Source organism: Burkholderia sp. BCC0405, assembly GCF_902833075.1.
Classification (GTDB): domain Bacteria; phylum Pseudomonadota; class Gammaproteobacteria; order Burkholderiales; family Burkholderiaceae; genus Burkholderia.
Window position 1 is genome coordinate 394,228 of record NZ_CADFEO010000004.1, and the last position, 45,918, is coordinate 440,145.

Genomic DNA, 45,918 nt, shown 5'->3' on the forward strand with positions numbered 1-45,918 from the left:
GAAGCCGAGCAGCCAGCGGACCGCGCCCTGTACCGGGCCGATCGGGTGCAGCAGGTCGAGATACGCGAACGCGACAATGTAGGTGGGCACCGCGAGCGGCAGCAGCAGCGCCCACGTCAGTATCCGGCGGCCGGGAAAGTCGTACGCGGTGACGAGCCACGCGCAGCCCGTGCCGACGATCGACACGATCGCGCCGACGCCCGCAAGCAGCAGCAACGTATTGACGAGCGCCTGCGGCAGCACGAATTCGGCGAGATGCCGCCAGTGCGCGAGATCGGCGTCGAACGCGGCGGCCACGAGCACCGCGAGCGGCGCCGCCACCGCCGCCGCGATCGCCAGTGCCGCGATCAGCCACAGGCTGCCCGCGCGTGGCCTCGGGCGCGGCCGGCATGGCTGGCCGCGCGCGCCGGCGGACGATGCGTCAGTTGTCAAAGCCGACCTTGTCGACGAGCTGGCTCGCCTGCTTGCGATGCTTCGCGATGTCCGCCAGCGGCAACGGATCGACTTTCAGCGTGCCGAAGCTCGCGATCACCGGGTCGAGCTTCACGTTCGCGCGCACCGGATATTCGTAGTTCGCCTGCGCATACAGCGCCTGCGCTTCCGGCGACACGAGGTATTCGAGCAGCTTCACCGCGTTGGCCTTGTGCGGCGCGTGCTTCGCGACCGTCGCGCCGCTGATGTTCACGTGCGTGCCGCCGCTCTTCGCGTTCGCGAACGTCGGCCGCACGACCTTGATCGCGTCGCCCCATTTGCGCGCATCGCTGCCCGGCTCGGCATGCTTCATGTGACCGACGTAGTACGCGTTCGCGAGGCCGACGTCGCAGATGCCGCCGAGGATGTCGCGCGCGACGTCGCGGTCGCCGCCCGTCGCCTTGCGCGCGAGGTTCGCCTTCACGCCGCGCAGCCACTTCTCGGTTGCCGCTTCGCCATCGTGCGCGATCATCGCGGCAACGAGCGCCGTGTTGTACGGATGCTGGCCCGAGCGGATGCAGACCTTGCCCTTCCATTTCGGATCGGCGAGATCCTCATAGCTGAACGCATCGACTTTCAGGTCCTTCTCGACGTACAGCACGCGGTCGCGCAGCGACAGCGCGTACCAGTCCCCGTTCGCGCCGCGCAGGTTCGCGGGAATCGCGTCGTCGAGCGCCTTGGAGCGCACCGGCTGCGTGAGCCCGCCGTCGACGAGATCGAGCAGGTTGCCGACGTCGACCGTCATCAGCACGTCGGCCGGCGACTGCGCGCCTTCTGCCTTCACGCGCTCGAGCAGGCCGTCCTTCACGAACACCGTGTTGACCTTGACGCCGCTCTGTTTCGTGAACGCGTCGACGAGCGGCTGGATCAGCTTCGGCTCGCGGGTGGTGTACAGGCTCACTTCCTCGGCCGCGTGGGCCAGCGGCGCGAATGCGGCGGCGGCAAGGGCGAGGGCGCCGGCGAGCGGCAGCAGGCGGGTGCGCGGATTCGACATGAAGACTCCGGTGGGGCAGGTGGACGAAGGGAGCGTTCCGGGGCGCGCCTGCCGCCCGAGCAACCCGAAACATTACAAAATGAAAGACTCGAGATTCTAGATCGGAATGGGAATGATTATCAAATGAAAGCTTGCGGCGGGCGGAGGAGGAGGGGGACGCGGTTCGGAAACGGCGCGTCGCGGCGGGCGCGCAAGCGCGTAGAATGCCCGCTTCGACGAATTTGACCGGAGACGTACCGACCATGAACGATCAGCGCAAGAAGAACCCTGTCCGCAACGTGAGCATCCTGATCGTCGTGGCCGTGCTGCTCGTGATCGGTACGATCCTGTACAACGCGATTTCGCAGAAGCACGCGTACGACGAGGCCCATCCGGCCGAGGCCGCGAGCGCGGCTTCGCACTGACGTGCCGATGCGCGGCCGGCGGGCCGCGCGCGCAGGGTGCATGTGAAGGGGATGAGTGCCCGGCCGTTGGCGCGGCAGATCTCGCGCGGAGCCGGGAGAGAAGCGGGCGCCGGGACCGGCGCGCCGCGTACGCAGGTCAGTCGTGCGTCAACGTGACGCGGGTGCGAACTTCGGGCGGATCCGTGCGTAGAACACGACCGCGAGCAGCGCGAGCCAGGCCGCGCCGACATACAGCGCGACGCGCGTGTCCTCGAACCAGCCGAGCATCACGATCACGAAGCCCATGAACGCGATCGTCAGTGCCGGTGCGACCGGCCACAGCGGCACCTTGAACTTCAGCGCCGCGACTTCGGCGCTCGACAGCCGGCGGCGCATCGCGACCTGCGACAGCAGGATCATCAGCCACACCCACACGGTGGCGAACGTCGCGATCGCCGCGACCATCAGGAATACGTCCTTCGGCATCAGGTAGTTGAGCAGCACGCCGACGAGCAGCGCGACCGCCATCACGAGCACCGTGACCCACGGCACGCCGTGCCGCGACGTCGTCATCAGCACGCGCGGCGCCTGGCCCTGGCGCGCCATCCCGAACATCATCCGGCCCGCGCCGAAGATGTCGCTGTTGATCGCGGAGATCGCCGCGCTGATCACCACCAGGTTGAGGATCGTCGCGGCCGACTTCACGCCGAGCGCCGAGAAGATCTGCACGAACGGGCTGCCGTCGCCGCCGACACCCGTCCACGGGCTGATCGACATCAGGACGACCATCGTCAGCACGTAGAACAGCAGGATGCGTGCGGGCACCGCGTTGATCGCGCGCGGAATCACGCGCTCCGGATCCTTTGCCTCGCCGGCGCTCATGCCGATCACCTCGATCCCGCCGTACGCGAAGATCACGACCGACAGCGACGCGATCAGCCCGCCGACGCCGTTCGGCAGGAAGCCGCCATGGTTCCACAGGTTCGCGAATGTCGGCACGTCGGCCGAGTGGCCGAAGTGCATGCCGGTCAGCAGGATCGCGACGCCGCCGCCGATCATCGCGACGATCGCGCCGACCTTGATGATCGACAGCCAGAACTCGAGTTCGCCGAACACCTTCACGTGGCACAGGTTCAGCCCGCAGATGATCGCGACAACGCCCAGCACCCAGATCCATTGGGGGACATCCGGAAACCAGAAACCCATGTAGATGCCGAACGCGGTGATGTCGGCGATCGCGACGATCACCATTTCGAGCGTGTAGGTCCAGCCGGTGACGAATCCGGCGAACGGGCCGAGGTTCTCGGTCGCGTAGTGGCCGAAGGAGCCGGCGACGGGTTCGCGCACGGCCATCTCGCCGAGCGCGCGCATCACCATGTAGACGGCCGCGCCGCCCAGGATGTACGCCAGGATCACGGCCGGGCCCGCGAGCTGGATCGCGGACGCCGATCCGTAGAACAGGCCCGTGCCGATCGCCGAACCCAGCGCGAGAAAGCGGATGTGCCGCGCGCTCAGGTGGCGCTGCAAGTTTTTCATCGTGTCTCCGATATCGTTATGCGACGGACCGGGCGAGCGGGGCCGGTCCGATTGGCTCAAGTTGTATATACAACTTAAATGTGAACGAATGATAACAAGCCGGGCCGGGTGACCGGAATCGGGTATTCCCTGACTGGCGCGGCGGACACAATAGGGGGCGCGGCGGTCTCGCTTCGAGGGCGCAGGCCGCGTGGAACGGGCGGGTCATGCTTCGGGGATCGCTGAATCGGGGAGCGCCGGGGCCGATCCGCGGCATGCGCGGGCCGGCCACCGGCGGGGTAAAGGCGCGCTCAGGCGGGCAGGCGGATCACGCTCGCATCCTTGCGGATCAGCTGCGACGACGCGAGCATCTGCTTGCACTGGTGCGCGAGCACCTTCAGGTCGTGCGTGAGCTCGGCGCCCACCGCGTCGGATTTCTCCGCGGACACGACCATCGCATCGAGGTCGCGCGTGATCTGCTTCGACATGTCGAGCTGATCGGCGGGCGGCGGCTCGCCGGCCTCGGCCTTCTCGAGATTGTCGAGCACCGCGGCCAGGCCGCGATGCAGCGCGTCGTCGTGGAGGATGCTGCCGTCGGCCGCGCAGGCCGTGCGGATCAGCGGCGCGGCGGCCGTGATCTGCGCGCCGAGCACGTGCGTCTGCACGAGCAGGTCGTTCAGTTCGGGCACGAAGCGCTGGTGCGCCTTCGGCTCGATCATCATCCGCTGGAACGCCTGCCCGAGATTCGCGAACGCGATGTGCACGTCCTTGCGCGCGAGGCGGTAGCGGTAGTCGTCGTCGAGCGTCGTGGCCGGCGTCTCGATGGCGGCGGCGACGACCGGCACGACGGCCGCACCGTCGGCGGCCGGCACCGGCGGCGGCGACATGCCGCGCCCGGCGCGCCACACAGCCTCGAAATACTTGCGGGTGGCGGTGAGCATGTCGGCGACCTGCTTGCCCATCAGCCGGTATTCCCAGTACGGGAACAGCCGGCTCGCGGCGATCGCGATCATGCAGCCGACCACCGTGTCGATCGCGCGCTCGCCGATGATCCGCATGCTGCCCGGCGCGAGCAGGTGGAACATCAGCAGCACGTACGATGACGTGAACACGACGCTCGCCGCGTAGTTGAACAGCAGCAGGCTGTAGCTCATTACCATCGACCCGAACATGATCGCGATCAGCAGGTGCGGCTCCTTCACCGTGTAGATCAGCGCGATGCTCGCCGCGCAGCCGATCAGCGTGCCGATGATCCGCTGCGCGTTGCGCTGCTTGGTGAGCGAGTAACCGGGCTTCAGGATGATGATGGTCGTCATCACGATCCAGTACGCATTCGTGAGCGGCAGCAGCCGGCCGAGCCAGAACCCGACCGCCACCGCGATCGTCACGCGCAGCGCGTGGCGGAAGCTCGGCGAGCGCATGTTCAGGTTCGAGAAGATCAGCAGCGGCGACATCCGGCGGCGCTGCAGGAAGCGCGTGAGCGCCTTGTCGATCTTCAATTCGGTCTGCTGCGGATCGGCGTGGCCCGACAGGTTGCGGCGCATCCGGTCGATCAGGCGCGTCGCGCTCCAGATCCGCCGGAACGTGGCGAGCACGGCCGCATACGCTTCCGCGTTGGTGGCCGGGAAGTTCTTCTTGCGCATCAGCTCGATCTCGTACTCGATCGCGCGCAGCTCGGCCTTCACGCTGATCCGCGAATGCGGTGCGCGGTTCTCGAGCACCGCGAGGCCGATCTCCTCGAGATCGGCGGCCGCCTTGCGGATCAGGTCGCGGTAGAAGATGATCAGATCCGAGCCGCCGAACGTGTTGCGCACCAGCGGGTAGTCGGTGTGCGCGCCGACGAACAGTTCGTGCAGGTCGACGCTGTTGATGAACAGGTTGTACATCGTCGTGCGGCCGGGATCGAGCTTGCCGCGACGCAGCTTCGGCAGGTTGCGCAGCACGATGTCGCGCGCGGTTTCCTGCGTCTCGACCGCGGTGATCTGCTTCGCGACGAGATTGCGGTAGCACTCGTCGAGATCGGCATCGAGATCGTAGAACTGGGCGCGCGCGAGCAGGTAGTCGGCGCACGCGAACAGGCTCTCGGCGAGCGCCTGCTGCTCGATCCGGCGCGCCTGCCATTGCGACACGAGCGTGGCCCAGTACGTGTACCAGAGGCCGCCCGCGAGAATCCAGCCGGCGTTGACGAACGCCTGCAGCGGCGTGAACTTCTCCTCGAGCGTCATCACCATCATGAACAGCGTGGCGAAGCTGATCTGCGGCCAGCGGTTGCCGTAGACGACGATCAGCGACAGCACGAAGGTGAGCGGCACGATGGTGAGCCACAGCACGAAGATGTTCGGTGTCGCGAGGCCGGTTGCGAGCGCGGCCAGAAAACCGATCACGCTGCAGGCGAGCATTTCGTTGTGCTTGTACTTGAGCGGGCCCGGCATGTCGACGACGCATGCGCCGAGCGCGCCCGTCGAGATCGTGAAGCCGAGCTCCCGGTTGTTAAACACGATCAGGCACAGCACGGCCGGCAGCGAGACGCCGACCGCGATCCGCAGGCCGCCGAAAAAGTACTGGCTGTAAAAAAACTTTCTGATTTCGACCGAATAGCGCATCGATGGGCTGAATGGCAGACGAAGACGCCCGGGAGCGGCATCTTGACTGGCGACGAGTCTATCGTATTTCGCGGTCCGCAAAACCTGGCCGTCCGGCCGATGCTCGCGGCGGCGGACCATTTGCTATCCTTCGGGAACCTGTTCGCCCGGTCCGGCCGGCGCGAGAATCCGACGCCCCGCCTCATGCTCCATCTGTTCTATTCGAATCGTCACGAAACGCTGGCCGACGCGCTGCTCGAGGATCTGGCCGCGTTCCCGGCCCGCAACGGCCCGTGGGCGCCGCAGCAGGTCATCGTGCCGAGCGCGGCGCTGCGCCGCCGTCTCGAGCTCGACATCGCCGCGCGCAACGGCGTGTGCGCGAACGTCGAGTTCACGTATCTCGCGCAATGGCTGTGGGCGCAGATCGGCCGCGTGATGGCGGTGCCCAAGCGCTCGCCGTTCGCGCCCGACCGCCTCGTGTGGCGCTGCTACCGGCTGTTCGCGCAGGCGTCCGGCGGGGCGCCGTGGCTCGCGTCGCCGCGGCTGGCCGCGTATCTGTCCGCATCCGACGATGCGATGCGCTACGAGCTTGCACACCGCGTCGCGGCCGTGCTCGATCATTACCTGACCTATCGCCCCGAATGGCTGGCCGCATGGCAGGCCGGCGAGTCCGTGCTCGCGGGCGACGCCGCGCCGCGCGGGATCAGCGACGCCGCGCGCGACGACGAGCGCTGGCAGGCCGCGCTGTGGCGCGCGCTGCTCGCCGAGCTGAGCGACAGCGGCACGCCGCCGGCGCACCGTTTCCTCGTCGAGGCGCGCCATCTCGATCCTGAAACCATTGCGCGTGCGGACTGGCCGGAATCGGTCGCCGTGTTCGCGCTGCCCACGATGCCGCCGCTGCATGTCGCGTTGCTGCGCGAGCTGTCGCGCTGGATCGACGTGCGCGTCTATGCGCTGAACCCGTGTCGCGAGTTCTGGTTCGACATCGTGACCGCCGCGCATGCCGAGGCGCTCGATGCGGCCGGGCGGCTCGACTACCAGGAAGTCGGCCATCCGCTGCTCGCCGAATGGGGCAGGCAGACCCAGGCGCAACTGCACATGCTGCACGAACTGACTGAAAGCGCCGCGGCGGGCGACGCGTCGCGGTTCATCGAGAATCCCGAGCCGACGTGGCTCGCGCGCGTGCAGAACGCGATCCTCGAATTGCAGCCGGAGGCCGAAACCGGCGGCACGCCGGCCGAGCGCGGGATCGAGGTGCACGTGTGCCACAGCCTCGCGCGCCAGCTCGAGGTGCTGCACGACCGGCTGCTCGCGTGGTTCGACGCCGATGCGAGCCTGCAGCCGTCCGACGTGCTCGTCGCGGTGGCCGATCTCGCGGCGGCCGGGCCGCTGATCGACGCCGTGTTCGGCACGGCTGGCACCGGCGGTGCGCATGTGCCTTACCGGATCACCGGCCTGCCGCCGTCGCAGGCGAACCCGGTCGCGCGCGTGCTGCTCGACTGGCTCGCGTTGCCGGAGCGGCAGGTCGGTGCGCCCGAACTGGTCGAATGGCTGCGCGTCGACGCGGTGGCGGCGCGCTACGGCATCGATGCGGCGGCGCTGGAGACGGTGCAGACCTGGCTCGCGGCCGCCGGCGCGCGGCGCGGGCTGTCGCCGCGCGCGAGCGACGACGCGGCCGTGGCGGCGCCGCGCCATACGTTTTCCGATGCGCTCGCGCGGCTCTTTCTCGGTTATGCGATGCCGGAGGGCGCGGCGCCGGTCGGCGCGTGGCTGCCGATCGAGGCGGCCACCGGCAGCGAGGCCGAACTGCTCGGCCGGCTCGCGCGCTTCACCGACGATCTCGACGGCTTCGCGCGGCGGCTGGCCGAATCGCATACGCCGCAAGGCTGGAGCGAGCTGTTCGCCGATACGCTCGCGCGTTTCTTCGATTCGGGCGCAGCGTATGCGGACGCGCTCGCGGGCGTGCGCGACGCGCTCGACGCGATGCTGGCCGCGATGACGGAGGGCGCGCCCGACGAAGCGCTGCCGGCAGCCGTCGTCCGGGCGGGGCTGGCCGCCGCGCTCGACGATCCGGCGCGCGGCGGCGTGCCGTGGGGCGGCGTCACGTTCTCGTCGCTGACGAGCCTGCGCGGCCTGCCGTATCGCGTCGTCTGCCTGCTCGGGATGGACGACGGCGTGCTGCCGAGTCTTGCGCGCGCGGACGAATTCGACCTGATGGCCGTGTTGCCGAAGCTCGGTGACCGCCAGCGCCGCGACGACGAGCGCAACCTGTTTCTCGACCTGCTGCTCGCCGCGCGCGACCGATTGATGATTGCGTACACGGGCCGCAGCATTCGCGACAACGCGCCGCTGCCGCCCGCGGCACTCGTCGACGAGCTGCTCGACCATCTCGCGCTCGTCTCGGCCGGGCCCGACGCGCCGCCGGACGCGGTCGAGGCCGCGCGGCGCGCATTCGTCATCGAGCATCCGCTGCAACCGTTCGCGGCCGCGTATTTCCAGCCCGGCAGCGAACTCGTTTCCTACGATGCCGAGCGCGCGACGCTCGCGACGCTGCTGGCCGCCGAGGCGTCGCGCGACGGGCCGCGCGAGCTGCCGTTCTTCGCGCAGCCGCTGCCGGCCGAGCCGGTCGAGCCGGTCGCATTCAGCGAATTCGAACGCTTCTGGCGGCATCCCGCGCGTGCGCTGCTGCGCGCGCGGCTCGGCATCGTGCTTGCCGACGCACAGGCCGAACTGCTCGACACCGAGCCATTCGCGCTCGACTTCGCCGGCAGCGATGCGCTCGCCGAGCGCGTGCTGCCGCTGCTGATCGAGTCGGACGAGGGCGGCGCGCACGATCACGCGCTGCGCATTGCGGACGCGAGCCCCGAGCTGCCGGGCGGCGCGACGGGCGCCGTGTGGCGCGATCAGGCGCTTGGTTCGATGACGCAGCTCGCGTCGAACGTGCGCCGCGCACTGGCCGACGGGATGGAGCGGCGGCCGTTCTCGCTCACCGTCATGCCCGTCTGGCCCGACACGGAACAGGCGCTGTTCGGCGCCGACGACGCGCTGCTGTCGGGCGACGCGGTGAGCGCGCCGCTCGAACTGCACGGCACGCTGAACCGGCTGACGCCGGCCGGGCAGATCATCTACCGCTACGCGCGGCCGAGTGCGCGCGACTACCTGTCAGCGTGGCTCGCGCATCTCGTCTACTGCGCGGTGGATCCTGGCGGCCCGCGCCGCACGCTGTGGTTCGGTAGCGGCGGCGCATTCGAGCTGACGCCCGTCGCGGCGCCGCTCGAGCGGCTCGCGCCGCTGGCCGCGTTGTTTCGCGCGGGGCGGCGCATGCCGTTGCGGTTTTTCCCGCGCAGCGCGTGGGCGAGGGTGTCCGACGGCGAGGCGAAGGCCGCGAGCGTCTGGATCAACGAACGGGTCGTGAGCGAGGCCGACGATCCGGCCATCGCGATCGCGTGGCGCGGTGCGCATGCATCGCTCGACGAGCCGTTCGGCACACTCGCGCGGCTCGTGTTCGATCCGCTCGTCGAGCATCTGAAGGAGGTCGCATGAGTGCCGGGTCGCAGCCGCAACAGGCGGTCGAACTCGACGTGTTCGCGTGCCCGCTCGACGGCGTCAACCAGATCGAGGCATCGGCCGGCACCGGCAAGACCTGGAACATCTGCGCACTCTATGTGCGCCTGTTGCTGGAAAAGGATCTCGGTGCGGATGAAATCCTCGTCGTGACCTTCACGAAAGCGGCGACTGCCGAGCTGCACGAGCGGATTCGCAGCCGGCTCGCGCAGCTTGCGCATGCGCTCGACACGGGTGACGACGGCGGCGATCCGTTCATCGCGCGCCTGCTCGAAACCACGCTCGGCGAAAGCGGCGCGCTCGATCCCGAGACGGCTGCGAAGCGGATCCGGCGCGCGCTGCGCGCATTCGACCAGGCCGCGATCCATACGATTCACGCGTTCTGCCAGCGCGCGTTGCAGGAAGCGCCATTCGCGGCGGCGATGCCGTTCGCGTTCGACATGGAGGCCGACGACGCGGCGCTGCGCTTCGAACTCGCAGCGGATTTCTGGCGCACGCGCGTCGAACCGGCGGCCGCGCGCTGGCCGGGCTTTGCGATCTGGCTCGTCGAATCGGGCGCGGGCCCGGCCGCGCTCGATGCCCAGCTTGCGCGCCGGCTGAAGAAACCGCTTGCCGCGCTGCGCTGGGACGGCGTGAGCGAGCCGGACGAATCGGCCGAGGCGGCTGCTGCCGCATGCTTCGCCGAGGCCGAGCGGATGTGGGCGGCCGAGTGCGAGTCGATCGATGCGTTGCTGCGCACCGCGCAGCCCGCGCTCAACCAGCGCTCGCACAAACCCGAAGCGGTTGCCGATGCGCTTGCCGCATGGACCGCGCATTTCGCGCAGGGCGACGCGACGGCCGCGCTGCCGAAGGCCGCGCTGAAGCTCACGCGCACTGCGTTGGTGAAGGCGACGAAAAAAGGCGGCGCGACGCCCGAACACGCGTTCTTCGACGTGGCCGATGCGCTCGAAGCGGCCGTGGCGGCGGCCGAGGCCGCGCAGCGCGCGCGCTGGCTCGCGCTGATCGCCGAATGGCTCGACATGGCGCCGGGCGAGCTGGCCGAGCGCAAGCGCACGCGGCGCGTCGTCTCGTTCGACGATCTGCTCGCGAACCTGTACCACGCGCTGCATGCGCATCCGTGGCTCGCGCAGACGCTGCGCGCGCGCTATCCGGCCGCGCTGATCGACGAGTTCCAGGATACCGACCCGCTGCAGTTCGCGATCTTCGACCGGATCTTCGCGCCGGGCGGGCCACTGTTTCTCGTCGGCGATCCGAAGCAGGCGATCTACAGCTTCCGCGCGGCCGATCTGCATACCTATCTGGCTGCGCGTGCACGGGCGAGCGCGTGCTACACACTCGCGGTCAACCAGCGTTCGACGCCCGCGATCGTCGATGCGTGCAACCGCTTCTTCATGTCGAATCCGCGCGCGTTCGTGCTCGACGGGCTCGATTACTACGCGGTGCGCGCGGGCACGCGCGTGCGTGCGCCGTTCGTCGACGCGACCGATCCGGGCCCGGCCGGCGATTTTCGGGTCTGGACGTTGCCGGGCGGCGAAGGCACGTTGCTCAAGCGTGAAGCGCAGGCGCAGGCCGCGCAGGCCTGTGCCGCCGAGATCGCGCGGCTGATGCGCGGCGCGCGCGAAGGGCGCGTGCGGCTCGGCGATACGCCGCTGTCGCCGGCCGATATCGCGGTGCTCGTGCAGACGCACCGGCAGGGCAGTCTCGTGAAGCGCGTGCTGGCCACGTGGGGCATCGGCAGCGTCGAACTGGCGCAGGCCTCGGTGTTCTCGACCGGCGACGCCGAGCAGCTCGAGCGCGTGCTGGCGGCGATCGATGCCCCGGGCGACCTGCGGCGCTTGCGTGCGGCGCTCGCATCCGACTGGTTCGGCCTCGATGCCGGTGCGCTGTGGCGGATGGAGCAGGGCGACGGCGACGCGCAACGTGAAGCATCGGCGGCGGATGGCGCCGACGCGATGAACTGGGTCGAGCGCTTCTCGCGGTATCGGCTGTTGTGGCGCGAACGCGGCTTTGCGGTGATGTGGCGCACGTTCACGCGCGAGCTACGGGTTGCCGAACGCCTGATGGCTGGCGCGGACGGCGAGCGTCGCGTGACCGACATCAACCATCTGGCCGAACTGACGCAGGCGCGCGCGTCCGCGCAACCGGGCATCGCGCCGACGCTGCGCTGGCTCGCCGCGCAACGGCTCGGCGGCGGCGGCGAGGAAGCGCAGCTGCGTCTCGAATCCGACCGCAACCTCGTGCAGATCGTCACCGTGCACAAGTCGAAAGGCCTCGAATACGCGATCGTGTTCTGTCCGTTCCTGAACGACGGCGGGTTGCGTGAGCCGCCCGCGTCGGCGCTGCCGGATGCGCGCGAATATCACGACGATGCGGGCGACGCGGTGCTGCATTACGGATGCGACGATGAGGCGGCCGCACATGCGGCGCGGCAGGCGCTGCGCGAGCAGGCCGCGGAGCGCGCGCGGCTCGTCTACGTGGCGCTTACGCGCGCGGTCTATCGCTGCTACGTCGTCGCCGGCCCGTACCAGTCGTCGCGCTCGACGCGCGAAGCGCGGCGCAGCGTGCTCAACTGGCTCGTTGCCGGCGCAGGCCAGTCGTTCGACGCATGGCTCGACGAGCCGCCCGACGAAGCCGCGCTCGATACGGCGTGGCAGGCGCTCGCGGGTGGCCCCGTGAGCGTTGCGCCGCTGCCGGCGCCGGCGCGACCCGAGCGTCTCGCGGCCGGGCACGACGCGTCGCAGACGCTCGCGGCGCGCCATGCGACGCGCATGCTGCGCGATGCGTGGCGGATGGCGAGCTTCAGTTCGCTGACCGCGTCGATGGCGCGCGAGGAGGCGGGCGTCGCGGCGGTGCCTGACGACGAACTGCGGCCCGATCACGACGCGCTTGCCGCGGTGGCGCCGGACGGCGAGTGGCTGTGGGTCGATACGGTCGCACCCGAACCGCCGGACGACGACATCCTCATGTTCCCGCGCGGCGCGGCGGCCGGCGAGTGCCTGCACCGCCTGTTCGAGCTCAGCTGGTTCACGGAGCCCGAGTCGTGGCCCAGGGCCGCGCTCGGCGCGCTGCACGACCGGCCGGTCGAAGCCGACCCCGAACTCGCGACACGCCTGCCGGCGATGATGGTGCAACTGGTCGACGATGTCGTGCGCACCGAGCTCGTGCCGGGCATGCGGCTCGCCGACCTCGATCCGGCGAAGCGGCTCGACGAAATGGGTTTCCTGTTCCCGGCGCCGTCGCTCGACCTGATGGCGCTGCGCCGCCTGCTGGTCGCGCACGGCTACCCGGACGTTGCACTGGAGGCGGGCATGCTCGCCGGTTTCATCAAGGGTTTCATCGACATGATCGTCGAACACGACGGCCGCTTCTGGATCGTCGACTGGAAGTCGAACCATCTCGGCACGACGCCGGACGCCTACGGCCCGCGCGCGCTCGACGTCGCGATGGCCGATCACGCGTATCACCTGCAGGCGCTGCTCTATACGGTCGCACTGCATCGCTACCTGCGCGGGCGGCTGCCCGACTACGACTACGACACGCATATCGCGGGCTACCTGTACCTGTTCGTGCGTGGTGTGCGGCCCGACTGGCGCAGCGGCGGCGAGCCGGCCGGTGTGCATGCGCGGCGGCCCGAGCGCGCGCTCGTCGACGCACTCGACCGGATGATGGAAGGGGGCCGCGCATGAACATGAATGCGCAGGACGACACGCTCGAATTTACCGGCGGCCTCGTCGCGCGGCTGCCCGAACCCGCCGATTTCGGCATTGCGCTTGCGGAAGGCTTCGCGCGCCGTATCGGCGATCTCTCTCGCCGCGCCGGCGCGCCGGCTGCGGCCGCCCGCTGGGCGGCGCGCGCCGCGTTCGCGACGAGTCGTGCGACCGCAGGCGGCCACGTGTGCGTTGCGCTCGGCGCGCTCGCGCAGCGCTATGAAGCGCCGCTCGACGAAATCCGCGCGGCGCTTGCCGCGAGCGGCGTGGTCGCGTTCGGCACGCTCGCACGCGGCGACGAGCGGCCGCTGATCGTCGACCGCCACGACCACCTGTACCTGTCGCGCTATTTCGACTACGAGCGGCGGCTTGCCGATGCGCTCGTCGCACAGGCCGGTGTGGCCGCGCCGGACGAAGGTCTCGCGCCCGACCGGTTGCGCGACAGCCTCGCGCGTTACTTCGGGCCGGCAACCGGCGAAGTCGACTGGCAGCGCGTCGCGGCGATCGTCGCGCTGACGGGCCGCGTGACGATCGTCAGCGGCGGCCCGGGCACGGGCAAGACGACGACCGTCGTCGGCGTGCTGGCCTGTCTGCTCGACGCGCATCCGCGGCTGCGCGTCGCGCTGGCCGCGCCGACCGGCAAGGCCGCGCAGCGGATGCAGGAAGCGCTGCATGCGCGGGCTGGCGACCTGCCGCCCGAACTCGCGGCGCGCCTGCCGGACACGTCGTACACGCTGCATCGGCTGCTGGGCGGCGGCGGGGCGGCCGGGTTCCGGCATCATCGCGACAATCCGCTGCCATACGACCTGATCGTCGTCGACGAGGCGTCGATGATCGACGTCGCGCTTGCCGCGCATCTGCTCGATGCGCTCGCGCCGGGTGCGCGGCTCGTGCTGCTCGGCGACAAGGACCAACTGGCCGCGGTCGAGGCGGGCGCCGTGTTCGCGGAGTTGAGCTCGCGGCCGGCGTTTACCGCTGCCGCGCGCACACGCATCGCGCAGGCGCTCGGCATCGACGAGGCGGCATTCGTCGCGGCGTTGCCGGTGCAGGACGAAGTCGCGGCCGCAGCCGCAGCCGCTCCCACTGCGCATCTCGTTTCCGCCGCAGCTCGGGCCTTGGCGCCTGCTGCTGCCACGACGCGCAAACCGGCACCGCGACGGCACGTCGATGAGCGACAGGCTTCGCTCTTCGACGACGAACCGCAGGATAGCGAAGTTTCGACGATCGGCGTCGCGCAGCTGCCCACCGCCGATCCGATGCTGACCGAAGCCGGTGAGGCCGACGAGGCAGGCGACGCACCGGCTTGGATCGAGGCCGGCGAACTCGCGTGGCTCGACGCCGTCGAGCTGCCGCGGTTCGACGCAGGCGACGTGGCGCTTGCGTCGATCCTGCCGGGCGAACCCGCCGCCGTGTCTGCCACGCTCGCACCGGCACCGGCACCGGCACCGGCACCGGCACCGGCACCCGCACCCGCACCCGCACCCGCACCCGCACCCGCACCCGCACCCGCACCCGCACCCGCACCGCTCGCCGACTGCGTGGTCTGGCTCGAACGCAATTACCGCTTCGGTCTCGATTCGCCGATCGGGCGGCTGTCGCTCGCGATCCGCAGCGGCGACGTGCAGGCCGCGCTCGACGCGCTGCCCGCCGACGATTCGGCCGCCGCGTCGTTCCACGACGATGCGGGCGAGTCGCTCGCGTCGTCGACGGTCGAGCGGCTCGCGCGGCGCTTCGGTGCGTATCTCGACGCGTTGCGCGACACGCTGGCCGCGCCCGTCCCCGATCCGCTGCCGCTGTTCGACGCGCTCAACCGGTTCCGGATTCTGTGCGCGACCCGCAGCGGCTTGCGCGGCGCGGAGCACGTCAATGCGCTCGTGGCCGCGCACGTGCGCCACGCGGCGCGCGTGCCGCTCGCGGTTGGCGCGCACTGGTTCACGGGGCGGCCGATCATGGTGACGCGCAACGACTATGCGCTCGGGCTGTTCAACGGCGATATCGGTATTGCGCTGCCCGACGCGCACGGCGTGCTGCGCGTCTGGTTCAGGCGAGCGGACGGCACCGCGCGCGCGGTGTCGCCGGCCGCGCTGCCGCCGCACGAAACGGCGTTCGCGCTGACGGTCCACAAATCGCAGGGTTCGGAATTCGACGAAGCCGCGCTCGTGCTGCCTGCGTCGTTCGGCCGCGTGCTCACGCGCGAACTCGTCTATACGGCCGTCACGCGTGCCCGCACGCGCGTCCAGGTGATCGGGCCGCGGCGCGTGCTGGCGCAGGCGGTTGCAACGCGCACGCAGCGCGATTCGGGGCTCGCGGCGCGCGTCGACGAGGCGCTCGCGCGGCGCCGCATGGAGGCTTCGCGATGATGATCCGCTATACGCTCGATCCAGCCGAAGTCGAATGGACGGCCGTGCGCGCGCAGGGCGCGGGCGGGCAGAACGTGAACAAGGTGTCGAGCGCGATCCACCTGCGCTTCGATATCCGCGCGTCGTCGTTGCCGCCCGCCATCAAGGAGCGGCTCCTCGCGCTGTCCGACCAGCGCATCACGCGCGACGGCATCGTCGTGATCAAGTCGCAGGAATATCGCACCCAGGAGAAGAATCGCGAGGCTGCGCTGGCGCGACTCGATGCGTTGATCAGCGGCGTTGCGTTCACGCCGCGCGCACGGGTCGCCACGCGGCCGACGCGCGCGTCGAAGGAGCGGCGGCTCGAGCACAAGTCGCGCCGCAGCGTGGTGAAGTCGGGGAGAGGGAAGGTGATCGACTGACGAATGGACGGGGGGCGAACAACTGGCGCGAGCGTCGTTTGCCTGCCGTCGCGCGGGTTAGCGCATCACGGTCCCGGCGCTGTCGAGCACGAAGTCGACACAGAACACGATGAGCCGGCTCTGCGCACGGATCGCGACGGCGGCCGTATAGCAGTCGCGACCTTCCGTCAGCGAGAAGTGCGGGCCCATCAGCGCGACGCGCCCGGGCGCGGCGATCGCGCGCTGGAAATACGGGCGCCGCGACCAGTTGCTGTGGGTTTCCGGGAACAGCGGGGCGAGGCGGGCGACGCCCGCCTGGCCGTCGTCGGCGCGCGCGCCGATCGACGGCAGGAACTGCTCGCCGGTTTCGTCGGTGACGAACACGCGGCGCGCGGCCGGCACCGCGAACACGCGCTGCGCGGCGTCCTGCAGGTTGCCGCTCGCGGAAAACGCGGCCGCGCCGGTCAGCACGAGCCGTTCGATCGCGTCGAAGCCCGGCTGCTCGGCGATGACCGGCGCGTGCCGGCGGGCAATGAAGCGCTGCCACGCGGCGTCGAGCATCGCGGGTGCTGCTGCGCTCGCGTGTGCGATCGATGCATCGGGCTGGCCGAACTGGAAACCCTGCACGAAATCGATGTCGGCTTCCATCAGCGCCTGCAGCGAGTCGTCGCTCTCGACCCCCTCGGCGAGCACCATCGCGCCGGCCTGATGCAGCATCGACACGAGGTGATGCATGATGCGGCGATCTTCGGCCGAACCGGTCGAACGTTCGACGAGCGAGCGATCGAGCTTGACGATGTCGGGTCGCGCGCGCCACACGCGGTCGAAATTCGAGAATCCCGTGCCGAAATCGTCGATCGCGATCAGGAAGTCGCGATGCTGGATCATGTCGATCGTGCGGGCGAGCGCGGCTTCGTCGCGCGAGGGCTGTTCGACGACCTCCAGCACGATGCGGTTCGGCGGCAGCGAGAAATGCCGGCACAGCGCCTCGACGAATTCGCGCTGCACGAGGCCCGAGTCGAGCACGCGCGGCGTGACGTTCAGGAACAGCCAGCCGTCGCCGATGCCCTGCGCGACGAAGTTGGCCGTGTGCAGGCAGCGCGCGAGCCGGTCGAGCAACAGCGCATCGGCGTCGCCGCGCGTCTTGTCGAACAGTGCAGCGGGCGAGATCAGCGCGCCGTTCGCATCGACGACGCGCAGCAGCGCCTCGTAACCGACGACCCGCTTGTGCGTGATCGACAGCACGGGCTGGAACACGCTGCGCAATGCCGTGGTGCGATAGGTGGCGATCCAGCCGCCGGGCGTCGGCGTGAGGCGTTCGAGCAGGGAGTCGAGCGAGAGATCGCGGGCGGGCTTCATGTCAACGGTGCCCGGGGGCGAGTGGCGGAGCGGCAGCGCGTCGCCACGCTGAAGCAGTCGCATGCACCGGCGGACGCGAAAGGACGTGGGTCATCGAGACCGCCTTCTGCGGGTAAGTGTTCGAAGTGTAACGGGAACGGGGCCGCTCGCGTATCAGGGAAACTCCACACGCACGCGGGAATGCAGCTGCGGCCCGTGCCGCTCGCGTGCGCGCCGCGCGTGAGCGCCGCGAAGCGGAGCGGGCCGCCGCCGCACACGACAATCCGGTGGCATGCCATGGCGTGCGCGGCGAAGCGGGAACTCCCGGCGGCCGGCGCGGTGGCGGGCGAACGTCGCCGTCAGAGGAATGACGGCCGCGCGGCAGCGCCATCCGCGGCGCGGCGGCGGACAGTTGGCGCCCGCCCGGCCGTCAGGCATCACGGCCCGGCCGATGGCGGGACGGCGCGTGCGCCCGAATGAAGCGTCAGGTCGCTTCGCCGCTGCGCGGCCGGATCCCGGGAATCCGCTTGATCGCGCCGGTCGCGAGCGCGGTGCCGACGAGCACGATCGCGCAGCCTTCGATCATCACGGCAGTCACGTGTTCGCCGAGGAACAGCGCGCCCCACAGCAGGCCGAACACGGGGATCACGAACGTCACGGTGATCGCGCGGGCGGGGCCGATGTGCGCGATCAGGTAGAAATAGATGAAATACGCGATGCCGGTGCAGGCGACACCGAGGGCGAGCACCGAGCCCCACGCGTGCGCGCTGACCGGCGCGGCCGGCCAGGTGGCGATCGCGAACGGCAGCAGCAGGAGGGTCGAGCCGATCATGCTGCCGGTCGCGTTGACGAGCGGATCGACGCCGGTCAACTTGCGCTTCGTGTAATTGGCCGCGATGCCGTACAGCAGCGTCGCGCCGAGGGCTGCTGCGGCGGCGAGCGCGGTCGCCGCGGCGCCCGTTTCGCCGTGCGCATTCGCGATCTGGTTCCACACGAGCGTGAGCACGCCGGCGAAACCGATGACGAGGCCGAGCGCGCGCGGCCGCGACAGCTTGTCCTTCAGCCACAGGTAGGCCACGAGCGCGCCCCAGAGCGGCGTCGTCGCGTTGATCACCGATGTCACGCCGGCCGACAGCGTCAGTTCGGCGAATGCGAACAGGCAGAACGGAATGCCTGAGTTCAGCGCGCCGACGACGAACAGCGGCCACGCATGACGGCGCAGCCGGGCGCCGAGATCGGCAGGTTTGAAGCGGGTGAGCGCGAAGCCCGCGAGAAACAGTGCGCCGATGCCTACCCGTAATGCCATAAGGGGCGCGACGCCGAGATCGACGACGCCGATCCGGATAAACAGGAACGACGCACCCCACAGGGCAGCGAGCACGGTCAGCAGAAGGGCGTTCTTGGGGGACATCGATCGTGAAGGGCAGGGATGGGATGCGGAGAATCTTACACCCCGCTACCACGCCGTCGTTTCACGTTTCGATGAAACGGCAAGAAACGGTAAGAAATGGGCGTGTCGTCGGCGGCCGGCGCGGGGCGGCCGCCGGCCGGCGGTCGTGCCCGGTCAGTGATGGCGCCAGCCGCCGCGTCCGCCGAAGCCGAAATCGAGCGAGAGCGCCGGTCCCCAATAGCCGCCCCAGGCGGGTGCATAGGCAGGCGCGGGATAGTAATAGGCGGGGCCCGGATCGACGTAGACGGGGGCCGGCTGCACCGGTGCGGCCGTGTAATAGCCGCCGGGATAATAGCCGTACGGATAGTAGCAGCCGGCGAGCGTCACGCAGGCGAGCGCCGCGGCGACGAGGGTCCTGTTCATGATGTCTCTCCGGCGGAGCCGGCAATCGGCAGATGCTTAAGCTTAGGCCGCGCGCCGATGACACGGTGTGCAAAACGGTAACGGATCATTTCCGCGCGGGCGGCCCGGCTGGCGGCCCGTTACGTTGCGGCGCCGCATGCGAAAACGGCGCTTCCGCACCGCGAAAACGCCGTCTGGCTGACCGTCGCGGCGCGCTGCGCCGCTTACTTGCCGACCTGGTTGCCGATGATGCCGCCGGCCGCTGCGCCGCCCAGCGTCGACAGCGCGCTGCCGCCGATCGCCGCGCCAGCGACGCCGCCGACACCCGCACCGATTGCCGTGTCGCGCTGGCGGCTCGTCATCGAGTCACAGGCCGACAGGCTGGCCACGGTCGCGACGAGCAGCGCGCATACCCCAATACGCCGTATCGAATTCATGATCGTTGTCCTTGCGGTTGTGAACGGAGGACACGCGACCGACCGGCGGCCGCGCATGAACCCAATCTACGCGCCGTCCCCCGGCGCTGCTGTAAGGACTTGTTAAGGCTCGCGCGGTTTCGTAATGAATTGTTTCCGGTGGTTTTCCCGTGCGCCGGCAGGCACGCAACATGCGCAAAAAAGCCCGCTCGAAAGCGGGCTTCGTGCATGGCGAGGCGATCCGGCGGGGAGCGCCGGATCGCGCATGCGCTTACTGGCGGTTACTGACGGTGATAGATTTCGGCGCCGGTCTTGACGAACTCGACCGCCTTCACTTCCATCCCCTTCTTCAGCGCTTCGGATTCCGACACGCCCTGCTGCGCCGCGAATTCGCGCACGTCCTGCGTGATCTTCATCGAGCAGAAGTGCGGGCCGCACATCGAGCAGAAGTGGGCGACTTTCGCGGAATCCTTCGGCAGCGTTTCGTCGTGGAATTCGCGCGCCTTGTCCGGATCGAGACCGATGTTGAACTGGTCTTCCCAGCGGAACTCGAAGCGCGCCTTCGACAGCGCGTTGTCGCGCACCTGCGCGCCCGGGTGGCCCTTGGCCAGGTCGGCCGCGTGCGCGGCGAGCTTGTACGTGATGATGCCTTCCTTCACGTCGTCCTTGTTCGGCAGGCCGAGATGCTCCTTCGGCGTCACGTAGCACAGCATCGCGGTGCCGAACCAGCCGATCATCGCGGCGCCGATGCCCGACGTGATGTGGTCGTAGCCCGGTGCGATGTCGGTGGTCAGCGGCCCGAGCGTGTAGAACGGCGCCTCCTTGCACCAGTCGAGCTGGAGATCCATGTTCTCCTTGATCAACTGCATCGGCACGTGGCCGGGGCCTTCGATCATCACCTGCACGTCGTGCTTCCATGCGATCTGCGTGAGTTCGCCGAGCGTCTTCAGCTCGCCGAGCTGCGCTTCGTCGTTCGCGTCGTAGATCGAGCCGGGGCGCAGGCCGTCACCGAGCGAGAAGCTCACGTCGTACGCCTTCATGATCTCGCAGATCTCTTCGAAGTGTTCGTACAGGAAGCTTTCCTTGTGATGCGCGAGGCACCACTTCGCCATGATCGAGCCGCCGCGCGACACGATGCCGGTCATCCGGTTCGCGGTGAGCGGCACGTACTGCAGGCGCACGCCCGCGTGGATCGTGAAGTAGTCGACGCCTTGCTCGGCCTGTTCGATCAGCGTGTCGCGGAAGATTTCCCAGGTGAGGTCCTCGGCCTTGCCGTTGACCTTTTCCAGCGCCTGGTAGATCGGCACCGTGCCGATCGGCACCGGGCTGTTGCGGATGATCCACTCGCGCGTTTCGTGGATGTGCTTGCCGGTCGACAGGTCCATCACCGTGTCGCCGCCCCAGCGGATCGCCCACGTCATCTTGTCGACTTCCTCGCCGATCGACGACGTGACGGCCGAGTTGCCGATGTTCGCGTTGATCTTCACGAGGAAGTTGCGGCCGATGATCATCGGCTCGGATTCCGGGTGGTTGATGTTCGCGGGGATGATCGCGCGGCCGCACGCCACTTCCGAGCGCACGAATTCCGGCGTGATCTCGGCCGGCGCGTTCGCGCCGAACGCCGCCGCGCCGAACGCCTGGCCCGGGTGCTGGCGGCCCATCATCGCGGCGAGCTTCGCGCCGTTCGGGCCGCTTGCCTTCAGGCTCTCGAGGTACTCGGCGCGGCGCTGGTTCTCGCGGATCGCGATGAATTCCATTTCCGGCGTGATGATGCCCTGGCGCGCATAGTGCATCTGCGTGACGTTCTTGCCGGCCTGTGCGCGGCGCGGGTTGCGGTGCAGGCCGGGGAACCGCAGGTCGGCGGTGGCCGGGTCGGCCGCGCGCTCGAGGCCGTACCGGCTCGACAGGCCGCCGAGCACTTCGGTGTCGCCGCGTGCCTCGATCCAGCCCTGGCGCAGCGCGGCGAGGCCCGCGCGGATGTCGATCTTCGCGTCCGGATCGGTGTAGGGGCCGGACGTGTCGTACACGTAGATCGGCGGATTCTTTTCGCCGCCGAAGCCGGTCGGCGTGTCGGCCTGCGTGATTTCACGCATCGGCACGCGGATGTCGGGCTGCGAGCCGGTTACATAAACCTTGCGGGAATTCGGCAGCGGGGCGACGGCCGCGGCATCGACGTGAGCGTCGGCGGACAGAAACTTCGGATTGGCGTTCATGCAATCTCCTGTGCGAGCGCCGGACAGGCGCTTCGGCGCTTGCCCGGAGCCCTTGAAGTATGTGGGGCTCGAGCTAAGCAGGAGACGAGGCTTGGTGAGGCGGCGGATTTCGTCAGAAGGATGGCGGTGAAATCCGTACGCTTCCCTGCGCTGGCATTATCCAGATCAGGTTCAAAGGGTATTTCTCACCCGCAATGCCGGTTGTTTGACCGGGCGCATTGCAGGACCCCCGCGTTAGCAGCGCACACGATACACTGGCTTGGCGGCGGTTTCAACCGGGAGAGGATCGGCTGCCCTGGCGCGGCCGCAGCATGGCGGGCGGGTGCGATGGCCCGTCGAAATGGCAGCGCGCGTCGCCGCCGTATGGCCCTGCGGCTCGGCCGGCAGTGGTGAAGCGGTGCAACATGACGCGCTTTCGCACAACTTCAAAAAAAATTTTCGCAGCGGCTGTCATTTCCCGCGACGTCGTCCGTCTATTCGGCTCCTTAAACCCATGTTGTGGAGAGATGTCATGAAAAAAGTACTGATTGCCGCTTGCGTCGCCGCTTTCGCCACGATCGCCACGGGCGCGTATGCCCAGAACGATGCGATGTCGCAGCCCGGCTCGTCGATGTCGAAGGACGCGATGGGCCACGACGCGATGGCCAAGGATGCAATGGGCCATGACGCGATGAAGAAGGACGGCATGAAGAAGCATGCGATGAAGAAAGACGCGATGAAGAAGGACGCGATGTCGCACGACGAGATGGGCAAGCCGTCGGGCGACAAGATGGCGCCGTCGAACTGACGTAGGCAGGCGCGGCGCGGCCGGCGCGTGCGTCGCACGGCGGCCGCCCGCATTGCGCTTCGTCGACCCATTCCGGGAGACTTCATCATGCAAACCGTTCCTGCCACCGGCCGTGCGGCCGCCACGCCGCCCGCGCGCCCGATCCATCCGCTGTGGGTGCGCGCGAGCCACTGGCTCAACGCGCTCGCGGCGATCCTGATGGTGCTGTCCGGCTGGCGCATCTACGACGCGTCGCCGATCTATCCGCCGTTCGTGTTTCCGCATGGCATCACGCTGGGCGGCTGGCTCGGCGGCGCGCTGCAATGGCATTTCGCGGCGATGTGGCTGCTGGTCGGCAACGGGCTGTTCTACCTCGCGATGTCGATCGCGACGGGGCGCCTCGCGCGCAAGATGCTGCCCGTCACGCCGGCGTCGATCTGGCGCGACATCCGTGCCGCGCTCGGCGGGCGGCTGTCGCACGCCGACCTGAGCGTCTACAACGCGGTGCAGCGTGCCGCCTACCTGACCGCGATCGTCGATCTCGTCGTGCTGGTGCTGTCGGGGCTCACGATCTGGAAATCCGTGCAATTCCCGCTGCTGCGCGAATTGTTCGGCGGCTATGACAACGCGCGTGTCGTGCACTTCTGGGCGATGTCGCTGCTCGTCGCATTCGTTGTCGTTCACGTCGCGATGGCGCTGCTGGTGCCGCGCTCGCTGCTCGCGATGTTGCGCGGGCGCTGACCCGTCAACGTCGGGCGAAGGAAATCATCATGTCTGAATCCGAATACAAGCGCGACGGTTCGCGCTGGACGCTCGACCGGAAGTCGCTCGAACTCGACGTGCGCCGCGAGCTCGAGATGCCGTCGCGGCGGCTGTTCAACCGGCGCGTGCTGACGCTCGGCGGCCTGACGATGCTGACCGGCTGCACGCTGCAGGACGATGCGTCGGTCAACACGTTCCTCGAGAAGGTGTCGCGCATGAACGACCGCGTGCAGGCGTGGCTGTTCAATGGCGAGCGGCTCGCGCCGACCTACACCGAAGCCGACATCACGCGACCGTTCCCGTTCAACGCGTACTACGGGATCGACGACGTGCCGCACGTCGATGCGTCGACGTATCGACTCGTGCTGTCCGGCCGCGTGACGGGCAAGCGCGTGTGGACGCTCGACGAACTGTATGCGCTGCCGCACGCGGAACAGATCACGCGGCACATCTGCGTGGAAGGGTGGAGCGCAATCGGCCGCTGGGGCGGCACGCCGTTCGGCGCGTTTCTCGCACGCGCCGGTGCCGATACGCACGCGAAGTACGTCGGCTTCAAATGCGCGGACGATTACTACGAGAGCATCGACATGCCGACCGCGCTGCATCCGCAGACGCTGCTCGCGTTCGACTACGACGGCCAGCGGCTGCCGCCGGAATTCGGCTTCCCGATGAAGCTCAGGATGCCGACCAAGCTCGGTTACAAGAACCCGAAGCACATCATGGAGATCTTCGTGACCGATACGTTTCCGGGCGGCTACTGGGTCGACCAGGGGTACAACTGGTTCGGCGGGTCGTAGGCGGCGCTGCGCCCGCGCGTCAGAACGTCTCCCAGTCGGCCGGCCCGGACGCGCCTGCCGCCGCCAGCGCCGGCTGGGCTGCGGCGCGGCGCGGGGCGGGGCGCTGCGGCCGGTGCGCGGCGGCGGAGGCCGCCGCCGGGATCGCGCCGGCGGCGCCGGCTTCACCCGTTTCACCGGACAGCCTGAACACGGAGATCGCGCGCTTCTGCTCCGCGGCCTGCTGCTCGAGCGACTGCGCCGCCGCGGACGCTTCTTCGACGAGCGCCGCGTTCTGCTGCGTGACTTCGTCCATCTGGCCGACAGCCACGTTGACCTGTTCGATGCCGCGGCTCTGCTCGTCGGATGCGGCGGCAATCTCCGCGTTGATGTCCGAGACGCGGCGGATCGCCTGCTGAATCTCGCTCATCGTGCGGCCGACTGCTTCGGCCTGCGTCGACCCCTCCCGGACGGTCGTCGCCGAGCGCTGGATCAGGTCCTTGATCTCCTTCGCGGCGCTCGACGCGCGCTGTGCGAGGCTGCGCACCTCGCCGGCGACGACGGCAAAGCCGCGTCCCTGTTCGCCGGCGCGGGCCGCCTCGACGGCCGCGTTCAGCGCGAGGATGTTGGTCTGGAACGCGATGCTCTCGATCAGGCCGGTGATGTCGGCGATCTTCGTCGAGCTGGTGCTGATCTCCGTCATCGTCGCGAGCATCTGCCCGACCGCTTCACCGCCCCTGTCCGCGATCTGCGATGCGTTCGTCGCGAGCGTTGTCGCCTGGAGCGCGTTCTCCGCGTTCTGTTTGACCGTCGCGGTCAGTTCGTCCATGCTCGCCGCGGTCTGCTCGAGCGACGCGGCCTGTTCCTCGGTGCGCGACGACAAATCCATGTTGCCCGCCGCGATCTGTTTCGACGCGACCAGGATCGATTCGCTCGACGTCTTGATGCCGCGCACGATGCCGGCGAGCTGCGTGTCCATCTGGCGCAGCGCGCTCAGCAGGCGGCCGAATTCGTCCGTCGAGCGGGTCTCGAGCCGGTTTTCAAGCCGTCCGTCCGCGATGCGCCGGGCAGCCGTCATCGCGATTTCGAGCGGCTGCGTGATCGCGCGCTGCAAATAGAACCACGCGCCGATCGCCACCGCCACGCCGATGGCAAGCACGCCGAACGACACCCACTGCAGCAGGTGGAACGTATCGCTGCCTTGCGTGGCGGCGTCCTTCACCTGCGCCACGTTGATCGCGATGTCCGAATCGACGCTGTCGCTCAGGGCGTTGCCGACCGGGCGCAGCTTGTCGAGCGTCGTACCGACGGCCTCGGCGTTGCCGGCCTCGGCCGCGGCGAGCGCCGCGTCGGCGAGCGAACGGAACGCGGCGAGCTGGCTCGCGATCTGGTCGGCGACCTTGCGCTCGTCGTCCGCGGTCACCTTGGCCGGGTAGTAGTCGTTCCACGCGGCGGTCAGCTTCTTGTCGGATTCGCGCACGCGCTCGACGGCGCGCTTCGCGTCGCTCGGGTTCGTCTGCCCGGCGAGACTGTCGAGCGTCACGCGCATCTGCAGCGACGCGCTGTGCGTCGTCGCCAGGTCCTCGACCGGAATGGTGCCGAGCGCGTACATCGCGTCCATGTCCGTGCTCAGCTTCGCGAGTCCGCGGACACCCGTCAGCCCGATCGCGACCATCACGAGAAAGCACGCGCCGAATGCGAGCGCGATCTTGAATTTGATTGTGCCTGTCAGCTTGCTCATCCACCGTCACCCATGTCGAAACGAGAAACCAGCCATCCCCGAGCGCCAGGCGCGAACCGATATGTCTGACAAATCCATGCCGCGATCAGGGTTATAAGAAGGTAAACGGCAGCGTCGATTGTTAACTTGAGACGCAACGAACCGTTCGAGCACGCATGACGGCCTGCGCCGAATCCGGCGCACGAACGAGGCGGTGCGCCCGGCGTGCGGCGGGCGCGGCGGGCATCGCCGCAGGAGGAACTGTCGTGCGGATGCGTCATTCCCGATGCTTTCAGACAGGTCCGACGTTGCTTTCGAATCCGTGATGCCATAATGCCGAGCGTGCGCAGCCGAAACGGTTGCGCGCGTTTTTTTTGTCCCTCTGCCGCCGCTTGCCGGTTCCCTTTCGTCGCCGTTCGCACTGCCATGTCGTTCCGCACGTTCGCTCTGCCTTCCCGGTCCCGCCAGGGCCGTTTGCCGGCATCGCCGGCGTCTTTCAGCGGAGCACGCGGCGTGACGTGCGGGCAGGCCGCGCAATGACGCCGCTCGACCGTCTGCTCGACTTCCTCGCCCGCTTCTCGTTCCGGATCCGCCTGCCGCAAAGCCGCGGCGGCCGCGTGGCGCTGGCGCTCGTCTTCATCTATTTCGTCTGGGGTTCGACCTACAGCGGCCTGCATTTCGCGCTGCAGTCGTTCCCGCCGCTGCTGCTGTCGGGGCTGCGCAACCTGCTCGGCGGGATCGGCCTGTTCATCTTCGCGCTGCGGCGCAAGCCCGAATGGCCGACGCTGCTCGAAATCCGCAATGCAGGGATCGTCGGCACGATGCTCGTCGCGCTGTCGTCCGGCACGATCGCGCTCGGGATCAGCTCTGTCAGCAGCGGCTCCGCCGCGGTGATGGTGGCCACGGTGCCGCTGTTCGCGACCGTGATCGCGGCGGTCGCCGGGCGGCCGGTCACGAAAGGCGAGTGGGGCGCCGTCGCGCTCGGGATGGTCGGCATCGTCGTGCTGAACTCGGGCGGCGCGGCCGCGCAGAATTCGGCGCTCGGCACGATCTGCGTGCTGGCCGGCGCATTGTTCTGGGCCGGCGGCGCGCATCTCGCGACGCGGCTCAAGCTGCCGTCCGACCTGTTTCTGTCCACGTCGCTGCAGATCGGCCTCGGCGGCATGATCTCGACGCTCGTTGCCTGGCTGATCGGCGAACGCATCGAGCACGTGATGGCGGGGCCGGTGTTCGCGTTCCTGTACCTGATGGTGTTCTGCACGATGGCCGCGTACGTCGCGTACGGCTACCTGATCCGCCACACGAGCCCGATCATCGCGAGCAGCTGCATGTACGTGAACCCGATCGTCGCGGTTGCGCTCGGTGCGCTGCTGCTTGGCGAGCCGGTGACGATGGCGACCGTGGTCGCGACCGTCGCGATCCTGGGTAGCGTCGGGCTGTCGTTCGTGTTCGATCCGGCGCGCCGGCCCGCGGCACGCGCGGCAGCCGCCGGTTCGGCGGCCGCGGCAGCCGCGTCGACGGCGGAGGCTGTATCGGCGCCCGAGCAGATCGAGATCCCGGATGCGGCGCCGATCCTGGCGCCTTCCGCCGTTCCGATGGCCGTGCCGGCTCCGGCTGCCGTGATGGATCCTGCCGCGGTGGTCGACCCGGCGCCGGCGTTCGCCACGCCGCCGGCCGCCGAACCGGCAGCGCCCCGCGCCGACGCGTGACGCCGCCGTGGCCGGTCGCGCTCAGCCGCGCCGGCCGCCGCGATGGTGGAACCAGCCCCCGAGCGCGGTGAACACCAGCCCGGTTGCGCACATGCCGATCCAGCCGAACGCGTGCCATGCGGCGACGCCGGCCGACGAGCCGAGTGCGCCGCCGATGAAATAGCACACCATGTACACGGTGTTGACGCGGCTGCGTGCCTCGGGCTTCAGCGCATAGATGCGCGACTGGTTCGAGATCTGCGCGGCCTGCACGCCGACGTCCAGCACGACGACGCCGATCACGAGCCCGACGAGGCTCGTGCCCGACAGCGCGAAGATCACGAACGACAGCGCGAGCAGCGCGATCGCGAGCGAGATGATCGCGCGCGGGCCGCGCGTGTCCGCGAAGCGGCCCGCGTACGGCGCCGCGAGCGCGCCTGCCGCACCGACGATCCCGAACAGGCCGGCTGCCTGCGGGCCGAGATGGAACGGCGCGCCGGCGAGCAGCAGCGTGAGCACGGGCCAGAACGCGCTGAATGCCGCGAACAGCGCGGCGCCCGTCAGCGATGCCTCGCGCAGCCCGCGCAACTCGACCGCCAGATGCCACATCGAGCCGAGCAGCTTGCCGTACGACAGCGTCGACGTCGGCGTGCTGCGCGGCAGTCGCAGCACGATCACGGCGGCCAGCGCGACGAGCGCCGCGACCGACGCGGCGAACACCGCGCGCCAGCCGAAATACTCGGCGACGAAGCCGGCAGCCGTCCGCGCGAGCAGGATGCCGAGCAGCAGGCCGCTCATCACGGTGCCGACCGCATGCCCGCGTTCGGCCGGCGGAGCGATCTCGGCGGCGAACGGCACGGCCTGTTGCGCGATGGTCGCGAGTACGCCGATCGCGAGGCTCGCGACGGCGAGCACGGCCAGCGACGGCGCGGTGGCCGCGACGATCAGCGCGACCGACAGGCCGGCGATCTGCATCAGGATCAGCCCGCGGCGGTCGAAGCGGTCGCCGAGCGGCGCGAGCAGGAACATGCCGGCCGCATAGCCGAGCTGCGTCGCGGTCGGCACGGCGCCGATCCACGAAGCGCCGTCGGGAAACGCCGAGCGGAAGCTGTCGAGCAGCGGCTGGTTGTAGTAGATGTTCGCGACGGACACGCCCGCGATCGTCGCGAGCAGCAACAGCAGGCTGCGCGAATAGTGGGGCGAGGCGGCGTCGGTCGGACGGTCGGTGGAGGCGGTGGACATGGCGGCGCGGACGGAAGTGGGGCGGCGCGGCGCGCGGCGCACGCGTCGGGTGCGCAGGCGGGCAGGGCGCCGCTCAAGGCTGCCGATCATACCGGAGCGACGTGAATCCTGCCGGACGGGGGGCAAATCGGCCAAACCGGCGTAACCGGCCGGCCGCCACCCGTCATCGTGCGTGCTTCAACCTGTCAGTCGACCAGCTCGCCCGTCGGTTCGTAAAACGGATAAGGTCCGGCCCCTTCGTCGACATACACGTGATGCGACGTCATCCCCGTATCGGGCGCGTAGCGATGGACCGCGAACGCCGGCGGTTCGAGCCGGAAGGCGGACGGCGCATCGGTCCGCAGGTCGAATGCGACCTGATGCGCGGGCGACGGCACCGCGGCTGCGATCGTGCCGCCGAAGCGCGTGAACATCGTGCGGTGCACGTGGCCGCACAGCACGCGCTCGACGTTCGGATGGCCGCGCAGCAGCGCGTCGAGTTTGGCGGAGGCGGCGGGCGCGAGGCGCAGCTTGTCCATGTGGCCGATTCCCGCCACGAACGGCGGGTGATGCAGCGCGACGATCACGGGCCGGTCGCGCGCGGCGTCGAGCTGCGCGGCGAGCCACGCGAGCCGTGCGTCGCACAGGTCGCCATGGCTGGCGCCGGGAACCTGTGAATCGAGCGCCAGCACGCGCACCGCGCCGACGTCGAGCGCGTACTGCACGAATTCGCCCTCCTGCAGCTCGGCGCGATCGGCGAACGCGCGGCGCAGCCCGGCGCGGTCGTCGTGATTGCCGATCATCAGGTAGTACGGGATCTCGAGGGTCGCGAGCAGCCCGCGCAGGTGGCCGTACTCTTCATCGTGGCCGAAGTCGGTCAGGTCGCCCGTGACGAGCACGGCGTCGGGGCGCGGCTCGAGCGCGTTCAGTCTTGCGATGCAGCGCGCGAGCGCGGCCGCGGTGTCGACGCGCCGGTACGCGAGCTGGCCCGGACGCTTGATGTGGAGATCGCTGATTTGAGCAAGCAGCATCGTCGTTCCTCGGAATCGTCTGATTGTTGTCGCGGCGTCGTGCGCCGCGGTGGGGGGCTGCATGAATGATGCCGGAATGACGGATTACGCGCCGAGCGCGATCAGGCCTTCCGGTGCGATCGCGAGGCCGACCGCCGTGCCGCGTGCGAGCGCGATGCGGCCCGGCACGTCGATCACGAGCGCGTCGGGGGCCGCATGCTCGATCGTGAGCCGCGTGCGCTCGCCGAGGAACGCGCACGCACTGACCGCGCCGCGCAGCGGCGCATGCGCGGGATCGGCGAGTTGCGCATCCTCGGGGCGGAAGAACCACTCGTCGGCGGCGTGCGGCGTCGCGATCGCACCGCCCGTGGTCACCAGCGCGCCGTCACGCCATTGCCCGGCGAGCCGGTTCAGCGTGCCGATGAACTGCGCGACGGTGCGGTTTGCCGGGTGGTAGTAAATGTCGCGCGGCGTGCCGATCTGCTCGATGCGGCCCGCGCCCATCACGACGATCCGGTCGCCGAGTTCCATCGCTTCGGCCTGGTCGTGCGTCACGTAGACCGTCGTCACGCCGAGTTCGCGTAGCAGCGCATTCATCTCGCGACGCAGCGTGTCGCGCAGCTTCGCGTCGAGCGCGGTCAACGGCTCGTCGAGCAGCAGCACGCGCGGCCGCACCGCCAGTGCGCGGGCCAGCGCGACGCGCTGGCGCTGGCCGCCCGACAGCTGGTCGATCGGCTTGTCCGCATGCGCGTCGAGCCGCATCATCGCGAGCAGCTCGTCGACGCGTTCGCGCAGCGCGCGCGGCTCGGTCTTGCGGATCTTCAGCCCGTAGCCGACGTTGCCGCGCACCGTCAGGTTCGGAAACAGCGCGTAGTTCTGGAACACCATGCCGACCTGGCGGCGCTCGATCGGCAGCGCGGTCACGTCGTCGTTGCCGAACGCGATCGTGCCGCCGGCATCCGGCGTGTCGAGGCCCGCGATCAGGCGCAGCGTCGTGGTCTTGCCGCAGCCGGACGGTCCGAGCAGCACGAGCGTCTCGCCCGCGCCGATCGACAGGTCGAGCGGTTCGAGCACGCGCGTGCCGCGGAACGTCTTCGCGCAGCGGGTCAGGGTGATGGGGGTGGAATCGAGTTTCATGTCTGCGGGAGATTCAGCGCGGGCGCTTCTTGAGCGCGCGCGTGCCGGACGGATCGACGCCGAGCCACTGCATCGCGACGAGCAGCGGCAGCGTCATCAGCAGGAACAGGATCGTGTACGCGCTGCCGACTTCGAGGCGCAGCGATGCATAGGTATCGGCGAGCCCGACGGGCAGCGTCTTGGTGTCGGGCGTGTGCAGCATCCACGTGAGGTTGAATTCGCCGATCGACAGCGTGAGCACCGCGAGCGCACCCGCGACGATGCCGGGGCGCAGGTTCGGCAGCACGATCGTGACGAAACGTGTGACGAACGACGCACCGAGGCTGGCCGCGCCTTCCTCGAGCGTGCGCAGGTCGGCGCCGGCCGCGACGGCCGCGACCGCGCGCACCATGAACGGCAGCGTGAACACGACGTGGCCGACCACGATGAACCACAGGCTCATCCGGAACGCGGTGAAGCCGCCGTACACGACCAGCAGCGCGAGCGCCGACGCGAGGCCGGGGAGTGCGACCGGCAGCACGAGCGCCTCTTCGATCGCGCGCGCGACACGGCTCTTGCTGCGCGCGAGCGCATAGCCGGCCGGCACGCCGACGACGAGCACGATCGCGAGCGTGGCGAACGCGACGTAAAGCGACAGCGCGATCGAGCCGTGATACTGCTGCCACACCTGTTCGAGCCAGCGCAGCGTGAGGCCGCTCGACAGGCCGCGGAAATAGTTGACGGTGAGGCCCGCGAGCACCGACATCACGACGGGCACGATCAGGAAGGCGCACAGCAGCAGCGTGACGCCCCATTGCAGCGCGGCGATCGTGCGCGCGCCGGTGACGCGCGGCGCGCGGCGGGCGACGCCGTTCGCCTGCGCGGGAGCGGGGGCTGGCGACGGCGCGGAAGAGCCGGAAAGCGATGGCATGCAGGAATCCTCAGGCCGCGGTGGCGGCGGTGTGGCCGGTGAAGCGGCGCGCGAGCGCAAGCACGGCCCAGGTGACGATGCCGAGCACGATCGACAGGCCCGCCGCCGTCGCGATGTTCGCGTTCAGCGTGAACTCGGTATAGATCGTCATCGGCAGCACGTTCAGGTCGGTGGCGAGCGTGAACGCGGTGCCGAATGCGCCCATCGCGGTCGCGAAGCAGATCGCGCCGGCCGCGATCAGGCCCGGCGCGAGCGCGGGCAGCACGATGTCGACGAAGATGCGCCACGGCGATGCGCCGAGCGAACGCGCGGCTTCCTCGAGCGACGCGTCGAGCTTGGACGCCGCCGCGATCACGGTGACGATCACGCGCGGAATCGAGAAGTACAGGTAGCCGACGAACAGCCCCGCGACCGAGTACGCGAATACCCACTTGTCGCCGGTGAGCTTCGCGGACAGCATGCCGATCAGCCCCTGCCGACCGGCCAGCATGATCACCATGAAGCCGACGACGACGCCCGGGAACGCGAGCGGGAACGTGAGCAGCGCGAGCAGCACGCGCTTGCCCGCGAATTCGCGGCGCGCGAGCAGCAGGCCCGAGATCGTCGACAGCGCGAGCGTCGCGAGCGTGACGCCCGCGGACAGCGCGACGGTCTCGCCGAGGCTCTTCATGTAGCGCGCATTGCCGAGCAGCGCCGCGTAGTGCGAGAAGAACGCGCCGTCGGCGGACACCTGCACGAGCGCCGCCATCGGCAGTAGCCAGAACGCAGCGAACACCGCGAGTGCCGGCGCGACGAGCGCGACGCGCCAGCGCAGCGGGAAAGTCAGGTCGAGCATTTACTGCATCACCTGCAGGTATTGCTGGCCGAACGCCTGCTGACCGGCCGCCATCTTGCCGAAGTCGACCGATTTGGCCCGTGCGTACTCGCTTGCCGGCAGGAATTTCGATGCGATGTCGGCGCTGAGCGCTTGGGCGCGCACCGGTCGCAGGTACGCATTGGCCCACAGCTTCTGGCCTTCGTCCGACAGCACGAAGTCGAGCACCTTCCTGCCGTTCGCGTCGTGCGGTGCGCCCTTCACGAGACTCATCACGTACGGCACCGCGATCGTGCCTTCCTTCGGAATCACGAACTCGACGTTCGCGTTGTCCTTGTACTTTGCGCGATACGCGTCGAAGTCATAGTCGAGCAGGATCGGAATCTCGCCCGACAGCACGCGCGCATACGCGGTCTGCTTCGGCACAATCGGCGCGTTCGCCTTCAGCTTGCGGAACCAGTCGAGCGCCGGCTTGAAATTGTCGAGGCTGCCGCCGAGCGCCTGGTTGACGGCCACCGCGCCCGCGTAGCCGACGAATGCGCTGGACGGATCGAGATAGCCAACCATGCCCTTGTATTCCGGCTTCAGCAGATCGGCCCACGAGCGCGGCACCGGCTTGCCGTCGAGCGCGTCCTTGTTCACGAAGAAGCCGAGCGTGCCCGAGTGGATCGCGAACCAGTAACCTTGCGGGTCCTTCAGGTTCGCGGGGATATCGTTCCAGTGCGCGGGCTTGTACGGCGCGATCACGCCCTTGTCCTTCGCCTGGAATGCCGACGACACGCCGAGGTAGACGAGGTCGGCGACCGGGCTCTTCTGCTCGGCGATCAGCTGCGCGATCGCCTGGCCCGAGTTCTTGTTGTCGAACGGCACGCGGATGCCGGTCTTCTGCTTGATCGCCGCGATCTGCGCGGCCCAGTCGGCCCATTCGGGCGGGCAGTTGTAGCAGATCGCCGTTTCGTCGGCGTGGGCGGCAGGTGCGCCGGCGACGAGCGCGGCGCAGGCGAGCGGCGCGGCAAGCGCGCGCAGCAGCGAGGTCAGGCGAAAGGACACGGTAGGTCTCCGGGCGAGGGTGAGGCGCTGGGGGGGCGTGGTGGTGTGCGTATGTCGTGGCGCGGTGCGCTCGTTCAGGCCTTGCGCAATTGCAGGTCGGTGGCTGGCGGCGCGACCGTCGCGCCGTCGCGCACCACGTGCGGCAGGATCAGCGACGTGCGTTCGATCGCTGCGCCGCCGATGCATTCGACGAGGCGCTGCCATGCGTGGCGGCCGATGTCGCGGTTCGGCGTCGCGACGCTCGCGAGCGGCGGCGCGAGCAGTTCGCCGATCGCGATCCCGTCGAAGCCGAGCACCGACAGGTCGTCGGGAATCGAGAAGCCCGCGCGGCGCAGGCCGCGCATCACGACCATCGCGAGCAGGTCGTTGCTGCAGAAGAGGGCGGTCGGGCGCGTCGCTTGCGCGGTGAGATGCGCGAGCACCGCGTCGGGCAGCTCGGGCGCGGTGAAATCGACTTCGACCGGCGGCAGCGTGGCGACGCCGCTTTCCTCGAGTGCCTGCGCATAGCCGAGATGACGCTGGCGCGCACGATCCGACGCGGCGAGCGAGCCGGCCAGCATCAGCACGCGGCGGTGGCCGCGCGCGGTCAGCATCCGCACGCCGTCATATGCGGCACGGCGGTTGTCGACCGATACCGACGGGCGGCGCTGCGTGTCGTTGTGCATCAGCACGTAGTGCGGGCCGTCGCGGTCGAGCATGTCGAGCAGCGGGTGCGTGTCTGCGTCCGCGACGGTGAGGATCAGCCCTTCGACGCGCTGCTCGCGCAGCGTCTCGATCGCGTGACGCTCGCGCGCCGCGTCGTATTCGGTCGTCATCAGGATCAGCTTGAAGCCGGCTGCGGTCGCGCGCTCGTCGATGCCTTGCAGGCAGTCGGCGAACACGGGGTTCGACAACGTCGGCACGACGACCCCGACGAGCCGCGTGCGCTCGCCGCGCAGTTGCCGGCCGAGCGGGCTCGGGCGGAACTGCAGCGTGTCGATCGCGGTGCGGATCGTTTGCAGTGTGGCGGGGCTGACGGTATGCGGTGCGTTGATCGCGCGCGAGACGGTAGCGATCGAGAAGCCCGCGAGGGCAGCGACGTCCTTGATGGTCGAGGTCATGAAATAACGCGATGTAAACGTTTTCGGCCGGAAAATTATCGAAAACGTTTGTGACTCCGCGATGACGCAGGCGACGCTTGTTTCGCAAACAGCGCGATACAAACGTCTGACGGATAGGGCCGCCGGACGACGCGGCTCGATTGTATCGGGGATGGTGCGGCGCGGGAGGAAATCGCCGGCGGCGGCGGGGCGGCGTCGATTACAAACGATGAATCCGTGCGGCGGCGGGGCGCGTCGTGAGGTGGCGCCGCAGAATAAGGGAACGCATGCGCAAGCAATGGTAGAATCCCGTCCGCCCTCTTGCCGGGGTGATGAAATTGGTAAACATAGCGGACTTAAACGATTGAGTGCCCGGTCGGAAACGGTCGGTGCAGAACCCTTCAAATTCGGCGAAACCCCTGATGCGCGCATCGAGGCAACGCCGAGCCAAGCCTCGCGGCCTCCGCGAGGAAGGTGTAGAGACTAGACGGGGGGCGCCTAAGGCGCACGGGCAGCAGGCACGCCCGCGCGCGACGGTGAAGGCATAGTCCAGCGCACGAACGGCAACGCGCACGCGACGCCGGCTTTGAAAGAAGCAGTGTGACGAAAATCCGCCGCCTTAACTGGCTTGCCGGTTCGAGTCCGGTCCCCGGCACCACGATCGCGTCCAGCGCGATTCGATGACGGCACGAAAGCCCGCGAAAAGCCATGCGTTCGCGGGTTTTTTATTGCACGGGCGGATTGCCGGATGCGGGTGTCATCCAGGCGATTCATGCGCGGTTCACTTGCCGCGTCGCTGCGACGAAAGCAGCGCCATGCAATACTCGGCACGCACGTCCCGCCAATTGACTTCAACGCGCGTTGTCTTGCGCGCGACCACCCGCCATGACCGAATCGAGCTATCACTTTTACGAACCGTCGCAAGGCCACGGCCTTCCGCATGATCCTCTGAACGCGATCGTGGGTCCGCGCCCGATCGGCTGGATTTCGTCCCGCGGCAACGACGGTACGGTCAACCTCGCACCGTACAGTTTCTTCAACGCATTCAACTACCATCCGCCGATCATCGGCTTTTCGAGTGTGTCCGCGAAGGACAGCCTGCGCAACGCACAGGAGACGGGGGAGTTCGTCTGGAACCTCGCGACTCGCGATCTTGCCCACCGGATGAACCAGACCTGCGCCGCGGTACCGTACGGTGTCGACGAGTTCGAACTCGGCGGCCTGACCGCGATCCCGTCGCGCCTGGTCGACGTGCCGCGCGTTGCCGAAAGCGGCGTGAACTTCGAATGCAAGGTGACCGATGTCATTCGGCTGCGTGACCACCAGGGCGTCGAGACGGCGGCTTCGCTGGTATTGGGCGAGGTCGTCGCGGTGCATATCCGCAACGATTTGCTGAAGGACGGGATCTTCGACACCTTTGGCGCGGGCATCATTCTTCGTGCGGGCGGCCCGTCCGCCTATGCCCATGTCCGGCCCGACAGCCGGTTCGACATCGCCCGCCCCGGCGCGTGACGCAGCGCGTGCCGTAACGGATCCCGAAGCGCGCGCGATCCGCGCGATCGTCCGCCTCGATTGCATCCACGAAGGCCCCGCGGAAATCCGGAATTTCGCGGGGTCTTTTGCGTTGTATCGTCGGACTTGATCCGGCGGGCCCGCCCCCTCCATGCGTCGTTCGACCCCGATCCCCGCAAGCCGGAACCATGGGCCGACCGCGCCGCAACATGGCAAATCTGCTCATCGTGGTCGAGCGGGTTGGTCATCGACGTCCGCCGCCGCAACGCCTAAATTTCCAAGGTTGACGTGCCTATCCGCACGCCAGCTCGCGCGCAGGCCGGCAACCGGCCGCGCGTTCCCAATCAGCGTGAGACACAATCGAGCGTGGAGACGACACGATGAGCCTGTCAGAGCCATTGCGTCTGCATGTGCCGGAGCCCACCGGGCGCCCGGGCTGCAAGACGGACTTTTCCTATCTGCATCTATCGCCGGCCGGCGCGGTTCGCCGCCCGCCGATCGACGTTGCCGCGGCGGACACCGCCGATCTCGCCCGCAGCCTCGTGCGGGTGCTCGACGACAGCGGCAAGGCCGTCGGCCCGTGGGCGCCGGATCTCGACGATGCGCGGCTGATCGCCGGCCTGCGCGCGATGCTCAAGACCCGCATTTTCGACGCGCGCATGATGATCGCGCAGCGTCAGAAGAAAATCTCCTTCTACATGTTGAGCCTCGGCGAAGAGGCGATCGGCACCGCGCACACGATGGCGCTGCGCGACGGCGACATGTGCTTCCCGACCTACCGCCAGCAGAGCATCCTGATCGCGCGCGACGTACCGCTCGAACGGATGATCTGCCAGCTGATGTCGAACGAAGGCGACCCGCTGAAAGGCCGCCAGCTCCCCGTGATGTACTCGGACCGCGACGCGGGCTTCTTCTCCATTTCCGGCAACCTCGCGACGCAGTTCATCCAGGCGGTCGGCTGGGCGATGGCGTCGGCGATCAAGGGCGATACGAAGATCGCGTCCGCGTGGATCGGCGACGGCGCGACAGCCGAATCCGACTTCCACACCGCGCTTACGTTCGCGCACGTGTACCGCGCGCCGGTCGTGCTGAATGTCGTCAACAACCAGTGGGCGATCTCGACGTTCCAGGCGATCGCGGGCGGCGAAGGCACGACGTTCGCGGGACGCGGCGTCGGCTGCGGGATCGCGTCGCTGCGCGTCGACGGCAACGACTTCCTCGCGATCTACGCGGCGTCGAGCTGGGCGGCCGAACGCGCGCGCCGCAATCTCGGCCCGACGCTGATCGAGTGGGTGACCTACCGGGCGGGTGCGCATTCGACGTCGGACGATCCGACCAAGTACCGGCCGAGCGACGACTGGTCCCATTTTCCGCTCGGCGATCCGATCGAGCGCTTCAAGCGCCACCTGATCGTCAAGGGCATCTGGTCCGACAGCGCGCACGAAGCGTTGACGGCCGAGCTCGAGGCCGAGGTGATCGCCGCGCAGAAGGAAGCGGAGAAATACGGCACGCTGGCCGACGACAGGATTCCGTCGCCGGCTTCGATGTTCGACGACGTGTACAAGGAGCTGCCCGCGCACCTGCGCCGTCAGCGCCAGGAACTGGGAGCGTGATCATGGCGCAACAAGAGACAGGCACGGCAACGCAGCCGATGACGATGATCCAGGCGCTGCGCTCGGCGATGGACGTGATGCTCGGGCGCGACAGCGACGTGGTCGTGTTCGGGCAGGACGTGGGCTATTTCGGCGGCGTGTTCCGCTGTACCGAAGGATTGCAGAACAAATACGGCAAGTCGCGCGTGTTCGATGCGCCGATCTCCGAAAGCGGGATCGTCGGCGCGGCGGTGGGGATGGGCGCCTACGGGCTGCGCCCGGTGTGCGAGATCCAGTTCGCCGATTATTTCTACCCGGCGTCAGACCAGATCGTGTCGGAAGGCGCGCGGCTGCGCTATCGCTCGGCCGGCCAGTTCATCGCGCCGATGACGATCCGCATGCCCTGCGGCGGCGGCATCTACGGCGGCCAGACGCACAGCCAGAGCCCGGAGGCGATGTTCACGCAGGTGTGCGGGCTGCGCACGGTGATGCCGTCGAACCCGTACGACGCGAAGGGGCTCCTGATCGCATCGATCGAGAACGACGATCCGGTGATCTTCCTCGAGCCGAAACGGCTGTACAACGGGCCGTTCGACGGCCATCACGATCGGCCGGTGACGTCGTGGCTCAAGCATCCGGCAAGCGCGGTGCCCGAGGGCTACTACACGGTGCCGCTCGATACGGCCGCCGTGGTGCGGCCCGGCAACGACGTGACGGTGCTGACCTACGGCACGACGGTGCACGTGTCGCTCGCCGCGGCCGAGGAGACGGGCATCGATGCGGAGGTGATCGACCTGCGCACGCTGTGGCCGCTCGACCTCGACACGATCGTCGCGTCGGTGCGCAAGACCGGGCGCTGCGTCGTGGTGCACGAGGCGACGCGCACCTGCGGTTTCGGTGCGGAACTGGTGTCGCTGGTCCAGGAACATTGCTTCTACCACCTCGAGGCGCCGGTCGAGCGCACGACGGGCTGGGATACGCCGTATCCGCATGCGCAGGAGTGGGCGTACTTTCCGGGCCCGGCCCGGGTCGGTGAAGCGTTGCGACGCGTGATGGAGGCGTGAGATGGGGATTCATGTCATCAAGATGCCGGATATCGGCGAAGGGATTGCCGAGGTCGAGCTGGTGGCCTGGCACGTGGAAGTCGGGCAGACGATCAAGGAAGACCAGCCGCTCGCCGATGTGATGACCGACAAGGCGGCGGTGGAGATTCCGTCGCCGGTGACGGGCAAGGTGATCGAGCTCGGCGGCCGGATCGGCGAGATGATGGCGGTCGGCAGCGAGCTGATCCGCCTCGAGGTCGAAGGTAACGGCAACCTGAAGGCCGGCGCACCGGTGCGGGAATCAAAGGTGGAAACCGCACCGGTCGCGGCAGCGCCGTCGAAGGCCGTGGCCGTGGCGCCGGCGGAATCGTCGGCAAAGCCGGCCGCGAAGCACGCACCGGCGGAGCCGCGTCGTGCGAAGCCTGCCGAGCACACGGCGCACGTGGAACCGCCGCGCGCGGCGCTCGCGCCGGGTGAGCGGCCGCTCGCGTCGCCGGCCGTGCGCCAGCGCGCATGGGACATGGGCATCGAGCTGCGCTATGTGCGCGGCAGCGGTGAGGCAGGGCGGATCCTGCATGCGGATCTCGATGCGTATGCGCGCACCGGCAGCGGTGCGGCGCGCGGGTCACGCGCAGCGCAGGCGCATGGCTACGACGAACGCAACGATGAGACGGAAGTACCGGTGATCGGCTTGCGGCGTGCGATCGCGCGCAAGATGCAGGAAGCGAAGCGCCGCATTCCGCACTTCAGCTACGTCGAGGAGATCGACGTCACCGAGCTCGAATCGCTGCGTACGGATCTGAACCGCCGCTACGGCGATACGCGCGGCAAGCTCACGCCGCTGCCGCTGCTGATCCGCGCGATGGTGATCGCGTTGCGCGATTTCCCGCAGATCAACGCGCGTTTCGACGACGAAGCGGGGGTCGTCACGCGCTACGGCGCCGTGCACATGGGCGTTGCGACGCAGACGGACGGTGGCCTCACGGTGCCCGTGCTGCGTCATGCCGAAGCGCGCGACGTGTGGTCGATTTCCGCCGAAATCGCGCGGCTCGCCGAAGCAGTGCGTGCGAACCGCGCGCAGCGCGACGAGCTGAGCGGCTCGACGATCACGATCTCGAGCCTCGGCGCGCTCGGCGGCATCGTGTCGACGCCGGTCATCAATCATCCTGAAGTCGGCATCGTCGGCGTGAACCGCATTGTCGAGCGGCCGATGATCCGCGACGGCGCGATCGTCGCACGCAAGATGATGAACCTGTCGTCGTCGTTCGACCATCGCGTCGTCGATGGCGCGGACGCGGCCGAATTCATCCAGGCCGTGCGCGCGGTGCTCGAGCGCCCGGCACTGCTGTTCGTGGAGTGAGCGCGATGAAGAATGAACACACCACGCTGCTCGTGATCGGCGGTGGACCGGGCGGCTACGTCGCCGCGATTCGCGCCGGCCAGCTCGGCATTCCGACCGTGCTCGTCGAGCGCGACCGGCTCGGCGGCACGTGCCTGAACATCGGCTGCATTCCTTCGAAGGCGCTGATCCACGTGGCCGACGCATTCGAACAGGCCCGCGGCCACGCGGGCGAGGGGGCGCTGGGGATTCGCGTGCGCACGCCCGAGATCGACATCGGGAAAAGCGTCGCGTGGAAGGACGGTATCGTCGACCGGCTGACGCGCGGCGTCGGCGCGCTGCTCAAGAAGAACGGCGTGCGCGTGCTGCACGGCGATGCGCACGTGGTCGACGGCAAGACCGTCGACGTCGTCGCCGCTGGCCACACGACGCGAATCAGCTGCGAGCACTTGTTGCTTGCGACCGGCTCCGAACCGGTCGCGCTGCCGTCGATGCCGTTCGGCGGCCATGTCGTGTCGTCCACCGAGGCGCTGTCGCCCGAGACGTTGCCGAAGCGGCTGGTTGTTGTCGGGGCCGGTTACATCGGGCTCGAACTCGGGATCGTCTACCGCAAGCTCGGCGTCGACGTCAGCGTCGTCGAAGCGGCGGAGCGCGTGCTGCCTGCATACGATGCCGAACTCGCGCGGCCGGTCGCCGATTCGCTCGCGCGGCTGGGCGTGCGGCTGTTGCTCGGCCACACGGTGCTCGGGCTCGCGGAACACGGCGCGGTGCGCGTGCAGGCCGCCGATGGCGCGGAGCAGACGCTGCAGGCCGATCGCGTGCTGGTCGCGGTCGGCCGCCGGCCGCGGGTCGACGGCTTCGGGCTCGAGTCGCTGCCGCTCGATCGCAACGGCCGCGCGCTGTGGATCGACGACGAATGCCGAACCTCGATGCGCAACGTCTGGGCGATCGGCGACGTGGCCGGCGAGCCGATGCTCGCGCATCGCGCGATGGCGCAGGGCGAGATGGTGGCCGAGCTGATCGCCGGCAAGCGCCGCAAGTTCATGCCCGCGTCGATCCCGGCCGTGTGCTTCACCGATCCGGAGATCGTTACGGCGGGCTGGTCGCCGGACGACGCGCGTGCGGCCGATGTCGATTGCGTGAGCGCGTCGTTCCCGTTCGCGGCAAACGGGCGTGCGATGACGCTGCAGGCGACCGACGGCTTCGTGCGCGTCGTCGCGCGGCGCGACAACCACCTGATCGTCGGCTGGCAGGCGGTCGGGCGCGGCGTGTCGGAACTGGCCGCGGCGTTCTCGCAATCGCTGGAGATGGGCGCGCGGCTGGAGGACATCGGCGGCACGATCCATGCGCACCCGACGCTCGGCGAAGCGCTGCAGGAAGCCGCGCTGCGTGCGCTCGGGCATGCATTGCACGTCTGACGCGTCCCACGCACGGCATCGCAGACGTAACAAAGCCCGTGAGCATCCGGATGCTCACGGGCTTTTTCGTTGGTGCGGGTGGTTTCGGAAGTGGAGACCCAGGCGCCCGGTGCGTCGATCCAGGTCGTACGGGAAGTGCGGCTCATCGTCTGTCTCGGAAAAAGGAGGGCGCCGCACGGAGGAATCAAGACAGCTGAATGGGCGTTCCCGGGCGAATTAAGAGATAACGAACGAGATGAATCTTGCGGAGGGAAATGTATTCGTAATGAAAGGCAGCGAAAAATGAATGCACTTTCTTTCGTTGGTTGATATGAGGTATCGCATAAATATCTAATGAATTTTATTTCGTGATGCTTTCTGCGAAAAAATAGCGAAAGAACGTGTAAAGGTGCGACGAATTGAGGCGTGGATGAACTGCGGCCGATGGCGCGCCGCATCAATCTAGAGATACGGATCGGGCGCGGTCTGTAACTTTTCGAGATGTTGGAAGGTTGTCGGCGCCGGGTCGGCCGACGATCATGTGGGAAGCTGGAAACCGGGCCGTTCCCGGCCCGCCAACGCAGGCTCCACACGGAAGAACCGGACATGAAACTGCTGCTCGTCGGCGCGACCGGACTCGTCGGGCGTCACGTCCTCGAAGTCGCGCTCGCCGATGCGCGGGTCGATCAGGTGATCGTCCTCGCGCGCCGCCCGTTGTCGCCGCATCCGAAGATGCGCGCGCTCGAAGTCGATTTCGACCATCTGCCCGACGCAGCCGACTGGTGGCATGCCGATGCCGTGATCTGCACGCTCGGCACCACGATGCGGGCCGCCGGCTCCCAGGCGGCATTCCGGCGCGTCGACCACGACTATCCGCTCGCGGTCGCGCGGCTTGCACACCGCTACGGCACACCGGCCTACGTGCTGAATTCCGCACTCGGCGCAAATGCGGCGTCGCGCATCTTCTACAACCGCGTGAAGGGCGAGGTCGAGCAGGCGCTCGCCGGCGTCGGGTTCGCGTCGCTCACTTATGTGCGGCCCGGCCTGATCGGCGGCAGCCGCGACGAATTCAGGTTCGGCGAGCGGTTGCTGGTGTCCGCGTTGAACCTGGCCCGCCCCGTGTTGCCGGCGAAGTGGCGCGTGAATCCCGCGTCGCGGATCGCCCGCGCGATGCTCGATGCGGCAATCGACGCGCGGCCGGGCGTGCAGGTCATCGCGTCGGACCAGCTCGTGTGACGGCACGCGTCGGGCAACGCGCGGCGCATCATCGCTTCGTAAAACTGTTTCGTCATACCAAGCAATAGCGCGAGCATGGCGCCCACGCCGACCTACGATGGAAACATGGCTTCCCATCGTCCGCCGAGCCGTGTGCACTCACTACCGCGCCCCTGACGAAGACCCGGGCATCAGCGAACTGAAGATCGGCATCGGCGATCTGTATCGCCGCGACCCGTGGGCACCCGACGTGTATCCCGACTACGCGGCGCCGGTCGCGCGCGCCAATGGCGACGGTCTCGAAGTCGTCGCGGCCGTGTTCGGCTTCTGGCCGAAATTCATGCAGCCGGAGCGGGTCGACGAGAACGGCCGTCGAAGGAAGAAACTCGACACGATGAACGCGCGCGCGGAAACGGTCGGCTCGTCGCGGCTCTACGGCCAAGCGTGGCGCAACGGACAGCGCTGCCTGATTCCGGTGCGCTGGATCGTCGAACCCTGCTATGAAACCGGTCGCAACGTGTGGCAGCGGATCGGCGTCGACGGCTGGCAACCATGCTGCGTCGCCGGCATCTGGCGGCGCTACGAAGGCGAAGACGGTCGTGAACGCGTGGGCATGGCGATGCTCACGGTCAACGCCGACTCGCACCCGCTGTTCGCGCGGATGCATCGGCCGGGCGAAGAGAAGCGGGGCGTCGTGATGCTGCGTCGCGACGACTACGACGAATGGCTGCATGTGCGTGACGTCGAGGCCGCCCGATGCATGCTGAACCTGCTTCCCGCCGCCGACATGACGGCCGAGCCCGATCAGGCGTCGCCCGCACGCACCTGAGCTTTCATCCATCCGACATTCCGCTTTCGATCAAACCGGTCGAACGTATCCCGATGGCTCGAACAATTTCGAAAATCGGCCGATACCGGGTAATCACCGATACCTCGCAAGTTGTATATACAAGATCATCCGCTGGCAATGTCGGCACACGTCGTGCCGCTTGCGTGCCCGTGCGCAGACCGTGCGTGCGCGGCGCATGCCGGCGATCCACGGCGCCCCGCACCCGCAGAGCCGAAAGGGCGGCTCGCAGATTCCCGTCTCGTTCAAACCATTTGTGATCCTGAGTATTTTGGAGATTTCCCCGTGTCAACGAATCCCAGTGGAAAAGCCGGCGGCCTGATCGAAGTCCGTTCGATCGACTTCATTCCCGACGCCGAGCGCCACGGCGGCTTGCTGAGCCAGTTCACGCTGTGGCTGTCGGCCAACATGCAGATCACGGCCATCGTCACGGGCGCACTTGCCGTGGTGCTCGGCGGCGATGTGTTCTGGTCGCTGGTCGCGCTGCTGCTCGGCCAGTTCATCGGCGGCGCGGTGATGGCGCTGCATGGCGCGCAGGGGCCGCAACTCGGGTTGCCGCAGATGATCTCGAGCCGCGTGCAGTTCGGGGTCTATGGCGCGATGATCCCGATCGTGCTCGTGTGCCTGATGTACATCGGCTTTTCCGCGAGCGGCTCGGTGCTGGCCGGGCAGGCCGTCGCGCAGTTGCTGCACGTCGACGACGCGGCCGGCATCCTGCTGTTCGCGGCCGTGATCGTCGTGCTGACCGTGTTCGGCTATCGCGCGATCCATGCCGTCGGCCGGATCGCGAGCGTGGTCGGCATCGCCGCGTTCGTCTACATGTTCACGCAGCTGTTCGCGAACCACGATATCGGCGCACTGCTGGCGAACAGGCATTTCACGCTCGCAAGCTTCCTGCTGTCGATGTCGCTGTCGGCGTCGTGGCAGATCGCGTTCGGCCCGTACGTTGCCGACTATTCGCGCTACCTGCCGCGCTCGACGTCGTCGGTCGCGACGTTCGTCGCGGTCGGCCTGGGTTCGGTGATCGGCGCGCAGGCGGCGATGGTGTTCGGCGTGTTTGCGGCCGCACTGGCCGGCAGCCAGTTCGCGCACCATGAGGTGTCGTATATCGTCGGCCTCGGCTCGACGGGCGCCGTGGCCGCGCTGCTGTACTTCAGCATCGCGTTCGGCAAGGTGACGGTGACGGCGCTCAACGCATACGGCAGCTTCATGTCGATGGCGACGATCGTCAGCGGCTTCCGCGGCAAGGGTGCCGTGTCGTCGCGCAGCCGCCTCGTCTACATCTTCGGGATGATCTGCGTATCGACGCTCATCGCGCTCGCGGGCCGCCATTCGTTCCTGAAGGAATTCACCGCATTCATCCTGTTCCTGCTCGCGTTCTTCACGCCGTGGAGCGCGATCAACCTGGTCGACTATTACTGCTTCACGCGCTCGCGCTACGACGTGCCGGCGCTGTCAGATCCGGACGGCCGCTACGGCCGCTGGAACGTGATGGCGATCACGATCTACGTGGTCGGCATCCTCGTGCAGTTGCCGTTCATGTCGACGCACCTCTACACGGGGCCGCTCGTCGACGCACTAGTCCATTGAACCGGATGAATTGCACCGGATGCGTCGAGTTGGATCGGAGTACTTCCACTTCAACGGGGCGGCCTGCTTGTTGTATTGGCGGATGTAGCGCATGAGCTTTTTGTCGAGATCCTTGGTGCTGGTGAACACACCTCGCGTGATGACGTCACGCTGGATGCGAGCAAACCAGTTCTCGACCTGATTCAGCCATGACGAATACGTGGGGGTGTAATGTATCGAGACGTTCGTATGGTCGGCCAGAAACGTTTGAACGGCGTCGGTTTTGTGGCTGCTCACGTTGTCGCAGATCACGTGAATCTCTTTTCCGGTGGGCTGTGCCGATACCACCTCGGTGAGGAATGCGACGAACTGCGCACTGGTATGGCGTGGGGCAGTTTTGCCCAGCACTTCGCCGGTGGCGACATTCAGTGCCGCAAACAGGCTCAGGGTGCCGTTGCGTTTGTATTCGAAGCCGTGGCTTTCGGCACGCCCGGGCGAGAGCGGCAACATCCGGTCTTTGCGATCAAGCGCTTGAATGGCCGTTTTCTCGTCCACGCAGAACACCACCGCGTGCAACGGCGGGTTCAGATACAAGCCGATCACATCGGCTGCCTTGGCCTCAAAGTTGGGATCGTTGGACACCATGTGGGTATCGAGACGATGCGGCCGGATGTCATGCTTGCGCCAGATACGTTGCACCGTCATGAAGGGCACGCCCAATTGCGTGGCCAGCTTGCGGCTGCTCCAGTGCGTCGAACC

34 protein-coding genes, 1 pseudogene and 1 riboswitch (1 of these 36 only partly in view) are annotated in these 45,918 nt (G+C 68.3%); of the genes and pseudogenes, 17 read left to right on the top strand and 18 right to left on the bottom strand.

What is annotated here, in order from left to right:
- Positions 1 to 432 carry the 5' end (the start) of an iron ABC transporter permease gene (locus tag HWX36_RS09185; RefSeq protein ID WP_175951792.1) on the bottom strand. 1,257 nt of this gene lie to the left of the window's left edge, so the window shows 432 of its 1,689 coding nt (coding positions 1-432); its start codon is at positions 430 to 432; its stop codon lies off the left edge, out of view.
- A complete protein-coding gene (locus tag HWX36_RS09190) occupies positions 422 to 1,465 on the bottom strand; it encodes a Fe(3+) ABC transporter substrate-binding protein (RefSeq protein WP_175951793.1) in 1,044 nt (347 codons plus the stop codon). Before HWX36_RS09190 ends, HWX36_RS09185 begins: the two co-directional genes overlap by 11 nt.
- A gap of 242 nt (positions 1,466 to 1,707) precedes the next feature.
- Here HWX36_RS09190 and HWX36_RS09195 point away from each other — a divergent pair, with 242 nt between their 5' ends.
- Positions 1,708 to 1,869 carry a hypothetical protein gene (locus HWX36_RS09195; protein ID WP_006476417.1) on the top strand — a complete coding sequence of 54 codons (162 nt, stop codon included), beginning with the start codon at positions 1,708 to 1,710 and terminating at the stop codon, positions 1,867 to 1,869.
- Between the two features lie 147 nt (positions 1,870 to 2,016).
- Here the strand turns inward: HWX36_RS09195 and HWX36_RS09200 are convergent, their stop codons facing one another.
- Both HWX36_RS09200 and HWX36_RS09205 read right to left on the bottom strand, forming a co-directional pair.
- Positions 2,017 to 3,384, bottom strand: coding sequence for an amino acid permease (locus tag HWX36_RS09200; protein WP_175951794.1), 1,368 nt, complete (start codon positions 3,382 to 3,384; stop codon positions 2,017 to 2,019).
- Positions 3,385 to 3,674: 290 nt separating this feature from the next.
- The gene (locus HWX36_RS09205; RefSeq protein WP_175951795.1) at positions 3,675 to 5,966 is read right to left on the bottom strand and encodes an FUSC family membrane protein; all 2,292 of its coding nucleotides are present in this window, start codon (positions 5,964 to 5,966) and stop codon (positions 3,675 to 3,677) included.
- A gap of 183 nt (positions 5,967 to 6,149) precedes the next feature.
- Between HWX36_RS09205 and recC the strand changes: the two genes are divergently transcribed.
- The 4 genes from recC to arfB are packed head-to-tail and all read left to right on the top strand — an operon-like array spanning position 6,150 to position 15,977.
- The gene (recC, locus tag HWX36_RS09210) at positions 6,150 to 9,488 is read left to right on the top strand and encodes an exodeoxyribonuclease V subunit gamma (protein ID WP_175951796.1); all 3,339 of its coding nucleotides are present in this window, start codon (positions 6,150 to 6,152) and stop codon (positions 9,486 to 9,488) included.
- Complete coding sequence (gene recB / locus HWX36_RS09215; protein ID WP_175951797.1) at positions 9,485 to 13,195, top strand: exodeoxyribonuclease V subunit beta; 3,711 nt, start codon at positions 9,485 to 9,487, stop codon at positions 13,193 to 13,195. Before recC ends, recB begins: the two co-directional genes overlap by 4 nt.
- Before the next feature lie 2 nt (positions 13,196 to 13,197).
- On the top strand, positions 13,198 to 15,576 hold the full coding sequence (locus tag HWX36_RS09220; RefSeq protein ID WP_175951835.1) for an AAA family ATPase: 2,379 nt from the start codon (positions 13,198 to 13,200) through the stop codon (positions 15,574 to 15,576).
- Complete coding sequence (gene arfB, locus HWX36_RS09225) at positions 15,573 to 15,977, top strand: alternative ribosome rescue aminoacyl-tRNA hydrolase ArfB (RefSeq protein ID WP_175951798.1); 405 nt, start codon at positions 15,573 to 15,575, stop codon at positions 15,975 to 15,977. Before HWX36_RS09220 ends, arfB begins: the two co-directional genes overlap by 4 nt.
- A gap of 57 nt (positions 15,978 to 16,034) precedes the next feature.
- On the opposite strand, the gene HWX36_RS09230 is transcribed toward arfB, so the two are convergent.
- The 5 genes from HWX36_RS09230 to thiC form a co-directional block, all read right to left on the bottom strand.
- Complete coding sequence (locus tag HWX36_RS09230) at positions 16,035 to 17,315, bottom strand: EAL domain-containing protein (protein WP_175951799.1); 1,281 nt, start codon at positions 17,313 to 17,315, stop codon at positions 16,035 to 16,037.
- 463 nt (positions 17,316 to 17,778) lie between these two features.
- Positions 17,779 to 18,705, bottom strand: coding sequence for a DMT family transporter (locus HWX36_RS09235; RefSeq protein WP_175951800.1), 927 nt, complete (start codon positions 18,703 to 18,705; stop codon positions 17,779 to 17,781).
- Between the two features lie 153 nt (positions 18,706 to 18,858).
- Entirely contained in the window at positions 18,859 to 19,107 is a 249-nt protein-coding gene (locus HWX36_RS09240; protein ID WP_175951801.1) for a hypothetical protein, read from the bottom strand.
- A gap of 203 nt (positions 19,108 to 19,310) precedes the next feature.
- Positions 19,311 to 19,523, bottom strand: coding sequence for a glycine zipper 2TM domain-containing protein (locus HWX36_RS09245; protein ID WP_175951802.1), 213 nt, complete (start codon positions 19,521 to 19,523; stop codon positions 19,311 to 19,313).
- A 260-nt stretch (positions 19,524 to 19,783) separates the two neighbouring features.
- A complete protein-coding gene (gene thiC / locus HWX36_RS09250; protein WP_175951803.1) occupies positions 19,784 to 21,715 on the bottom strand; it encodes a phosphomethylpyrimidine synthase ThiC in 1,932 nt (643 codons plus the stop codon).
- A 124-nt stretch (positions 21,716 to 21,839) separates the two neighbouring features.
- Positions 21,840 to 21,956: riboswitch (TPP riboswitch) on the bottom strand.
- Between the two features lie 270 nt (positions 21,957 to 22,226).
- On the opposite strand from thiC, the gene HWX36_RS09255 reads away from it, so the two are divergent.
- The 3 genes from HWX36_RS09255 (at position 22,227) to HWX36_RS09265 (ending at position 24,040) form a co-directional block, all read left to right on the top strand.
- Entirely contained in the window at positions 22,227 to 22,502 is a 276-nt protein-coding gene (locus HWX36_RS09255; RefSeq protein WP_011351498.1) for a pentapeptide MXKDX repeat protein, read from the top strand.
- Positions 22,503 to 22,589: 87 nt separating this feature from the next.
- Complete coding sequence (locus HWX36_RS09260; protein ID WP_175951804.1) at positions 22,590 to 23,222, top strand: cytochrome b/b6 domain-containing protein; 633 nt, start codon at positions 22,590 to 22,592, stop codon at positions 23,220 to 23,222.
- A gap of 29 nt (positions 23,223 to 23,251) precedes the next feature.
- Positions 23,252 to 24,040: a molybdopterin-dependent oxidoreductase gene (locus tag HWX36_RS09265; RefSeq protein ID WP_175951805.1), complete on the top strand. Its 789-nt coding sequence runs from the start codon at positions 23,252 to 23,254 to the stop codon at positions 24,038 to 24,040.
- Positions 24,041 to 24,059: 19 nt separating this feature from the next.
- Here the strand turns inward: HWX36_RS09265 and HWX36_RS37605 are convergent, their stop codons facing one another.
- A complete protein-coding gene (locus tag HWX36_RS37605; RefSeq protein ID WP_175951806.1) occupies positions 24,060 to 25,757 on the bottom strand; it encodes a methyl-accepting chemotaxis protein in 1,698 nt (565 codons plus the stop codon).
- Positions 25,758 to 26,272: 515 nt separating this feature from the next.
- On the opposite strand from HWX36_RS37605, the gene HWX36_RS09275 reads away from it, so the two are divergent.
- Positions 26,273 to 27,445, top strand: a complete 1,173-nt coding sequence (locus HWX36_RS09275) for an EamA family transporter (protein ID WP_175951807.1) — start codon at positions 26,273 to 26,275, stop codon at positions 27,443 to 27,445.
- Between the two features lie 21 nt (positions 27,446 to 27,466).
- Here HWX36_RS09275 and HWX36_RS09280 read toward each other — a convergent pair whose 3' ends face one another.
- The 7 genes from HWX36_RS09280 to HWX36_RS09310 form a co-directional block, all read right to left on the bottom strand.
- Positions 27,467 to 28,666, bottom strand: coding sequence for an MFS transporter (locus HWX36_RS09280; RefSeq protein ID WP_175951808.1), 1,200 nt, complete (start codon positions 28,664 to 28,666; stop codon positions 27,467 to 27,469).
- Positions 28,667 to 28,851: 185 nt separating this feature from the next.
- Entirely contained in the window at positions 28,852 to 29,676 is an 825-nt protein-coding gene (locus tag HWX36_RS09285; RefSeq protein WP_175951809.1) for a phosphodiesterase, read from the bottom strand.
- Positions 29,677 to 29,760: 84 nt separating this feature from the next.
- Complete coding sequence (locus HWX36_RS09290; RefSeq protein ID WP_175951810.1) at positions 29,761 to 30,792, bottom strand: ABC transporter ATP-binding protein; 1,032 nt, start codon at positions 30,790 to 30,792, stop codon at positions 29,761 to 29,763.
- Between the two features lie 13 nt (positions 30,793 to 30,805).
- On the bottom strand, positions 30,806 to 31,702 hold the full coding sequence (locus tag HWX36_RS09295) for an ABC transporter permease subunit (protein WP_175951811.1): 897 nt from the start codon (positions 31,700 to 31,702) through the stop codon (positions 30,806 to 30,808).
- Between the two features lie 10 nt (positions 31,703 to 31,712).
- On the bottom strand, positions 31,713 to 32,537 hold the full coding sequence (locus HWX36_RS09300; RefSeq protein WP_175951812.1) for an ABC transporter permease: 825 nt from the start codon (positions 32,535 to 32,537) through the stop codon (positions 31,713 to 31,715).
- Complete coding sequence (locus HWX36_RS09305; protein ID WP_175951813.1) at positions 32,538 to 33,566, bottom strand: ABC transporter substrate-binding protein; 1,029 nt, start codon at positions 33,564 to 33,566, stop codon at positions 32,538 to 32,540.
- Positions 33,567 to 33,640: 74 nt separating this feature from the next.
- Positions 33,641 to 34,666 (bottom strand): substrate-binding domain-containing protein, encoded by a 1,026-nt coding sequence (locus HWX36_RS09310; protein ID WP_175951814.1) that lies wholly within the window; start codon positions 34,664 to 34,666, stop codon positions 33,641 to 33,643.
- Between the two features lie 864 nt (positions 34,667 to 35,530).
- Between HWX36_RS09310 and HWX36_RS09315 the strand changes: the two genes are divergently transcribed.
- From HWX36_RS09315 to HWX36_RS09350, 8 genes and pseudogenes are all read left to right on the top strand, one after another.
- Positions 35,531 to 36,157, top strand: a complete 627-nt coding sequence (locus HWX36_RS09315) for a flavin reductase family protein (RefSeq protein WP_175951815.1) — start codon at positions 35,531 to 35,533, stop codon at positions 36,155 to 36,157.
- A gap of 380 nt (positions 36,158 to 36,537) precedes the next feature.
- A complete protein-coding gene (locus HWX36_RS09320; protein ID WP_175951816.1) occupies positions 36,538 to 37,770 on the top strand; it encodes a 3-methyl-2-oxobutanoate dehydrogenase (2-methylpropanoyl-transferring) subunit alpha in 1,233 nt (410 codons plus the stop codon).
- 2 nt (positions 37,771 to 37,772) lie between these two features.
- Entirely contained in the window at positions 37,773 to 38,813 is a 1,041-nt protein-coding gene (locus HWX36_RS09325; protein WP_089483685.1) for an alpha-ketoacid dehydrogenase subunit beta, read from the top strand.
- Between the two features lies 1 nt (position 38,814).
- The gene (locus tag HWX36_RS09330; protein ID WP_175951817.1) at positions 38,815 to 40,152 is read left to right on the top strand and encodes a dihydrolipoamide acetyltransferase family protein; all 1,338 of its coding nucleotides are present in this window, start codon (positions 38,815 to 38,817) and stop codon (positions 40,150 to 40,152) included.
- Between the two features lie 5 nt (positions 40,153 to 40,157).
- A complete protein-coding gene (gene lpdA, locus HWX36_RS09335; RefSeq protein ID WP_175951818.1) occupies positions 40,158 to 41,549 on the top strand; it encodes a dihydrolipoyl dehydrogenase in 1,392 nt (463 codons plus the stop codon).
- A gap of 585 nt (positions 41,550 to 42,134) precedes the next feature.
- Positions 42,135 to 42,764, top strand: a complete 630-nt coding sequence (locus tag HWX36_RS09340; RefSeq protein ID WP_175951819.1) for an NAD-dependent epimerase/dehydratase family protein — start codon at positions 42,135 to 42,137, stop codon at positions 42,762 to 42,764.
- 130 nt (positions 42,765 to 42,894) lie between these two features.
- Complete coding sequence (locus HWX36_RS09345) at positions 42,895 to 43,572, top strand: SOS response-associated peptidase family protein (protein ID WP_175951836.1); 678 nt, start codon at positions 42,895 to 42,897, stop codon at positions 43,570 to 43,572.
- Between the two features lie 303 nt (positions 43,573 to 43,875).
- Positions 43,876 to 45,171, top strand: a pseudogene (locus tag HWX36_RS09350) (cytosine permease); the annotation flags it as partial.
- Here the strand turns inward: HWX36_RS09350 and HWX36_RS09355 are convergent.
- The coding region (locus HWX36_RS09355; RefSeq protein ID WP_244136340.1) for an IS630 family transposase at positions 45,169 to 45,918 on the bottom strand (750 nt) is incomplete at its 5' end. The pseudogene HWX36_RS09350 and the gene HWX36_RS09355 overlap by 3 nt on opposite strands.

Excerpts from the sequence above, each read along its gene's own strand:
- HWX36_RS09295 (WP_175951811.1), bottom strand. The coding sequence starts at position 31,702 with ATGCCATCGCTTTCCGGCTCTTCCGCGCCGTCGCCAGCCCCCGCTCCC.
- HWX36_RS09265 (WP_175951805.1), top strand. The coding sequence starts at position 23,252 with ATGTCTGAATCCGAATACAAGCGCGACGGTTCGCGCTGGACGCTCGAC.
- HWX36_RS09195 (WP_006476417.1), top strand. The coding sequence starts at position 1,708 with ATGAACGATCAGCGCAAGAAGAACCCTGTCCGCAACGTGAGCATCCTG.
- HWX36_RS37605 (WP_175951806.1), bottom strand. The coding sequence starts at position 25,757 with ATGAGCAAGCTGACAGGCACAATCAAATTCAAGATCGCGCTCGCATTC.
- HWX36_RS09245 (WP_175951802.1), bottom strand. The coding sequence starts at position 19,523 with ATGAATTCGATACGGCGTATTGGGGTATGCGCGCTGCTCGTCGCGACC.
- HWX36_RS09275 (WP_175951807.1), top strand. The coding sequence starts at position 26,273 with ATGACGCCGCTCGACCGTCTGCTCGACTTCCTCGCCCGCTTCTCGTTC.
- HWX36_RS09315 (WP_175951815.1), top strand. The coding sequence starts at position 35,531 with ATGACCGAATCGAGCTATCACTTTTACGAACCGTCGCAAGGCCACGGC.
- HWX36_RS09300 (WP_175951812.1), bottom strand. The coding sequence starts at position 32,537 with ATGCTCGACCTGACTTTCCCGCTGCGCTGGCGCGTCGCGCTCGTCGCG.
- HWX36_RS09220 (WP_175951835.1), top strand. The coding sequence starts at position 13,198 with ATGAATGCGCAGGACGACACGCTCGAATTTACCGGCGGCCTCGTCGCG.
- recC (WP_175951796.1), top strand. The coding sequence starts at position 6,150 with ATGCTCCATCTGTTCTATTCGAATCGTCACGAAACGCTGGCCGACGCG.
- HWX36_RS09290 (WP_175951810.1), bottom strand. The coding sequence starts at position 30,792 with ATGAAACTCGATTCCACCCCCATCACCCTGACCCGCTGCGCGAAGACG.
- HWX36_RS09325 (WP_089483685.1), top strand. The coding sequence starts at position 37,773 with ATGGCGCAACAAGAGACAGGCACGGCAACGCAGCCGATGACGATGATC.
- HWX36_RS09285 (WP_175951809.1), bottom strand. The coding sequence starts at position 29,676 with ATGCTGCTTGCTCAAATCAGCGATCTCCACATCAAGCGTCCGGGCCAG.
- HWX36_RS09240 (WP_175951801.1), bottom strand. The coding sequence starts at position 19,107 with ATGAACAGGACCCTCGTCGCCGCGGCGCTCGCCTGCGTGACGCTCGCC.
- HWX36_RS09230 (WP_175951799.1), bottom strand. The coding sequence starts at position 17,315 with ATGAAGCCCGCCCGCGATCTCTCGCTCGACTCCCTGCTCGAACGCCTC.
- HWX36_RS09205 (WP_175951795.1), bottom strand. The coding sequence starts at position 5,966 with ATGCGCTATTCGGTCGAAATCAGAAAGTTTTTTTACAGCCAGTACTTT.
- lpdA (WP_175951818.1), top strand. The coding sequence starts at position 40,158 with ATGAAGAATGAACACACCACGCTGCTCGTGATCGGCGGTGGACCGGGC.
- HWX36_RS09320 (WP_175951816.1), top strand. The coding sequence starts at position 36,538 with ATGAGCCTGTCAGAGCCATTGCGTCTGCATGTGCCGGAGCCCACCGGG.
- HWX36_RS09200 (WP_175951794.1), bottom strand. The coding sequence starts at position 3,384 with ATGAAAAACTTGCAGCGCCACCTGAGCGCGCGGCACATCCGCTTTCTC.
- HWX36_RS09280 (WP_175951808.1), bottom strand. The coding sequence starts at position 28,666 with ATGTCCACCGCCTCCACCGACCGTCCGACCGACGCCGCCTCGCCCCAC.
- recB (WP_175951797.1), top strand. The coding sequence starts at position 9,485 with ATGAGTGCCGGGTCGCAGCCGCAACAGGCGGTCGAACTCGACGTGTTC.
- HWX36_RS09255 (WP_011351498.1), top strand. The coding sequence starts at position 22,227 with ATGAAAAAAGTACTGATTGCCGCTTGCGTCGCCGCTTTCGCCACGATC.
- HWX36_RS09190 (WP_175951793.1), bottom strand. The coding sequence starts at position 1,465 with ATGTCGAATCCGCGCACCCGCCTGCTGCCGCTCGCCGGCGCCCTCGCC.
- HWX36_RS09260 (WP_175951804.1), top strand. The coding sequence starts at position 22,590 with ATGCAAACCGTTCCTGCCACCGGCCGTGCGGCCGCCACGCCGCCCGCG.
- HWX36_RS09235 (WP_175951800.1), bottom strand. The coding sequence starts at position 18,705 with ATGTCCCCCAAGAACGCCCTTCTGCTGACCGTGCTCGCTGCCCTGTGG.
- HWX36_RS09310 (WP_175951814.1), bottom strand. The coding sequence starts at position 34,666 with ATGACCTCGACCATCAAGGACGTCGCTGCCCTCGCGGGCTTCTCGATC.
- HWX36_RS09340 (WP_175951819.1), top strand. The coding sequence starts at position 42,135 with ATGAAACTGCTGCTCGTCGGCGCGACCGGACTCGTCGGGCGTCACGTC.
- arfB (WP_175951798.1), top strand. The coding sequence starts at position 15,573 with ATGATGATCCGCTATACGCTCGATCCAGCCGAAGTCGAATGGACGGCC.
- HWX36_RS09330 (WP_175951817.1), top strand. The coding sequence starts at position 38,815 with ATGGGGATTCATGTCATCAAGATGCCGGATATCGGCGAAGGGATTGCC.
- thiC (WP_175951803.1), bottom strand. The coding sequence starts at position 21,715 with ATGAACGCCAATCCGAAGTTTCTGTCCGCCGACGCTCACGTCGATGCC.